Here is a 57671-nt window from a genome sequence, read left to right as displayed (position 1 = left end):
CTCCACTAATGTAACCCGCACATGAAGCATATGTGTTTGTTGCGTTAGCCATAATAGGAGGAACACCAACTGCCAATAGAGCCGGAAAAGTAATAAAGCTTCCGCCTCCCGCTATGGAGTTAATGATCCCACCAATTACGCCAGCAATGAATAAAAGTGAGAGTTCTAAAAGCATAAACAATCCTTGTTATGTTCTTTTTTATTGTTAGAGCTTCAGATGATCTAACCTACATGCTCTAATGTTCTGATATGAGGTTTACTTTACCCGCTCTAAAACAAAATTGTTCAGTTCTGTAACGTTTTTGATGACATGAACGGCTTTACTTTGAGAGTACCCTTCGAGGCGAGACATAAAGTCATCATTCCAGAATGCGGGGCATTGCTGAAGAACTTTGTAGCTTTGTAACGTTCCTTTCAGTACCGAACTACCATCAGGCCAACCTTCAGGTTTAATGAATAGTCCTTTAAGGAGACGTTTCGTCACAAACCAATAGCTTACTGAGTATGGTAGATCAATATAAATGAGAGTATCGGCTGCATCTAAACGAGCGTTGAAAGAGCTGATCGGTCCAAGGCCATCTATAATCCAACGATCTGAGCTTAGTATATTGCTATGGGCTTCATCAAAAACGCTACGCTCAACGGGATCACCGTTTGGTTTATATACTATTGAATCTAATTGATGAAGAGGAAGACCGGTAGCCGACGAGATTACTTTACTTACCGTCGATTTTCCACTACCGGGTTTACCAAAAACTGCTATTTTTTGCATAGTGACCGCCTCCAAGAGAGCTTTTCCCATACGGTAGAGACAGAAAACCCACCGCTATGGGTGGGTTCGATAAATACTGAGCGCATCAAAAAATCCCACCATTCCTATGGAATGATGATAATTCGTTGGTTAAGTTGCGCTAAGTGTGTGTTCATACAATCACCTTCATATAACGACAGTGATTTGTCAATACCATCTGCACAATAAGCGAACGATTTGGAGGGCGGAAGATAAAGCCATCACGATGGATGGCTTTATCTAGGTTGAAAGAGACAGCGATTACTGCTCAACGCTGACTGGCTGTGCTTTAAACTTTTGAATCAGCTTTACGATTAGTGGACTTGCCAATACCAATACAGCTAAAACAGTAAAGGTAAGGGTAATAGGACGCTCCCATAGGAAACTCAGTTCTCCATCTGAAATCATTAATGCGCGGCGTAAGTTCTCTTCCATTAATCCTCCAAGGATGAAGCCCAGCAATAAAGGTGCGAGCGGGAAGTTAGCGAGCCGAAGTGCAATGGCAGCCATAGCAACAATCAGCATCACGAACACATCCATAGTGTTAAAGGAGACCAAATAAACCCCGGTGATTGAGAAGAATAAAATCATCGGTAGAAGCACCGTTCTTGGAACCGCCAAAAGCTTTGAAATATACGGAATCAACGGTAAGTTCAGGATCACAAGTACGATGTTGCCGAAGTACATGGAAATGATCACTGACCAGAACACATCTGGGTGTTCAACAAACAGGCGAGGGCCAGGTTGAATACCATAAGCGATCAGAGCGCCGAGCATTATTGCTGTTGTACCAGAACCCGGAATACCAAGCGTTAGCAGTGGAACAAATGAACCACTAGACGCTGCGTTGTTTGCTGACTCTGGCGCAACCAAGCCACGGATACTGCCTTTACCGAACTCATCCTTTTTCTCTTTAGGTGCGAGGTTGCGCTCCATACCATAGCTTAAAAAAGCAGCAATAGTTGCCCCTGCGCCAGGAAGAACGCCAGTGAAGAAACCTAATATTGAAGAGCGAATTGAAACAGGCGCAACATCTTTGATTTCTTCCTTGGTCACTTTCATTGAGCCAATGTTGCTCAGCTTTTCTTGTTCTTCATCGCTGGTGTCTTTTGATGGTTTAAGAATGCCCATCAATGTTTCACCCAGTGCGAATGTCGCCATTGCAAGCAACAAGAAGCTAAAGCCATCCATTAAATCCGTTAAACCGAAGGTAAAGCGTTCAACGCCTACGCCTTTATCGATTCCAACTGTAGATAGCATCAAACCAAGAATGGTCATCATCCACGCTTTGATTACCTGACCTTTCCCCGCAAAAGCCGCGACTGCTGATAACCCAAGTAGCATCAACGCAAAATAGTCCGACGATTGGAAGCTAAGGGAGACGCTAGCCAATGCTGGTGCGGCAACAAGCAACATAATGGCAGATAACGTTCCGCCAGTGAAAGATGAATAAGCTGCCAAAGCTAATGCTTTACCTGCTTGGCCTTTTTGGGCCATTGGGTAGCCGTCGAATGCTGTCACCACGGTTGAAGAACAACCCGGCGCGTTGATCAAAATCGACGATGTAGAACCACCAAATACCGCACCGTAATAAACACCCGCCATTAAAATAAGGCCAGAGGAGGGCTCTAGGCCATAAGTAATTGGGATCATCAAAGCAATGGCTGAGATCGGCCCAAGTCCAGGTAACATGCCGATAAATGTACCGACGAAGCAGCCCACGATCACCATCATAATGTTCATTGGCATTACTGCGGTGGATAAACCTTGTAGAATTCCATCTAACATATTTCAGTCCTTTCTTTGACTACCAGATGGTGAAAATCAAACCCGGTTCGAGATAGATGTCCAAACCTTGAGTGAGTAATAAGTAGAACGCGATCACGAATGGAAACGACGCGCCAAACAGAACGGGTTTACGTCTTTCCCCGAGCAGATAAAAGCCAGCCAATAAAAAGAAGCCAGTAGCTATCACAAAACCTAGATAAGTCAGGCCCACGCCGTAGAGTGCCATTAAAATTAAAAAGGCAATCAGTAACTTCCAATTGAAGGTCAGCACTGCGCCACTTTGTTTATCTGGTTGTCCTGTCACCAGCAATAGCAAAGAAAGGCCGACACCAACGTAAGTCAGGATGGTTGGCAGAGTACGTGCGGTGAATGGTTCATACTCATCACCTGGAAACAATGGAATTTGTGAGGTTTGATAACCGTAGCAAAGACAGAAAAGTAGAAAGATCATTGCGCCGACGCGGTCACGACAGAGCAAATACTCTTTGGTGAAAAAGTTGGTTGAACGAGGCATATTCAACTCCTAACAAAAGTAAAAAAGACCGCATATGGACGTCAATGAATAAACTAAACCATTAACAATTAAGCATTTCGCTGCTAGTCGAGCCGCTTTGGGTATATAAACAAAGGAGTGTGCATGTCGATTGTCGACAATGTCCATATGCGGTGAAACTTAGAGTGCAAATACAATGGGGAAATACCAACCTACGTTATTCATTGAGGTTGGTATCTGAGGGACCCCAATTCGATTGTTACTTCAGGAAGCCTAACTCGCGCATTAAGTCACCCATCTGTTGCTCTTGATCTTCAAGAAACGCGAAGAATGCTTTATCCGCTTTATAGTTGTCGATCCAACCATTGCGGTCTCGAACGACTTGCCATTCGTCGGTGTTATACATTTTAGTAAATGCGGCATTCCATTCATCTAGCTTTTCTTGGCTTGTGCCTGGTGCTGCAAAGAATCCACGCCAGTTAGCAAAGACAGTTTCATTACCATATTCGGTGAGAGTTGGAATGTTAGGCGCAGCTTCTAAACGTTTTGGTGCTGTAATCGCTAACACTTTCACTTGCCCAGACTTAGACATTTCGAGTACTTCACCTAGCCCTGTAGAGAGCAGTTGTGTTTCGCCTGAAAGTAGGGCTGCCATGGCTTTTCCACCTGCATCATAGGCAATGTAACGAACTTTACGCGCATCAAAACCTTCACCTTTGAAAGCTGCTGCTATAACCAAATGATCCATAGAACCACGAGCAGAGCCACCAGCAACCTTCACCTTACGTGGGTTTTCTTTAAAAGCTTTAACGACATCTTCCCAAGAGCTATAAGGAGAATCGGCTGATGTAACAATGGCGCCATAATCGGCAACCGTTGCGGCAACAGGAGTCAAGTCGCGGAAAGATTGTGGGAAGATCCCACTGAGCGAGCGAACGACGATCGGTGTTGAGTTCACCATGAGTGTATCTTCTTGACGATCAGCCGTTTCAATCAAATGTGCGATTGCTTTGCCACCGCCACCACCAGATAGGTTTTGAAATGATACGGTTTCGACGATGTCTGATTTTATTAATACATCACCAGTACCTCGGGCGGTCATGTCCCAACCGCCACCGGCACCTCCAGGGATAAGAAAGTGCATTTTTTCAATATCTGCAGCAAGAGCGTTGAATGAAAATGAAGCTGCGATGATTGAAGCTGCGAGCGTTGGTTTGAGTACCTTTAACATGTTCACGTTCCTTATGTTAGCGACTCTATTTAGTTGAGCCTTATTGTTTTTGCTCAGTTGTCATGCCTTGTAAGCGTTAAAGCTGAACTTGGTGTAAAGGTTAATTAAGTGTTAAATATCTGTCTGTAAAAGAGATATAAAGAGAATATTGAGCATTTCGGTTATTTTGTTCATAAAGTTCACGGCGAGAAGTTGGTGTTAGGTCACGCGGCTTTACGCTTTGGTAGGCCATAATAAAATGACGGAAAATGAACGAGGAAAAGAGAATGAAAGGGACGTGTTTGTGCGGCGCAATTGAAGTCATCGCTGAGGTTAAAAATGAGGTTAGCCTGTGCCATTGCTCTATGTGTCGAAAATGGTCGAGTGGCGCACTTCATGCGGTGCATTGTGGGCCTAACGTGACGTTTAAAGGTGGCGAACCTAAACGTTATCAGTCGTCAGACTGGGGTGTGAGGGGGTTTTGCGGTGAGTGTGGGACAAACCTTTTCTACCATTTGTTGCCGACAGGTGAGTACATTCTTTCCGCTGGTTTGTTCGATAACCCAGATTTCAAACTCACTTTAGAGATTTTTACCGATGAAAAGCCAGCTTATTATGACCTCAATTCCGCTTCACAAAAGATGACTTCGCAACAAGTCTTTGATCAATTTGTACCTAAAGAATAGTTTTTTATCCGATTATTGTTCGACAGCTGAGCTTTTAGTTTTTAGATCATAAGCTTAAAAGTTTATAAGTTGTCGACAATATGAGTTCCCCATTCTTTATTCCTGCTAAAAACGGCACTTAATAGGCATTTTAGGCCCATTTAAATTACGACCTTAGTCTAAATTGTCGACAATTTACTTGATTGTCGACACTTTGATCGACTACTTTATATTCAGGTTAAGAAATTGTAGACATTTCGATGTCGGTAACAAGAGTATCTGAATATGAACTCTGAGTTGAAAGCTCGTTATAAAGTGCTGGGTTCTGAGAAAGAACACACCAAATCCGAAACGCTGACCGAAACACTGATTGAAGTCATTGTTAATGGCGATGTGAAGCCTGGCCATAAGATATCAGAGCCTGAGCTAGCAAAGAAATATCAGGTCAGTCGTGGGCCTTTGCGTGAAGCATTGATGCGCTTAGAGGGGCTAGGGCTCATCGAGCGAATTCCTCATGTTGGGGCTAGAGTGACCACTTTTTCTCCGGAAAAGCTGATAGAACTTTATGCCGTTCGAGAAGCATTGGAAGGCATGGCGGCAAGGTTAGCTGCGCGACACATTACGCAAGAAGAGCTCTTAAGCTTGGAAATGCTATTGTCGACACACTCCAAGCATATAGACCAAATGGAAGGCGCGCCTTACTTCCATCAACATGGTGACTTTGATTTTCACTATCGCATCATCCAAGCGAGCAGAAACAGTAAGTTAATATCTCTGCTGTGTGATGAACTCTATCACTTATTACGGATGTATCGTTACCAGTCGCCACGTGCACAATCTCGCCCGAATGAGGCGCTCACCGAACACAAATTCATTTTGGAAGCCATTCGCAATCGCGATGAAGAGCTTGCAGAAATGTTGATGAGAAGACACATATCAGGAAGTCGAAAGCTCATCCAATCTCAAATTATACATACAGAAAGTTTAGACAAAGACTAGAAGGAATTCGTCATGAGCTTAACACCGGGAGCGAAATTCAGACTCGCCATTGAACAAAATAATCCACTACAAATTGTCGGCACTATAAACCCGTATTGCGCCATGATGGCAAAAAACTTGGGTCACCAAGCGATTTACTTGTCTGGTGGCGGTATCGCAAATGCGTCATACGGATTGCCGGATCTCGGTATCACAACATTAAATGACGTTTTGGTTGATGTTGACCGTATTACTAACGCATGTGATTTGCCTCTTTTGGTTGATATCGACACGGGCTTTGGCGGTGCATTTAACATTGCTCGTACGATCAAAGCGATGGAAAAAGCGGGCGCGGCAGCGGTGCACATGGAAGACCAAGTCGCACAGAAACGTTGTGGTCATCGTCCGAACAAAGCAATAGTCAGCCAGCAAGAGATGGTTGATCGTGTAAAAGCCGCGGTTGATGCACGCAATGATGAAAGTTTCGTGATTATGGCTCGTACTGACGCGTTAGCTGTTGAAGGCATGGACAGCGCAATTGAGCGTGCGATTGCGTGTGTGGAAGCTGGCGCAGACATGATCTTCCCCGAAGCGATGAACAAGCTGGACCAGTACCTTCAGTTTTCAAATGCGCTTGAGCAAGCGACCGGAAAGCACGTTCCTATTCTGGCGAATATTACAGAATTTGGCGCGACACCGCTGTATGGCTGCGATGAGCTAGCGAAAGCAAAAGTGGACATGGTGCTTTATCCATTAAGTGCGTTCCGTGCTATGAACAAAGCTGCTGAAACGGTCTACAAACATTTGCTAGAAGTGGGTAATCAGGAAGCACTGGTTGATTCGATGCAAACACGTAAAGAGTTGTATCAGCACCTGAATTACCACGACTACGAAGACAAACTTGACCAGTTATTCTCTGAAGGGAAATAGCGGGGAAAAGCAAAAATAAACGGAAGCCCAAGAAAAAGATAATCGGAATTTATCTCATCTAATAACGTGAAATTCGTTTGGCTAAAAACACCCCAGAGAGGGAAAAGTCAGACAGAAAAGGAGTTCAAACAATGTCTCAAACTGCAGAAAAGAAAGCAGAATTAGGTGGCGCAGGCCTTCGTGGTCAAAGCGCAGGAAGCACAGCTTTATGTACTGTCGGAAAAACGGGAACTGGTCTAACTTATCGTGGATACGATATTACTGATCTTGCGAACAACGCACAGTTTGAAGAAGTGGCTCACCTTCTGTTACGCGGTCACTTGCCGAATCAACAAGAACTCGATGCATACAAGACACACCTACTCAGCCTTAGAGGTTTGCCAGCCGAGCTAAAACAAGCTTTAGAGTTAATTCCTGCAAGCGCACACCCAATGGACGTAATGCGCACGGGTTGTTCTGTATTGGGTAACCTAGAGCAGGAAATGAGCTTCGAGGAGCAACTGAAAGCAACCGAACGTATGCTCGCCTTGTTCCCTGCCATCATCTGTTACTGGTACCGCTTTAGTCATGATGGCGTGCGTATCAACACCGAGGATCAGACTGAAGATTGCATCGGTGGTTACTTTTTGCGATTACTTACAGACAAAGCGCCATCTGCGCTGCACAAACAAGTGATGCATTGCTCGCTCATTCTTTATGCTGAACATGAGTTTAATGCTTCTACATTCGCAGCACGCGTTTGTGCATCAACGTTGTCAGACATCCATTCTTGTATCACGGCAGCAATCGGTACGCTTCGTGGACCACTTCACGGCGGTGCGAACGAAGCGGCGATGGAAATGATTGAAGATTGGCAAACGCCCGACGAGGCGGAAGCGAACATCATGAAAATGCTAGCCAATAAAGACAAGATCATGGGCTTCGGTCATGCGATTTATCGTGAAAGTGACCCTCGCAACGCCTTAATAAAACGATGGTCCAAAGAGCTATCGAAACAAGTTGGTGATACTCATCTATATGCGGTTTCTGAGCGTGTTGAATCAGTGATGAAGCGAGAGAAAGGTCTGTTCTGTAATGCGGACTTCTTCCATGCATCGGCTTACCACTTCATGGACATTCCAACCAAACTATTTACCCCAATCTTTGTGATGAGTCGTTTAACGGGCTGGGCTGCACACGTTTATGAACAGCGTGCCAATAACCGTATTATTCGCCCAAGTGCCGATTATACGGGCCCAGATCATCAAGAATGGGTGCCTATCGAGAATCGCTAGCGCGAAGGTCAACGAGGGCATTATATGCTTTGGTTGACCACCTCCTTCCTTTGTCATTCTCTCTAACAGAGGAAGGAGATCCTCTCATCACTGTGTTTCTGGAGCAATGGAAAACCTTGATGAAGGCAAGATGTAAAGACTGAATGGAAGCAAACCATGAACACAAATATTAATACTCAATATCGTAAGCCGCTTCCGGGAACTCAACTGGATTATTTTGATGCACGCGAAGCCGTCAATGCCATTTCTCCTGGAGCCTATGAAACACTCCCTTATACCTCTCGCGTGCTAGCTGAGCAACTGGTCCGCCGCTGTGACCCGAACACATTGACAGATAGCCTGAAACAGTTAATTGAACGCAAACGCGATCTTGATTTTCCTTGGTATCCAGCACGCGTTGTTTGTCATGACATTCTTGGTCAGACCGCTCTAGTCGATTTAGCGGGTCTGCGCGATGCCATTTCAGATCAGGGCGGTGATCCTGCAAAAGTGAACCCAGTGGTTGAGACACAATTGATCGTTGACCACTCTTTAGCGGTTGAACATGCGGGCTTTGACCCTGATGCCTTCGACAAAAACCGCGCGATTGAAGAGCGCCGTAATGAAGACCGATTCCACTTTATTGAGTGGTGTAAAACAGCGTTTGAAAACGTCAGCGTGATTCCAGCTGGGAATGGCATCATGCACCAAATCAACTTGGAAAAAATGTCTCCTGTGGTACAAGCAAAGCAGGGCATTGCCTACCCAGACACCTGTGTGGGTACGGACAGTCACACGCCTCACGTAGACGCTCTTGGTGTTATTGCGATAGGTGTCGGTGGTCTGGAAGCAGAAACCGTCATGCTTGGCCGACCATCAATGATGCGTCTACCAGATATTGTCGGTGTCAAACTGACGGGTAAACGTCAACCGGGCATTACCGCAACGGATATTGTCCTCGCGATTACTGAGTTTCTGCGTAATGAGCGTGTGGTATCTTCATATCTTGAATTCTTCGGAGAAGGCGCACGTGATCTAACGATCGGAGACCGCGCAACGATTTCAAACATGACACCAGAATACGGCGCAACAGCTGGCATGTTTTATATTGATGAGCAGACCATCAATTACTTGAAACTAACTGGTCGAGATGAAGAACAAGTTGCTTTAGTAGAAAATTACGCAAAACAAACCGGTCTTTGGGCAGACGATCTTGATAGCGCAGTTTACGAGCGCGTACTTGAGTTCGATTTATCATCAGTTAGCCGTAACTTGGCTGGTCCGTCAAACCCTCATCGTCGTTTACCAACTTCTGAGTTGGCACAGCGCGGCATTTCTGGAGCGTGGGAAGAGAAAGAAGGCGAGTTGCCAGATGGTGCAGTGATCATCGCTGCTATTACCTCATGTACGAATACCAGTAACCCAAGAAACGTGGTTGCTGCTGGCCTTGTCGCGAAGAAAGCCAACGAACTTGGTCTTGTACGTAAACCTTGGGTGAAATCGTCTTTTGCTCCGGGTTCTAAAGTTGCACGCTTGTATCTGGAAGAAGCGGGCTTGTTACCAGAGCTAGAGAAGCTTGGCTTTGGCATTGTTGGTTACGCATGTACAACTTGTAACGGTATGAGTGGTGCGCTGGATCCAAAAATCCAACAAGAGATCATGGACCGTGATTTATATGCGACAGCGGTGCTTTCTGGTAACCGTAACTTTGATGGTCGAATCCATCCGTACGCCAAACAAGCTTTCTTGGCTTCACCACCATTGGTTGTCGCTTATGCGCTAGCCGGTACCATTCGTTTTGATATCGAGCGCGATGCGCTTGGCACGGACCAAAACGGCAAACCAATTTACTTAAATGATTTGTGGCCAAGCGATGAAGAGATCGATGCAGTTGTCGGTACTCATGTTAAACCTGAGCAGTTTAAGCAAGTTTACATTCAGATGTTTAAGCTGAATGATCAAGAGCAAAATCCCAACCCGCTGTACGACTGGCGTCCGATGAGTACCTATATCCGCCGACCACCGTACTGGGAAGGTGCGCTAGCGGGAGAAAGAACATTGTCTGGTATGCGTCCATTGGCGATTCTGGGCGACAACATCACCACTGATCACTTATCACCATCCAACGCGATTCTTGGAAGCAGCGCAGCAGGTGAATACTTAGCGAAAATGGGTGTGCCAGAAGAAGATTTCAACTCTTACGCGACTCACCGTGGTGACCACTTAACGGCGCAACGCGCGACCTTCGCTAATCCAAAGTTGTTCAATGAAATGGTGAAGGAAAACGGCGAAGTCGTGCAGGGATCTCTGGCGCGTGTAGAGCCAGAAGGGCAGGTTGTACGCATGTGGGAAGCGATTGAAACCTACATGAATCGTAAACAGCCACTGATCGTGGTGGCTGGCGCGGATTACGGTCAGGGTTCATCTCGTGACTGGGCAGCAAAAGGCGTTCGATTGGCTGGTGTAGAAGCAATCGTTGCAGAAGGCTTTGAGCGTATTCACCGAACTAACTTGGTTGGCATGGGCGTGTTACCACTGCAATTTAAGCCGGGTGTTAATCGCAATACATTAGAACTGGATGGTACTGAACTGTATGACGTGGTTGGTGAAATCAAGCCGGGTGCAGATTTAGCCTTGGTTATTACACGTAGCAACGGTGAGAAAGTCGATGTTCCGGTCACCTGTCGCTTAGATACCGCTGACGAAGTGCATGTGTATAACGCAGGTGGTGTTTTACAACGCTTTGCTCAAGATTTCCTGGCGCAATAGGGAGTAATTATGGAAAACAGTACTCCTAGCAAAATGAGCCAAATCAAAGTGCCTGCGACGTACATGCGTGGCGGCACAAGTAAAGGTGTTTTTTTCAGCCTTGAAGATTTGCCACCAGAGGCACAAGTCGCAGGTGCAGCGCGTGACAAACTGTTGTTGCGAGTTATCGGCAGCCCGGATCCTTACTCGAAGCAAATTGATGGCATGGGGGGCGCGACGTCAAGCACCAGTAAAACAGTGATTGTTTCGCGCAGCAGCAGAGCCGATCACGATGTTGACTACTTATTTGGCCAAGTGTCGATCGACAAACCATTCGTCGATTGGAGCGGTAACTGCGGCAACTTGTCTGCCGCTGTCGGTCCTTTCGCCATTCATGCTGGTCTGATCCCACAAGACCGCATTCCAGAAAATGGCATTGTGACGGTGCGTGTTTGGCAGGTGAACATCAGCAAAACCATCTTGATTCACGTGCCAATCGTCAATGGTTTCGTCCAAGAAACCGGAGAGTTTGAACTCGATGGTGTCACGTTTCCAGCGGCAGAGATTCAAGTGGATTTTGTTGATCCTTCCGATGGCGAAGGAAGTATGTTCCCAACGGGCAACTTAGTTGATGATTTGGTGGTGCCGGATGTGGGTACGTTCAACGCGACCTTTATTAACGCGGGCATACCAACCATTTTTATTGATGCTGAATCGATAGGATATCAGGGCACCGAGCTGCAAGACGATATCAACAACGATGACACAGCATTAGCGATGTTCGAATCCATCCGTGCATATGGCGCGTTAAAAATGGGCCTGATTTCTGATTTAGAAGAAGCTCAAACACGCCAACATACGCCGAAAATAGCGTTTGTTTCTAAACCGAAAAGTTACCTGTCTTCAAGTGGTAAAGCCGTTAACGAGTCGGATATTGATGTGCTCGTTCGCGCGCTGTCGATGGGCAAACTTCATCATGCAATGATGGGAACAGCAGCCGTTGCTATCGCTTCTGCTGCGTGTGTGCCCGGAACGTTAGTGAATTTAGCAGCTGGTGGCGGTGAAAAAGAGTCCGTGACTTTTGGTCACCCGTCAGGAACGTTAAAAGTTGGGGCACAAGCGAAGCAAACTGAGCAGGGCTGGGTGGTGCAAAAAGCCATTATGAGCCGAAGTGCGAGAATACTGATGGAGGGATTTGTGCGTGTACCCTTCTATGTCTTCGATTAAAAGAGACGATCTTTGGATTAAAAGAGCGATCTTTGAGTAGAACGAGAGCAATGTCAGGACATACTGGAGGAAGCAATATGTCTTCATACGAAAAAGAATACTTATGGGCGAAGAATGAACCGGAGAGTTTTTGGCGCGCTCAAGCGGAGAATATCGATTGGTTCGAATCTCCTAAAACTATCTTGAAATCTGATGAAAACGGCATAGAACGTTGGTTTCCAGATGGTGTAATGAATACGTGCTGGTTAGCATTAGATTACCATTGCGAGCAAGGACGCGGTGATAATACTGCACTCATTTATGACTCGCCAGTGACAGGTCGTAAAGCCACGTACACCTATAGCGACCTACGTGACCAAGTAGCAAAAATTGCTGGCATGCTGTCTGCTCAAGGTGTTGAAAAAGGCGACCGAGTCGTTATTTATATGCCGATGATCCCAGAAGCCGCAATGGCGATGCTTGCCTGCGCGCGTTTGGGGGCGATTCATTCCGTAGTATTCGGCGGTTTTGCTCCTAATGAGCTTGCTGTACGAATTGAAGATGCAGAGCCGAAAGTGATCATGACGGCGTCGTGCGGGATTGAGATCAATAAAGTCATTCCATACAAACCAATGGTAGACAAAGCCATTATGGACAGCCGTTGGAAGCCTGAGAAAGTGTTTGTTTTCCAACGTCCAGAGTGCGACGCTGAGCTAAACCAAGATAGAGACTTAGATTGGCAGCGAGAGTACAACCAAGCGCTGCCACATGGTTGTGTTCCGGTGTTAGCAACCGATCCGCTCTACATACTTTATACATCGGGTACGACAGGTAAGCCGAAAGGCGTTGTGCGTGATAACGGTGGCCATGCTGTCGCGATGAAGTACTCCATGAGCGCAATCTATAACATTCCTCAAGATGGCGTCTTTTGGGCGGCATCTGATGTGGGCTGGGTAGTAGGGCACTCTTACATTGTTTACGCTCCACTGATTCACGGTTGCACTACCATCCTATTCGAAGGCAAGCCTGTTCGAACACCGGATCCTGGGGCATTTTGGCGAGTGTGTGATGAATATAAAGTAGATGCGTTGTTCTCTGCACCAACGGCGTTTCGTGCGATTAAGAAAGAGGACCCGGAAGGCGAGCACTTAAAACGGTACGACTTGTCGAATCTGAAAACCATCTTTATGGCGGGAGAACGCCTTGACCCTCCGACACTGGAGTGGGTTCAGAGCAAAGCGGACAAGCCCGTTATTGACCACTGGTGGCAAACCGAGACGGGCTGGGCCATCGCGGGCAACCCGACAGGTGTCGAAATGATGCCAGTTAAAGCTGGTTCTTCGACGAAGCCCATTCCGGGTTATCAGGTCGAGATTCTGAATGAACTTGGAGAGGCTGTCGGGCCTAACCTACAAGGCTTTGTCGCATTAAAACGTCCGCTACCACCAAGCTGTCTGCCAACGGTTTGGCGTAATCATGACCGTTTTGAAACTGGTTATCTTAGCCAATTCCCAGGCTACTACGTGTCAGGTGATGGTGGCTATCTGGATGAAGACGGTTACCTGTTTATTATGGGACGTATTGATGACGTGATTAATGTCGCGGGACACCGATTGTCGACAGGTGAAATGGAAGAAATAGTAGGAGGCCACCCAGCGATTGCAGAATGTGCGGTGGTTGGTATCCACGATGATCTAAAAGGTCAGCTTCCACTTGGCTTTGTGGTACTAAAAGACGGTGTAAAAGTGGATGAGCTAGACCTTGAAGGTGAGCTTGTGGGCAAAGTGCGTAGTGAGATAGGTGCAGTTGCTTGCTTCAAGCATGCGTTGGTTGTAGACCGTTTACCGAAAACACGTTCAGGTAAAATTTTGCGTCGAACTATACGTCAAATAGCTGATGGTGAAAAATACACCGTTCCGTCAACGATTGATGACCCAAGTAGCTTGAACGAAATTGAGCGAGTGCTACGACGCTGAGAAAAACTCAATTCTAACTAACCCCTGATCCTCGAACTCTGTTGGTTGGTTCTGCCTCTGTACGTTTATTAAGTGCAGGGGCCTTTTTGTTGTTCAAACAGTACAAACGTATCGTGAAAGCATTTGTGACTTGCCAATACGACGTTTTCCTCACAAACTACAGCCATTCCATTTTTAGTGACCCTTTGTATGACCACGTTTGCGATTAAACCTGCGTGTTTTAGCGACCTAGAGTTGCTCAACGATCTTATGTTCGAGCTTCATGATGAGCATCATCTTCAATCTCCTGAGCTTTTCAAAACGGCAGAGGAGATAGAACAAGAAAAAAGCATTGCTCGATATATTGATGACCCTGAGTGCCTTGTTTACGTAGCAAAACAAGGAGATGAAATTATTGGCTTTATCTCTGGTCACTTCTGTGAACTTATTTCTACCGTCAGCCAGCCAGTTATGATGGGAAGTGTGGATGAGCTCTATGTGCTGCCTGAATATCGAAAACAAGGTACGGCGCAGGCATTGATTAATAAAATTGAGTCAACGTTCTCTGATTACGGTGCAAAACAGATGTTTGTTGAAGTATGGCATTTTAACCAGGGCGCAATATCTTTGTATGAAAAACAAGGATTTGCACATCATATCCACTATTTAAGAAAACCGCTGAACGAATAATCGTATTTAACTTTAATATTGTGATTTAGGTTCTATCGAATTGAAATCATTCAGTTCGTCAATAGACTTTTCTCTATAAGTTGCTCGCAATGTTAACAAATTGATATGCACCCACATTGGTATCGGCGTTTTTGTCTGCTTGTTTATTAGTAGCACGAGGATCGTGCTTACAAAAACAAGAGGACAATATTTTGAAACTAATAAAATCGTTACTTGCTTTAGCCGTTTTGCCAATGTTCGCAAGTGCTGATGATTTGTCACGGACGCAAAATCATACTATCCAACCCCAGATCGTAGGCGGAGTAACTGCCGACCCACGTGACTGGAAATTCTACACCCAAATTGTTAGTCGTTATGGTAACCGATCATATTGTGGGGCCAGTTATATCGGGAATGGTTACGTCCTGACTGCTGCGCATTGTGTTGAGGGTGATTCTCCGAATCAGATAGCGGTTAAAATCGGTGGCGTTGTTTATAACGGTAGTGACGGTGTTCGTGCAAACGTCAGTGAGATCCATATGCACCCGGCATATCGCCGCGCGACGCTTTCTCATGACCTCGCGGTATTGAAGCTCGACTCTGTGCCTCAAGGTGTTTCTTCAGTTGAGATTGCGAATGGCAGTCTAACGCAATACGCGAGCATCGGAGATTGGCTTAGTGTTGCTGGCTTAGGGCGAACTTCTGAAGGAGGAAGCTCTCCGTCTCGATTGCAAGAGGTTGACGTCCCACTTGTGTCGGATATGACTTGCCGTCAAGCCGGTGGCAACTACACAACGGTTGGAGAAGTGTCATTCTGTGCGGGTATTCCTCAAGGTGGGATAGATTCTTGTCAGGGAGATAGTGGTGGTCCAATCGTCATTAATCGCAGTGGTGTAATTACTCAACTTGGTGTGGTCAGTTGGGGAATAGGTTGTGCTCGTCCTGGTATGTATGGGGTTTATAGCGATATCGCTGCTATGCGCAATTTTGTCGATGGTGTTATCGGAACAGCAACACCACCAAAAGAAAATGTTTCTGTTGGATACACCACCGAACAGACACTGGCATCATTTAATGTTGGGGAGTTACAGCAACATAGCTTTGTTATCCAGAATTCAGGGAACACCACGTTCACTGTGGAAAATGTTCGCGCGTTTGCTTCGGGTGTTACTGATGCAGCTGTTATTGCCAATGATCAGTGCTCTCAGGCGACGTTAGCAATGAATGCAAGTTGTCGTGTTGATGTTGAATTTGGTGCTACTCAGAGCGGAGAAGCAAGAGTGGCTTTGAACTTCAACGTTGATAAGACCAGCACACAATACCAAGCGTTAGTATCTGCTCAAGCGAAAACGGTGACAACGCCTCCCACAGATAGCTGTACAACTGTATGGCAAGCCAGCTTAGTGTATCTCAAAGGAGATACGGTCACTTGGAATGGTAAAGTTTGGCAAGCGCAGTGGTGGACTCAAGGTGATAACCCAGCAGACTCAGGGCCTTGGGGGGTTTGGCAAAAAGTAGGCGATGAGAATTGCACGTCTAACTAACGATCGGGCCAGTGAATTTGATTCGTTGACCATGAGATAAGATTCATTCTTGGTTTCAACGATCAGTACATAGTTATCATAACTGGGGTTTATTGTTTGCGAATAATAAGCCCTTTTTTATTGTGTCAACTATGAGAACCCACAAAATGTGTATGACTTTGTCCTGACGTTATCTTTATATAACTGGCAGAATTGCGATCAACATTTTATGTTTTGTCTGATTTTTGTCAGGTTTGCATTAAATTATTCTCCAGTGAGCGTTGAGTTCAGGTTTTACGCGATCAACTCAGTTTGGCATAACTCGTTACTTAATTTTTGTCGAAAAAGATAAGATTAACTGCCATGATTCATTGGTTATCATTATGTTTATTTAAGGTCATATTTTGTGTTGAGACAGCTGTTATTACTCATCCTTTGTTTTATTTTGTTACCTGTTTCACCGATCTCTACGGCTAAAGCCACTGCGAGCGAAGTTAAAGGAGCGCTCTGTATTGTTCGCGCTGATGACAAGTTAGTGCTAGTTCATGAAGTATTAACGGATAAGATTTCTCTACCTGGCGGAACCATCATTGATGGTGAGTCTCCACAAGTTGCTGCTCAACGAGAAACGTGGGAAGAAACCGGTATAGTGGTTACGGTTGGAGAGGAGCTTGGCAGAACGGACACTGCAGTTTTTTACGACTGTATATCAGACTCTGACATTATCGCTTTTTCTATGAATAATTCTTTAGGTGGAAATGAACTGCCTATTTGGTTTGCCCCTCATTATGGAGTAGAAGTTGCGTCAGCGATGCTGCTTAGCCCATCTGAATTACCATCATCTTTGTATCGTTATCCTGAGCAATGGCCACAAGTCACTCAGTTTTTTGATCAAGCTACCAAGCAATCAGTATCTTATGTTACTCAGCTGATCGAATCCGCGCCTTCATTTCGTCAGGTTGAATTGGCGTGGCTGATAGATTTACAGAGTTGGGTAGGGGCGTTGTCAGAAACGAGTTACGAGGTAGCTAGTCAGATCTCGAAACTCGTTATAGATCTGACAGAACCAACGGTACTACTCTTTCTATTTCCTTTTGCCATGATGCGCTTTGGTAGCCGGTTTGTGTACCGACTCTTTTTCGCAATTAGTGCAACGTCGCTTATGGTGCTTGTCGCTCAACAAGGCTTTTCGCTACCGCGCCCACATGTCTATATACCAATGATGGAGTTAACGCACAGCTTTGGCTTTAGTTTTCCTAGCTTGCCTATCGCTGTGTGGTTTTGTGTGCTGACGTTCTTGTTTCATAGAACCCAGTATTTTGGTTTGAATGGAACAACGGCAGTCTTCGTGTTCATCACTCTTACTGTGGTGTTAGGTAAGTTTTTCCTCGGCAGTGCCTTTATTTTAGATATGTTATTTGGCGCGCTGTTAGGCAGCTTGGTGGCTTGGCATGTTCTTCGACTGGAGACAAATCAAGATGTGAACGTTGATCAAGTTCTAAGCTCAAAAGGCGTCTGGTTCGTTATGACTGCGGCAACAGCGGTCATCTCCGTCATCTGGCCATTACCTGTGTTTGGTCGCTGGCTAGCAATTTTAATCACTGCATCAGCGTTGGTCATGACATTTAAAGAGTCGAAAGCACATTTAGATACTCGGCAGATGATCTTTGTAACGCTGGCATTGTTGCTTGTTGATCAACTCTATTTGTACTCGGCTAATATCGTATCGTTTAGCGGTTTGTGGTCATTAGTCTTGTCGACGTTACATTATCCATTATTAATGTTGTTATTTATGCTGCTTGCAAGGAAGCTGACTTGTGAAAACCAACCGAGCAAAACGTTGCTAGATTGATGGCTGTATTTGTTATCTATTAGTATTTGAGTAAAAACAAAGCCTTGCATTACAGCAAGGCTTTTACACGTTTAGTCCACGAACAACGCCGCTTGCCTATCTTGGACGGCTAGGGGTGTTAAACGTAAGAAGCTTAACGCAACAGACATGGCGGAAAGGGCTATGCATTGAGCACGAACTTTTCTATAGCTTTAGCGACACCGTGCTCATCATTACTTGCCGTAATGTAGTCAGCGATTTGCTTGGTTTCTTCCATTGCATTTGCCATCGCGATACCAAGGCCAGCGTATTTCAGCATGTGGTGGTCATTTTCTGCGTCACCCATACAGATAACTTCTTCCGGTTTAATTCCCAGATACTCGGCAATTGCGGCAACACCAATACCTTTGTTGCTCGCAGGGTTAAGAAACTCAAGGAAAAACGGAGCGCTTTGAACAACCGTAAACGCTTCGCGCATTTCAGCTGGCAGTGCTGCTATAACTTCTGTTAGTTTGCTTGGCTCTGCAACCATCATAGCTTTGATGATTGGATGATCGTCTTCTAGTGATTCGAAGTTCATCTCGGTGACATTTAAGCCATTTATCTTTGCTTCAATATCGGTGTAAGGGTTGTGTTCGTTGGTGATTAAACCATGAACTTGACTAAAAGCATGGACGTACGCACCTAGCTCTTCGGCTTTTCGCGCCACCAATTTTGCAGCTTTACCATCTATGATTTGCTGGTGGACGATGTCGTTTGTGCCTACGTTCTTGACCATCGAACCGTTGTAGTAAAGAACAAAATCTCGATCGGAATGGATATTCAGTTCGTCGAGCTTGTCTTGCATTCCTTCTAATGGGCGACCAGAAGCGAGAACGACAGTAACGCCTGCTTCTCGAGCTTTTGCGATCGCTTGTTTGTTTTCTTCAGAAATGGCTTTATCACTATTGAGTAGCGTGCCATCCATATCTAGTGCGATCAGTTTATACATCATTTCTTACCTTAAAGTTTTTTAGGATCTGTCAGTGAAAAAGGCTTGGTTTAACGTTAACCAGAAACCTGCATTCATTACGCTATGAAACTACAAAATGGTCTATTTTAACAATTAATTTTTGGTTTAAATTGACCTAGACACGCGTGTCCATTATGGTCTTCGCCTTGAAATGTTATGAGTTGAGTGAGTTCTACGTTGTATAAGCTAAATGAGATGTTTGAAACCATCCAAGGGGAAGGGATTTTCACTGGAGTCCCTGCTGTTTTTGTTCGGCTTCAAGAGTGTCCGGTTGGTTGCTCATGGTGCGATACCAAACAGACGTGGTATGCAGATGAGAATGATCAACGTCAAATAGGCGATATTCTGGTGAAAACGGAAGACTCTCCGACTTGGTGTGTTGCATCTGCCGAGAACATCGTAGAGCAATACCAACAGCAAGGCTTTAATGCTAAGCATATCGTGATTACTGGTGGAGAGCCTTGTATTTATGATCTGCGCCCTTTAACAAAGGCGTTTGAAGATATGGGGTGCCAATGCCAAATTGAAACCAGTGGCACATCAGAAGTGATTACTTCAGAAAATACGTGGGTGACAGTGTCACCAAAAGTGGCAATGAAAGGTAAATTGCCAGTGCTTAATAGCGCGTTAGAGCGAGCAAATGAGATTAAGCATCCAGTCGGCACCCAGAAAGACATCGACCACCTTGATGACCTTTTAGCAAATGCGAACGTAGCGGCTGAGACTATCATTGCACTACAACCAATTAGCCAGAAGCCTCGTGCTACGCAATTGTGTATTGATACGTGCATTGCCCGCAATTGGCGTTTGTCTGTTCAAACTCATAAATATTTGAGTATTGCTTAGACGAGAGACTCGTCATCATTCGAGGTAGCTTTTCTATCTAATTCCGGTTTCGCGAGTAATGCCGTTGGTAGCTTTGCTATCGAAACATTGTCGATATATCTAAACAATTTATAGCGTTGTAAAAGCCAAGCAGTGTTGGCTGTTGTGGTGTGGTGCTATCTTTGGTTCGACAATCGTTTCGCATTTAATTGATGCCACCAATCTGGCGGCATCAAAATGAAGCTCTGTTGGCTGGAGTTTCACGCTGAGATAAAACGTTTAGAAGCTAACGCAAAAGGTTTTATCCACCGCTATTACCGCTAACAAAGACTATTTGCTCGCTAAGTATTCTTCTAAGCCGCTTTGTCGCAGTAGGCACGCTGGGCATTCACCACAGCCTTTACCAACGATTCCGTTGTAACATGTTAAAGTATTGTTTTGGACAAACTCCAACATATTATGCTTATCAGCTAGAGCCCAGGTCTCGGCTTTAGTAAGCCACATTAAAGGAGTCTTAATATTGAAGGCTTTATCCATACCTAAATTGCAAGAGAGATTTAGAGAGCGAATAAAGTTGTCTCGGCAGTCAGGGTAACCACTAAAGTCTGTTTCGCAAACTCCCGTAATGATGTCTTGAATGCCAAGCTGGTAAGCATGGATACATGCGTAAGTAAGAAAGAGAATGTTTCTCCCTGGAACGAATGTATTGGGTACGTTAGCGTCGCTTAAGTCATTAGATACCGGAATGTTGTCTCTTGTCAGCGAGCTTATCGCTAACTCATTAATTGATTTTACATCCAGGACTTTGTGGCTTTTGATGTTAAGTTGCTTACCTAATTCGATAGCGATATCTATTTCATCTGAATGACGCTGGCCATAATCAAACGTTATAGCATGAACTTCATCATATGTATTTAATGCATCGATTAAGCAGGTCGTAGAGTCCTGCCCACCGGAAAAAACCACAAGTGCTTTTGTTGTAGCCATGTTGAACCCTTAGTTATGCTCTTTGATTCTTTGGTATTGATACGTATTCTTAGGCGTTTAATCCCAATTACGTACTCGACTTCGTGGCGATTGCGTCTGCAATCAGCTGGGCTGTGCTCTCAAGCACTCTTTGCTTGTCATCATTTGACAGCTTGTGGAGATTCACAGCAAGTTCAGCGGTGATTTCATCTTCACAAAAAAAATAGTTTAGAGGCACGTTTAGCTCATCTGCGATAAGTTTGAGCGTTTTTACGTCGGGAGTATGGCGCTCCCTTTCGTATTGATTCATCCTTGCACTTGCAGAACTATCATCCATGCCGATACGGATGCCCAGTGCTTTTTGGGACAGATTCGCTTGTTTACGCGCATGCTTAAGGCGGGCTGGGAGTGGGTTATTAAACAACACTTAAAGTTCATACGAAGGACTAGGATGACTAAGATTATCTTAGTTTTTCTGATTTGTGTATACTAAGTAATGCTTAGTTATTGCCGAGGTCGCCAAGGCCGTGTCTGTATAACTAAACAAGATTTCGTATCTTTAGGTTGATTAAGTGACGTTGAATCTACTTCTTCAAAAACTGCCGTATGAAGGAGTGGGAGGAGCGAGTAAGGGCACGAGAAACCGCAGCGATTTGTGGAGCAGAATTTGCTCTTCACATAAACGTAGTCGTCTAAGTTGAAGAGCAATATTGTTCTTGATGATCAACTATATACTTAAGTAAATAACTGTGTCGCACAATAGATCAGAGCTGCTGCTAAGCTCATATTGATGACTTTACCATATCTCTGGAATTGCGATTGAAGTAGCTTTCCTGCAACGGCCCAAACTACGTTGCTAAGAAGTGCGATCAAAGCAAGAATGAGGCTAGTCGCTAAGATCCAGTAGATATTCTGAGTGTGGGGCAGTACGAACGTAGAAATAGAGGTAATTCCATAAAGAATGATTTTCACATTAACGAACTGCAAACCGAAACCTGTTAAGAAACTGATACCTTTAGAATTATCCGGTGAAGTTTTGATCTCACTCGTAGCAAGCCCCCAAGCCAACCAAACAATATAAGCTGCTCCAATCCATGTTAGCCAAGGTGTAATCACGGGCAAGAGGCTGATCATGTTATACGTGAAAGCGCCACAAAGTAGCATCAAAACAACATAGCCACAAAACATCCCCGAAATCACTTTTGTTGAGCGTTTTAGTCCATATTGCGTCGCGATGCTGAGCGATAAAATGTTGTTTGGCCCTGGTGTAATTGAAGTAATGATTACGTAAGTAAAAAATGCGGTGTAGATGGCGGTCATCTCTATCTCTCCTGTTTTTACTGCACTATACTTCGCTACAATTGATTAAAAAATTGAATAAATTAAAACTTAGACTTTTAATTTATTGAACTGTTGGTTGTGGAGTCTAGTCATGAATCTAAAACGCTTTCTTACTTTTAAAGCTATTGTTGAAGAAGGATCGTTTCTAAAAGCGTCACAGAAGCTTTATTGCACGCAATCAACCGTCACCTTTCAAATCAAGCAGTTGGAACAAGATCTGTCTTTGCAGCTGTTCGAAAAAATAGGGCGTAAGATGGTTTTGACTCAAGCAGGAGAAAAGATACTGCCTTACGTCTATGAACTGGCGCGAGTGATGGAAAATATTGAGGGAACAGCACAGCAAGAAAACTCGGAGCCGACCGGTGAATTGAAAGTGCTGATTGCTGAGACTCAACTTGCTTATAAGATGGCTAATGTTTTAAAAGAGTTCAGGATCAGAGCGCCCAATGTCCGACTCTCTCTGCAATCACAAAATTGCTATCAGATTCGAGATGAGTTGATAGCGGATAAAGCTGATTTAGGTGTGTTTTATCGAGTAGGTAATGACGATACGCTCAAGGTCCACGAGTTTGAGCAGGAGCCACTGGTATTGGTTGCTTCACCGCTTTTAAAAGGGCTAGATTTAAAGAAGAGAGAGCAACATATTGATTTAGGGTTTATAAGCAATGGCCCTAAGTGCCTTTTTCGACAGATGTTTGAGAGCATTATTCAAGAGCGTGATATTAGCATCGACAACATGATCGAACTTAGCAGTATTAATACGATCAAAAATTGCGTTGAGAGTAATATTGGTATCTCTTACTTACCTCGTTTTACGGTTGAAAAAGAGTTGCAAGAGGGCAGTTTACAAGAGCTTGAGTTCACCGAATTTTCACAGATGATCAAGCCACTCTGCGCTTATCATGCTGGGAAGTGTGTGACGCCGGCGATGGAAGTCTTTATTGATTGTATGCGTAACGAGTATGAACGGTTTTCTACTCAGAGTCGGTGATCTTTAATATGTTCTATCTGACATAGTTTCGTTTTTACTCCTTTTTATTTTTTAAGTGACCACTTCTAATTTATTGATTTTTTTTGCTTTTTTGTGAATTCGACTGTTGTGGGATGATAAATGGGATCTGATGTGAAGAGCTATTTATTGACGGAAAGAGATAAGATATCAAAACGACGGCGTGTGATAACTAGATTAGATAAGGTTACATAATTAACAGTGTAATAAATGCCATTCTTTATGGATTATTTTCAACGAGACTTAATTGTTACGGTTCGTTATTATTAACTCGTTAACGCATCCATTGCTAGGAAGTTAACTTACGCATATTGTTTTTTTCATCATTTGCAGCAAATTATATTTGCTGCTTTTTTTTAACCCAAAAAAGTTCAAAGCTTGAACTACAAGCTCTGAACTTTTGTTTATACTTAGTGGTTTTCTACTTTAATAAGTAAAACACCGTTTAAAAGTATCGCGTAACCTAGTAACTCTAAGCTTTCTTCGACCAAGTTTTTCACGTCTCTATTGTATGAGTTCCCCATGAACTCGACCCAAAAATCACCATACCCTGCAAATCGTGAGAATAAGAAAACAATAAAAAAGCCAATCGTTAATGTCGTGAAGCTAGAATGAGAAATGAAAAGTTTGACCTCATTTTTTATGTTAACTATGTTATTAAAACAAAAATAACAGACCGAGACTATTATAATCCAAGCAGGGTACTTCCATGAACCGTGAGGGAAATACTGCTCTATGTGGTAGTCCATTTCTCTAACGAATATAACCATAAAAAATGAAGACATTATTACTAATATGTGTTTGAGTTCAAGATATTCCTTAGATTTATACAAACACATTAACGATGAAAAAAGCACAAATGCTATTTGAGTCATTTCTATAAGAGAGTTCTCCGATGTGCTTTTGTCCATTTTTACGCTAAAATAAATCGTTGCTAACGTATAAATAACCAAAAAAATAAGATAAGATATTTTATATACTAACAAACTAGTGACCGAGGTGTGTTTTTCTTTAATATACATCGTAACTTGTATAGGTGATGGATTTGTTAGTATTATAAATCAAGAATTTTTTATATTTAGTGAATTAAGCGCCATTTAGAATGGAACTTAATTCACCTAACATTAAACTTCGATGGATCTTAAACATTTCTGTTTTAAATTATTGATTTTATTTGATTTTCTGTTAATTTTGATTAAATAGAATCAACTAGCTTTTATTGAAATGCTTTTCCCATATTGGTGGTATGCCAACTTCTTCTTGAACGATATCAATGAATGCCCTAACCAATGGTGATTGCTGACGGTGTGAGTACATGGCATAAATATCACCAAAATCTTGAGTTTCATATTCTGGTAAAAGTTGAACTAAATTAGAAGACTCTAGGTTGTTAGGAAGCATAAATTGACCTATAAGTGCAGCGCCCAGACCTGACTTTACGCTTTCAATTATTAGCTCAGCTTCATTTACCATGTATGACCCTGATATTGGGTATGTATCTAAACCATCTGATTTTGCTTTGTCGTAGAATTTAAGTTTATCGACAATAAAATTACCATTTGAATAAATAATAAAAGGTAGCTTAACTAACTCATCAGGCGTTTCTGGGTTACCATGTTTTTCAATTAAATTTCGAGAAGCAATGATTGCAGTCGTATTTTTTGCTAATTTTCTTGCTACCATTGATGAATCCCTCATAGGTCCGATTCGAAAAGCAATATCAAAATTACTTCTAATCACGTCTACATGAAGATCATCTAGCATTAGTTCAACACTTGCTTTTGGGTACTTATGTAAAAACTTCTCTATCGAAGGTTGTAGATAGAGTTTTCCAAATAATGTTGAGCTTGAAATTCGTACTTTCCCTGAAGGCTCAGTCTGAAAGTTCTCCGCTATTTGTTGAGTATCATCAAGGAGTTGAGATATTTGGTCTGCTTTTTCAACTATTTGCTTGCCGACTTGTGTTAATGAAAGAGAGCGAGTTGTTCTGTTTAATAGCCTAACGCCTAAGTGCTCTTCTAACTGCTTGATGTGTTTAGATAAAACAGAGCGGTCGATATTCATCCCATCTGCTGCTTTTGCAAAAGATCCAGCTTTAGAGACTTCTAAAAGCAGGTGTAGTTTATTTGCTAAATCCACAATGTTTATCCAAGTTAGATATTAGCGTATTAGTTTCATGTATAACTGCTGCTCTGTCTAGAAATTATTAATATACTTAATAACCAAAAGAAAAGGGAGCAATAGCTCCCTTTAGTATGAATTTAAATGAGTATTTATATTATGGTTATAGTGTTTGACGTTTTTTGTTTCGACTCACTAACATGTAAAAAACAGGTGTGAGTAGTAATCCAAATACCGTTACGCCTACCATACCCGAGAATACGGCAATACCCATTGCTTGTCGCATTTCCGCTCCGGCCCCTGTACCAATCATTAATGGAATAACACCAGCGGTAAATGCAATTGATGTCATTAGAATCGGTCGAAGACGTAAACGACATGCTTCCAAAATCGCTGATAAGGTATCTTGGCCATTGTCTTTAAGTTCTTTAGCGAACTCCACCATCAAGATGGCATTTTTACACGCTAGAGCCACAAGGACAATCAAAGCAATTTGTGTGAATATATTGTTGTCACCACCAATGAACCAAACACCTGCTAGTGCAGAAAAAATGGTCATAGGAACGATCAAAATGATAGCGAATGGCAGTTTTAAACTCTCGTACTGCGAAGCTAGCACCATGAAAACTAACAAAACAACAAGTGGGAATATATACACCATCGTGTTACCAGCCAAAATCTGCTGGTAGGTTACATCAGTCCATTCATAAACCATTCCCTCTGCTAGGTTTTGATCCAGTACTTCCTCAATAGCCGTTTGGGCTTGGTCAGAGCTGTAACCAAAAGCAGGACTGCCGTTTAGTTCTGCACTAGGGTAGCCGTTATAGTGCATCACGCGGTCAGGCCCAATCGTGGGTATGATCTCCAGTACAGCGCCGAGAGGAACCATTTGTCCGGCAGCATTTCTTACTTTGTAGTTAAGTATTTGGTCAGGTTCGAGACGATAGTTCATGTCTGCCTGGGCATTCACTTTGTATGTTCTACCAAACATATTGAAGTCATTGACGTATAATGATCCTAAATAAACTTGAAGCGCATCAAAAACCTGCTCTAGAGGAACACCTTGCAGCATCGCTTGTTCACGATCTATTTGGATGTCCATCTGCGGCACTTGTATGCGAAATGTAGAATATAATCCCATCAGCTCGGGTCTTGTTGATGCCTCACTTATTACCAAGTTCAATTGCTTGAAGAGCTCATCAAACCCCTTGTTCGCACGGTCTTCGATTTGAAGCTTAAAGCCGCCAGTAGATCCAAGTCCTTGGATTGGTGGTGGTGGAAAAATCGCAACGAAGGCTTCATCAATAATTGAAAAGCTCTTATTTAAAGATGCAACAATCGCATTTGCGCCGAGAGTTGGATCATTTCGTTTATCGAAGTCCTCAAGCGTAACAAAAACGATGCCACTATTCGGACTGTTAGTAAAACCATTGACCGATAAGCCTGGGAAAGAAATGGTTTGTGCTACGCCAGGTGTTGCCAGCGCGAGGTTTTCCATTTCTTTAATAACGGACTCTGTTCTATCTAAACTTGCTGCATCTGGAAGTTGGGCGATCGCAACTAAATACTGCTTATCTTGTTGAGGAATGAATCCTCCAGGAACCGCTTTGAATAGAGAAACCGTTCCCCCGAGTAACGCAATGTATACCACCACAACAACAAGGCTAAAGCGAATCAGCTTCTTGACCAGAGCTTGATATTGGTTCGAGCTGTACTCAAAAATTCTATTGAATGGCGCAAAAACATACTTACCAAAAACCGCATCCAATAGCTTGGTTAGCCGATCGGGTTTTGCGTTCTTATCTTGTAATAGCAGTGCTGATAAAGCAGGCGATAACGTCAACGAGTTAATTGCTGAAATAATCGTCGAGATCGTAATTGTTAGTGCGAACTGCTTATAAAACTGACCGGATAACCCTGTAATAAAGGTCGTCGGGATGAACACCGCACATAACACTAAAGCAATTGCAATAATTGGCCCGGTAACTTCGGTCATTGCTTGTTTCGTTGCTTCTAGTGGTGCAAGACCATTATGGATGTTCCGTTCCACGTTTTCGACGACGACAATGGCGTCATCGACGACGATGCCTATGGCGAGAACAAGCCCAAACAACGAAAGCGTGTTAATCGATACTCCAAGCATTTGCATTACGGCGAACGTACCGATTAATGAAACAGGCACCGCAATGATAGGGATGATAGACGCGCGCCATGTTTGCAAAAACAAAATGACTACGACAACAACAAGTACAATTGCCTCTAGCAGAGTATGAACCACCGCGTCTATCGATCCACGAACAAAGACGGTCGGGTCGTAGGCTATTTCATATGAAACTCCAGCTGGAAAGGCTGCTTGTAAACGGTCCATGGTTGAACGAACCTGATTAGATAGCTCAATAGCATTAGCACCAGGGCGCTGGAATACGGGCATCGCCACCGCTGGTTTACCATTTAACAAGGCGCGCAGTGCATAAGAGTTTTGACCTAGCTCTACGCGTGCAACGTCTTTAAGACGTGTCAAAGCCCCTGTTTCGTCAACTTTTACTACAATGTCGTTGAATTCATCAATATTCTCCAAGCGGCCTTTTACGTTCAACAAAACTTGGAATTGGTTTTCATTAGCGGCTGGTTGCGCACCTAATGAGCCTGCTGCCACCTGTTGGTTTTGAGATCGGACGGCGGAGACAACGTCCATTACGGTTAGATTTCTAGAAGCGAGCTCATCTGGATTTAACCACAAGCGCATTGAGTACTCGTCACCACCGAAAAGGCGCACATCACCAACGCCTCCGAGCCGAGCTATCTCATCTTTCAAGTTTAAATTAGCGTAGTTAGCTAAATAACTGACTTCACGGCTAGAATCTGGAGAATATATATGCACAACCATGGTGAGATCAGGAGAGGCTTTTTCGGCAACAACTCCTAACCGTTGGACGGCTTCTGGTAATCGGGGCAAAGCTGTAGTGACGCGGTTTTGAATTTGAACCTGAGCTTTGTCCAAGTCCGTACCCAAAGCAAAGGTTACGGTCAATGTCATTCTGCCGTCACTGGTTGCCTGCGAAAACATATATAACATGTTTTCTGTACCATTAATTTCTTGCTCCAGAGGCGTAGCAACTGTTTCTGCGATTACTTTTGGGTTCGCACCAGGATAGTTTGCTGTAACTACTACTGTAGGAGGGACAACCTCTGGATATTCACTCACAGGCAACTGTAAAAGTGAAATTGCGCCTACTATTAATATCAATAGCGATAACATAGAGGCAAATATGGGTCTTTGAATAAAAAAGTGTGCAAATTTCATTCGGTTGTCTTCTTAGTCTTGAGCTAAACGTTTGTTTGGCAACGATGTTGAGTTTGAAGCCATAATCAATGAAGTATTGCTAATATCTAGCGTGACATTTTTTGGTTTGACTTTGCTATTTGGGCCAACTTTTGCTGGGCCATTTACCGCAATAATTGAGTCGGCGTTCAAGCCATTCTCGATAGCACGAAATGTTCCGTAACGTTCGCCTAAGGTTACGATGCTGTATTGCAACGTATTCTCTTCATTGAGTGTTAATACAAAGCGGTTTTCTAGATCTGTGCCAATAGAACGCTCTGGAACGAGAACTCGTTCAACTGGTTTGGTTGTTGATATCTGAACTCGGCCAAACGATCCCACTTTTAAGTTTGATTTTGTTGCATCGAATACCGCTCGAACCTGCAAAGTACCGGTGTTTTCGTTGATGGAGTTGTCGACAAAGTCAACGCGTCCAAAAAACACCTGCCCATTTTGTCCAGATAGTTCAAGACGAGTAGGTAAGTTAGAGTCGGCATTGATTGTCGAGAAGTAACGGTTCCAAGTTCGCTCATCGACATCAAAGTATGCATATACCTGATCGTTAGAGACAATGTTTGATATAACGCTTTGATTTGCGTTTACATTGTTTCCTTTAGTAATGAATGCTCTTGAAATAGTGCCGCTAATAGGGGCATATATCTTCGTAAACTCAAGATCTAACTTTGCGGATTCTAACTGAGCACGCAAAGCCATTAGTTCTGCAGAGCGTTGTTTTACTGCGGTATCTCGGGCCTCTGCTTGTTCCGCTGAGATGGCTTTTCGCTTAACCAGTTGGGCGGCTCTCTTTTGTTCGTTTGCTGCTTGCTCTAGCGCAGCTCGAGCACTCTTAACTTGCGCTTCAAGTCGTGAGACCTGAGCTTTGAAGGTTCGATCATCAAGAGTGACGAGTAAGTCACCTTTGTTGACACTCTGTCCGTCTTTGAATTCTACCGTTTCAATAACTCCGGAAACGCGTGGCATTAAAGAAACTTTCTCTGGGGCTTGAAGCCTTGTTGTAAAGGTGAACCACGATTGAACCGGCTCATAGATGACTTTGGAAACGTCTATCGTAGGTAAGGGAGTATTAGGTTGTTTGGTTATCTCTTCGTCTGCACAAGCAGCTAAAACGGATAAAAGGCCAATGCCGAAAACTTTCTTTAACATTTGTCGCGCCCTAAATGATTCTGTTCATACTAAAAGGAACGGCATTGTATTCATTGTACCTATGGGTAAATAGGCCCTCAGCGAACATAGAGTAGTGATAAAAATGCACGATTAAATATTGGTCAAAATGCTCGCATTTTGGTTTGAAAAAGGTCAGTTTAGGGTTTTAAAGACGTGGAGTATTGTTAAATGTAATAAGCCATAATAGATGGGAATAACTAAACAGAAGCTAAAGATAGCGACGAAAATTAAAGCGTTTTTAATTCGTGCATTATTTGCAATTCACTGATGCAATTTGAACCATAAAAAATTGAAATTAATTTTGTAAAATCCATTTCCCATCACATAAAGAATAAAAACTAAATAAGGAATTGTGCAGTGGATCTCGCAAGCCAACTTGAATTACTACTGGATGTCTCTGAATACGGAACTTTTGCTAAAGCTGCTGACAGAAATCATATAGATCGTTCAGCTTTGTCAAAACAGATCAAAAAGCTAGAGGATGAATTGGGCTTACGGCTGTTAAACCGTTCCACGCGTTCGCTATCCCTGACCAATGCTGGTGTTGAGATGGTGGCGCAAGCTAAGAAAGTAAGAGAGGTTCTAACTGAAACTCGTAGTATTGCTGCTACATTTCAGGATGAACCGAAGGGTAACCTGAAAATATCAAGCTCCACTTTCTTTGGCAGAGCTTACTTAAATCAGGCAGTTAAAGAGTTTATAAAACAGTACCCAAACATTACTGTAGAGCTGCTGCTCGATGATAATCGAGTCGATGTTATCCACGAAGGTTTTGACGTTGTGTTTCGTATCGGACCAATCCGAGAGTCCAATATGATAGTACGTAAGTTGGCAAGCAATAATATGGCACTGGTTGCATCGAAGAGTTTTATTGACAAGTATGGAACCCCGAGCTCTCCAGAAGAGCTTATAAAAATGCCAGCAGTAATATACTCTAATGCTAACTTTAAGGCAGATAAGCTACGTATAGCGCCAAGCCAGTCATCAAGCGACGTTAGAACGTATAATATCAATGGGCAGTACTTCGTGAATGAAACTGAGTTAATGCTCGATGCCGTAAAATCTGATCTAGGGTATGCTTTAATAGGGCAGTTCTTTCTTCAGGAGAGTTTGAGTAAACAAGATCTTGTACAGTTGCTTCCTGATTATAATCTTCCCGCGATAGGGGAAATATATGCAATGTATACTCACCGAAATCAACAACCATTAGCCAAACTGTTCATTGATACTGTTCAAAAAATAATAGGGACGCCTCCTGTTTGGATGGATTATCTCAACTAATATGAGTACTAGGACATAATGTTTTAGATTGAGGGCTTGTTTATATTTATCCATAGAATATGGTTGAATTTGCACTTTAAAAATAATTGCCACTGTTCATAATTTCACTCGATTCAAACAACACAAGTAGTGGTAATTAAATGAAAATGACAAGAACGTCGATCGCAATCGCAGCACTTTTTTCTGCAAGTGCTGCAAATTCAGCCGTAGTTTATGAAGATCAAGAATCAGTATTAAATATTCATGGCCGAGCGCAAGGGATGTATTATTTCTCTGATGATAAAAATGCAGACGGAGATAATAGCTACATTCGTGTAGGACTTTCAGGTGAGTCTAAAATAAATGAAGATCTTTATGCCTTCGGCTTATATGAGTTGGAATTTAAGTCTAATCGCAGAGATGCTGATGGGATTGAAGATGATGAATTTGATATCCGAAAAGGCTATGTAGGAGTTGGTGCAGATTACGGAACAGTAAGTTATGGACGTCAATACGGTGCGGTCACTTTAGTATCTGACTACACGGATATTTTCCCGGAGTTTGGTAATGAAGCTGCTGGCGTAAGTGCGGATCTATATGGTACCGGTCGCTCCGATTCAGTATTTAAGCTAACGACAAGCTATGAAGGTTTGAATATTCATGTTAGCTATCAGGCTGAAAACGATGAAGTGTCAACAGATGCAGCCTCTTATGGTGCGGCGGCGGACTACAAGTTGCCATATGGCTTCAAAGTTGCGCTTGGTTACAACGAAGGTGAAGGGCAATCGGGTGCAGAAGATGCAGAGCTGCTAACGGGTGCTATTGCATTTGAATACGACAAGTTTTATGCCTCTGTTTTATACAGTGATGGTGAAAACTGGGCTAAAGATGGTTCTGAAAGTAATATTGATTACACCGGTATTGAAGCAGTTGCCACTTATGAAGTAACAGATAAGCTTTGGGCACTAGTTGGCTATAACAATCTAGAGCGTGATGATGAAGATGTCGTCGATTACTACTCACTAGGTGCAGAGTACGATTTGACTTCTAATTTTAAAGCACTAGCAGAATACAGAATTACAGATGTAGACAATGAAGACGATATTCTTGCAATAGCTGCGAGATATTCATTCTAAAAAATTAATAAAGCTAAAAAGCCTGAAACTATTTTCAGGCTTTTTTATTTATCGGTGTAAGTTCATAAGTGCTGACTTTCGTCCATATATAATGGATTATATTGATCGTTACTTGTTTAAGTGTTTTGAATATAATTGTTTTGTTAGCTAGTCCACTGCTAGTTTTCATTTTCATATTTTTTGAATGATGATTTTTTCTTTGGCAACAAGAAGTATCTTGTTGCCTTTTTTTACGTCTTATGGTTAATTAAAACAAAAAGAGTTTTTTTATATATTGCTATAAACGAGAAAAATATAACGAAAATTGTCAATCTTAGGTTGAGTTAATCGTCATAAAAAAGTGAACTCAATTTCAAGGGTCTTTTTCATTTAAGTGATGTGGAATCCATATGGCGAACCAAGTGAATGATAAAGCGCCAAACGACGAAATGTATCTCAATGAAGATTGGAAAAATTATTTTTATGTAAACGATAGAGGTAGGGATTGATACTGTTTATGTAAGGAGAGAGCGATTTATGAAAAGCAGTCGTTTCAATATGATTAGACACCTTTACTTTCTTAAAATAGGAAGGACTCTAAGAAAGTAAAGGTGCAGATGATTTTTTAGTTTTTACCGCCGTCACTTGTTCTGAAGTGATAATCGAAGTTTATGATTGCACGATATTTAACTTCATCACGGTTAAGTGCGTATTCTTCAACTCTCACCTTACTATCATCGATTGCAATATCACGAGGGAAACCGCTTCCAATGATGTTTAGACGATTTCTAAGTTCATGTTTTGATAGCGTTTGGTATTCATCGACAAGATCAAACGCAGAGCTATAAGCGGCATCTTTTGTCGTAAAGTCATTGAGAACAACTTTGTTTGTAGAGTGTTCGACATGAATACCAGCAGTAGCAGATAAACTGAATAATAATAGTGATGAGAGCGTCATTAGTTTTTTCATATAGTCACCTTTTTATTTGTATTACAAAGTCAAGATGTCCAACGAATCCTTGTTAATATCTCTCGACAAAGGTGATAGTGCCACTATAGAAATGTGCTGTACATCACATTTGTGGCCATTGACTATGGAAGAATTGTCAACAATAAAACTCAAGCACTTTTGACATTACGGTCAATGTGGAAAAGCGAATATCTGTATGGTTTCGTTAATAATTAAACCACTCTCGGAAACGCTGACTATTCAGTCAAAGCGTATGTTTCTTGTCGTTATAGTGACCTGCCTACAGCTCAATCACTTAATGCATGCAATTCAATTGCAATGGCTTGGTATAGATTTTCATTCAGATCTTCCGTCTTAGTGACGATTCTACAAATTCTAGTGATTAAAAAGTCATTATTTGTGGTTTTTTATTCTATTGTCGTGTATAAAAAAACTTTACAACAAATGATAAAGGAATATCCATGAAAAAGTTATTGTGTTTTGCTGCACTGGGGTTAGCTGTTTCGACGACGGTTAATGCAGACCCAATTTTAGACGACATCAAAAGTACAGGGGAGCTAAAAGTCTGTTTTGATTCTGGGTATATGCCTTTTGAAATGACAGCAAAAAATGGGCAGTACATCGGGTTTGATATCGATTTGGGTAAGCAAATGGCGCGTGCCATGGATGTTAAGTTTGTGCCGGTAAACACTTCATGGGATGGCATTATCCCAACACTGTTGACTGGTAAGTGTCACATGATTATGGGCGGGATGACTATCACACCTATGCGAAATACTCAGGTGAATTTCGCTGATCCCTATGTGGTTATTGGTCAATCCATTCTCGTAGATCTCAAACATGAAGGTAAAGTGTCTAGTTACCGAGATCTCAATAGTCCAGAATATGTTGTTGCAACTAAGCTTGGGACAACGGGTGAGCAAGCGGTAAAACGATACCTTCCGAAAGCTAAGATAAATCTATACGAAACTCAGTCTGAAGCGGTACTTGAGGTTGCCAACGGAAAGGTAGATGCGTTTGTTTATGACTTTCCTTACAACTCTATTTATGTGGCGGAAAACAAAGGGCAGTTAATGCACTTGGCTAAACCGTTTACTTACGAGCCTTTGGGTTGGGCTGTGCCGCAAGGAAATCCAGATACGCTTAACTTCTTAAACAACTATTTACGTCAAATTAAGGGCGATGGAACTTACGATCGTATTTACGATAAGTGGTTTAACGACGATAAATGGTTAAAGCAAGTTAAGTAATCATATTGTTATTGTAGAGGAGCGGCTAGCTTCTGGCTTGGTTCATCGCCAACCAAACGGTTCGCGCTGTGAAGCTAACGCTTTTCTTTATTCAAATACCCAACCAACTTTAATCAAAGTCATTCTCGGAATCACATGCAAAATAACTTTAAATCCCTATTGTGGAACGCTGTTTTTGTTCTTGTTTTGCTATCAATTTGCGGTCTTGTCTATCTGTCAGGTAAGCGAATCGATTACAGCTGGAATTGGGAGCGTGTCCTTCCTTATATTGCCACTAACGCTGCTTCATCCATTACCGCGCCTGTCGATGGGAACATCATTCTCGACGAGAATAACCAACTGGCTCTGGAGAGTATTCATGGTGATATTGTTCTTGAACTAAGCCAATATAAGTCTGTGGACGTCTATGAAGGTGATCTTATTTTTGAAGGAGATACCTTAGCAACTATAAAAGAGTGGCGCTCTGGCCCAATTTTAGATGGTGTTGTGACGACCATTAAAATCTCGCTCTGGTCACTTATCATTGCTCTAGCGTTGGGCTTAGTTGTCGGACTAATGCGTATATCCAGCAATCCGGCATTAAAAAAGCTGGCGCTTGTGTATGTCGAGGTCATTCGTGGAACGCCTCTTTTAGTACAGATTTTTATCGTTTACTTCTTTATTGGTACTGTGCTTGACCTTGAGCGTTTTACTGCGGGAGTGATAGCGCTCTCCGTGTTTACCGCCGCTTATGTCGCAGAAATTGTGCGGTCAGGAATCCAGTCAATCCCAAGAGGACAAATGGAAGCGGCGCGTTCACTAGGAATGAATTATCCCAAAGCGATGATTTATGTCATTTTACCTCAAGCGTTTAAGCAGACATTACCTCCCTTAGCCGGGCAGTTTATCAACCTGATAAAAGATTCCTCACTTGTCTCCGTGATTTCGATTACTGATCTGACAAAAGCGGGCAGGGAAGTCGTAAGTGGTAGTTTTGCCCCATTTGAAGTTTGGTTTACCGTTGCGGCCCTTTATTTGCTTCTAACTAGTACCTTATCTTGGGCAATACAAACGTTAGAAAAGAAATTGGCAGCAAGTGATTAATGGTGGAGTCATTAATGGAATACATTATTTCAGCAAAAACAATTAATAAAATTTACCCTAATGGCTGCCATGCGCTCAAGGACGTATCGGTAAATGTAGAAAAAGGGGAAGTGATTGTAATCGTAGGACCGTCAGGTTCTGGTAAGTCAACATTCTTACGGACGATCAATCAATTAGAGACAATAAATAGTGGGTCTATAATCGTAGATGGTATCGATATGTACCACAAATCCACGGATATCAATAAACTACGCGCTGATGTGGGCATGGTATTTCAAGGCTTCAACCTTTTTCCACATAAAACGGCGATAGAGAACGTCATGTTAGCACCTTTAAAGGTTTCTAAACGTGACCCTGAATCGGTGAAGAAAGAAGCAAAAGATTTGCTTTATAAAGTCGGTCTGTCGGAGAGAATGGATAATTATCCTAATCATTTATCGGGTGGACAGCAGCAGCGCGTTGCAATCGCTCGTGCGTTAGCAATGAAGCCCAACATTATGTTGTTTGATGAACCCACATCAGCACTAGACCCTGAAATGGTTGGAGAAGTTCTTGATGTGATGAAAGATTTGGCCAAGGACGGAATGACCATGGTCGTGGTTACTCATGAAATGGGTTTCGCAAAAGAGGTCGCTGATAGGGTGTTGTTTATGGAAGATGGTGAGCTTTTGGTTTCTGACTCTCCTGAGCGATTTTTTGATAACCCCTCCAATCCTAGATTACAGAAGTTTTTATCTAAGGTCTTATAATAAAAAGAAAATTTGATTGAGGGTTAGTCCCTCAATCACTTCATGCACTATTGTGGCTCGTAACGCCCGCCTCGCCGAGAGACATAGATAATGGGCTTTTTACTCGAAGTTAATGGCGATAACATTATCTTGGTCCGAATGAAAGGTCTGGTAAATACTAGAGTGTTTAATCAGCCATTAAGTTTTTGTTCACTTTAAACATAACAATTTCATTTTGAATTGATAAAAATTGTGTTTGAATAGAGCTTATGGATGTTTGGCGGTATGGATGTCTAAATGAAGAAAGTAACAATTTTAGATGGTGGCATGGGGCGAGAGTTAAAACGTATTGGCGCCCCTTTTTCTCAGCCGCTTTGGAGTGCACAAGCGCTAATTGAATCACCACAATATGTAAAAATGGCCCATGAGAATTTCATAGACGCTGGCGCAGAGATTGTCACTGTCAACAGTTATGCATGTGTTCCATTTCACTTAGGAGAGGAACTCTATGCAAAGCGAGGGATTGAGTTAGCAAAATCTGCAGCCAAAATTGCCAGAGATGTAGTCACCAGCTCTAACGATAGAGTGCTCGTTGCGGGGTCTCTTCCTCCTGTCATGGGGTCTTACAGGCCTGAATTATTCGAGCCGAAAAGGGCACTGGAAGTGGCTTCTGAGTTATTTGAAGCTCAAGATCAATATGTTGATATTTGGTTAGCTGAGACCGTGTCTAGCCTTGCTGAAGTTGAAGTTCTATCAATAATTTTAGCCAAAACATATAAGCCCAATTATCTTGCTTTCACCTTAATGGATGAGCCTAACTCTTTGCCTCGCCTTCGCTCAGGGGAATCTCTTAAAGTCGCGGTTAATACGCTGTTGAAAACAAATGTTTCAGGTATCTTTTTCAATTGCTCTATTCCTGAAGTTGTCGAGCAAGCGATCATTGATACACAAGCAGTATTGAGTGAGTCAGGTAGAGAATTGACGATAGGTGTTTTCGCAAATAGCTTTGCTCCGATAAAGCAAGCGCACCAAGCCAACGAGACCATTCAGGAAGTTCGTCATTTCTCTCCGACTGAATATCTTGAGTATGCTAAAAAGTGGCATGCGCAGGGAGCAAGCATTATTGGTGGTTGCTGTGGGATTGAACCACGTCATATTAAATTGCTAGCGACTTGGAGAGACACTCTCGAAAACGCCTAATTTTGGTGAAGCGCAGGGAAGTATGACAAGAGATTTTGTTTTTTATTCATCGTTATAGATAAAATAAAGGCCTTTCATATCTGGCAAAGTAACAAGATGCTTTAACTTGCTCATTCATTACCTTGCCAGTTTGCCTCGAGATTTTTATTAATTATTTTTGGTTCAGATTAACGACAATCTTTCCAACTGTTCTCTGATTTCGCATGTCCAAGAGTGCGTTACCTACATCTTCTAAGCCGATGATCTTCAGTTTCGGTACTTCCAATTCTCCATTTTCTAATAGCTCAGACACTTCCTTTCCGGCATTAACGATACTTGCAAACCCTCTCTCGCCAAAGACATGACCAGAGCCCAAACTTATTTGGTGGAAGCCCAAGCCTTTTAAGAAGGCATCTGGATATTGAGAAGGGTCGACAGTCTTGACGAGCTCCACCATTTCGCCCTCAAAGGTTAACACCGAGGCTGCAATTCGGTCGTTATCACCGCCTACACAATCGAGTGCAACCTCAACGCCATGATTTCCGGTAATGTCCATTACTCGCTGAACTACATCTTCATGATGATAATCAATCATATGGGTTGCTCCTAACGAGGACAAATATGCGTGATTAGCTTCTGAACTAGTAGCAATGATCTGTTCAACACCAAATGTCTTTGCTAACTGAATAGCAAAGCTTCCAACGCCGCCAGCACCTCCGGCGATAAAAATGCTGCTTCGATTTGAAATATCGAGCTTGTCTACCAAAGCGCGATATGCGGTCCAGGCTGCGCAAGGTGTAGATGCTGCCACTTCAACCGGAACCTGAGGGTGCTTTATGAGCGTTCTTGAATCATGGATAGCAAATTCAGCGAATCCACCGTGATGGCGCCTCATGTTTCCGTGATACAACACTTTATCGCCAACCTTCCAATCAACGACCGCATCGCCTACAGAGACTATTTCTCCTGATACGTCTAACCCGCCAACAAAATTGTTATCCATGTTAGTGACCATGTCTGACCAATAATGAATTTTTGCATCGACAGGGTTCAAACCAACAGCGTTAACTTTAACCAATACATCAAATTGGGTTTCTAGTTTTGGTGTAGGTAATTCGGATAAAGAGAAAGTATCGTTATCTCGTTGGTAAGTTATCGCTCTCATAGGTTTTCCTTATTATTAAGAATGGTCGAAAGTCATACTAACTCAGAGGGTGCTGCTGAAATAATTATGGTTTTTTCTTATTTTGATAATTTTAGGTTATGTTTGATAAAAAGGATTCGAGATGCTCTGAAATTATCATCGACAACCAGTCTGCATAGCTAACGACATGTAACTTTATGATAAGTATTGACTAGTTTTATTATTCCATTTTTATGGAAATATTTTGTTGATCTTTTGTTTTATGATTCTATACTTCCAGAAGTGTCGAAATAAAGGTTTGTCTATCAGGTAAGCTTGTTAGCGAAAAATGACGAGGAGAGTAAATGTGAATACAGAAATTATAACTATGGCTAAAGAAGCGCTGGATATGTTTGCGTTTCTAGCAACCGAACTTATCATCTTATTTCTGGCAATTAGCTACATTGTCGGTGTGTTGCAAGATTTTCTAACGCCAGAAAAAATTCAATCTATTCTCAGCTCGAAAAAGGGTAAAGGTTACTTCATTGCTGCGTTGCTAGGTTCGATTACGCCTTTCTGTTCGTGTTCGACCATTCCTTTCTTAAAAGGCTTGTTGCGTGCAAGAGCAGGTTTTGGACCTATGATGGTGTTCCTATTTGCAAGCCCGTTGCTTAACCCAGTGATTATTGGCTTATTTGTGGTGACTTTTGGTTGGAAAGTTGCGGTATTTTACTTTGCTATCGCGATGTCAGTATCAGTGGTAGCAGGCTATGTACTTGAAAAACTAGGGTTTGAACGTTACGTCAAACCAGAAGCATATCAAGCGGTAGGTTCTTCTTCGTGCGGTACTTCTTGTGGCGATTCAAGCAAGAAAAAAGAAGAAGCGAGACCAGCATCAATCTGTGGTACCAGCGCCTGCAATGAACCTACGCCAGTTGCGGCGAAAACATCTTGTTGTGGTGATGCACCAAAACCTGAACCTAAAGTGGAAGTGTCTTGCTGCTCATCAGACGGTAGTGCAACAGCGACAGTCTTGGAAGAGAAAGAACCTAGCCGCTGGGCACGTATTTGGCAATCAACTTGGAAAGACTTTAAGCAAGTGTTCCCTTATCTCATGATGGGCATTGCGATTGGTTCATTTATCTATGGCTTCATCCCGACGGAGTTCATTGCGGAGTTCGCTGGTGAAGCGAAGTGGTACGCGATTCCGGTCGCAGCAATCATTGGTATTCCATTGTACATCCGTGCAGAGGCGGTCATTCCACTTAGCGCGGCACTAGTACAAAAAGGTATGGCTCTTGGATCTGTTATGGCGCTTATTATTGGTAGTGCTGGCGCAAGTCTTACAGAAGTGATTTTGTTGAAATCAATTTTTAAGAACCAAATGATCGCTGCCTTCCTAATCGTTATCTTAACGATGGCCATGGGAGCGGGTTACTTATATAGCTGGGCTTTTTTATAAAAATAACCCTCGGGCGATTGCTCGAGGGCTCTGTTTTTGTCGCCATATAGGGAAAGGGAAGTTTCCTATACCGCGCAGACTATAAAAAAATAACGAGGTTACTCGTAAATACTATAGGAGAAATACTTGCTGGCGATGGTTTTATGCTTACCGCTCTGGATCAATTTTTGTATTCCGCTATCGAGTAATGCTTTTAATTCTTTGTCTTGTTTTCTCACTGCTACGCCAATGCCACGGCCGAACCACTTTTCCTCTGTAAACGCTGGTCCAGTAAAGTGATAGCCTTTACCTTGTGCAGTTTCAAGAAAACCAGCACTTAAACCGATTGAGCCGCCAAATACAGCATCTAACCGTCCATTGAGTAGATCGGTAAATGCCTCATCGAACGTACCATAACGACGAATATCAATATCTGGATACAAGGCAGAAAGGTACTTATCACCAATTGTGGCTCTTTGAACTCCAATAGATAAACGATTTAGGCTGCCGTCATCCATGTTGATTTCTCTATCATTTTTCATTACAAAACGAGTCGGTACTTTTGCATAAGGGACGGTGAAATCGACTTTCTTTTCTCGTTCTTCTGTGATTGTCATTGCAGCAATAATCGCATCGTTCTTGCGACTAAGGAGAGAAGGGATGATGCCATCCCAATCCATTTTTGAGATAACGCACTTTACTTCTAACTCTTTGCATAACGCGTTAGCGAGGTCGACTTCAAACCCTTCTAGCTTTCCCTCTTTTGTCGTCCAGCTAAATGGGGGGTAAGCCCCTTCAACAGTGAAGCGAATTTGTTTCCACTCTTTCGCATGGCTGAAAACTGAAAATAAGCTAATAAACAATACGACTATCCATTTCATAAACGTTTCCTTGTAACTATTTGGAAACCAATGTTTAACACAAAGTAAGCAAATATCAATGGAAGTGCATATATGTGTGACCTTTCGCCCGCATTGTGTGAGCGAAAGGTTTTGCGTGTATTACAGCTTATCTTCAATAGTTACGAGGGGAACTCTCGTTGAGACAGCGTGAAGTGCAATGTTGTGAATCATTTCATCGACCGTGGTACAGCTATCCATTAAGATCGAAACATCATACTTGTCCGCAGATTTTGAAATAGCAGTATGTGTCACGCAGTTTTGTGTCATCATTCCGCATACAAGTAACTCCGTTACATTTTTGCTTGCCAATACTTCTTCTAAACGTGTTCCTTCAAAGCTATCTGCGAAGTGCTTTACCACGATTTCGGAATTCGGCGCTAAAGCAAGAACTTCTGGGTGAATATTGGCACCGTCGCTGCCTTCATTGAAGAATGGGGCAATACCCATGGCAGGGTCGGCAATATGCTGAATATGAATCACAGGAATGTCTTGCTCATTGGCTTTAGTTATTGCTCTCTTAACATTGTCTAAAGTCGATTCTGTATTCCATAAAGGAAACTTTCCTTCCGGGAAATAGTCGTTTTGCAAATCAATTACAAGTAGGGCTTTTTGAGTCATTTTCTTTTCCTTTTATTGAGGATCATTGCGGTACGAATAATATAAAGACTTTTAGCCACCTTCTTTAGAGTCTAAAATGACACAAAAGAGTCAAAAAGCGACACTTGAAGATAAATGAAAATAGCACTCGTTAATTACCCAGATAGCTCGCAAGCCTCCGTATATGGTTTAAGCGAACTCTTCGAGATGGCAAACCGTGCGGCGGCTAAATTGGGCGTTGATGTACACTTTGAAGTAGAGATATTGGATCACTGGTCAAACACGCACTTCGATGTGAAAACAGCGGTAATGATTCCGCCTAGCGGCACTGGTCAATATTACTTAGAACCAGAGCCAGAGCTACTCGACTGGTTAAAAGTCCAATATAGTAAAGGTGCGATTTTAGCCTCCGCCTGCGCTGGTACTTTTATTCTTGCTCAAACCCAGTTGTTGACCAATAAGTCTTGTACGACACACTGGGGCTTGGCTCCTTCATTAGCGAGTCAGTTTCCCGATATCCACGTAAGACAAGAAGCCATCCTTATTAACGAAGGAACGATCATTACGGCTGGGGGTATGATGTCATGGTTGGATTTAGGTTTGGAGTTGGTTTCCTTATTTGCGTCACCGGCAGTAATGCGCCTGTTAGGAAAAATGTTGGTTATTGATACTGGTCCGAGAGAGCAACGCTTTTATCAACAGTTTACTCCAAACTTCCAACATGGTGATGAGGTAATTGTTCAAATACAGCACTATATAAACGATCATTATCAAGGAAAACTGAGCAATAAAGAGCTTGCAGAGTTGAGTTGTTTAACAGAAAGGACATTGCAGCGACGCTTTAAAAAGGCGACAGGTTTCAATGTTAACCAATACATACAAAGCTTAAGAGTACAAAAAGCTTGTGATTTACTTGAGTCGACAACCCTAACATTTGACGCAATATCATTTAGAGTGGGTTACCAAGATGTGAGCGCGTTCAGGAAAATATTTAATAGGATCGTAGGTTTAACACCGAAGTCGTTCAGATCTCGGTTCTGTTCATGAACGCCAGAAGTAAGATAATGTTGGTATTAAACATTTATAACTCAGAAGCAAACACACATATTTTTACAAGCTGGCTTAGCGTGATGAAAAGGGATAACAAGCTAAGCCAACCGTAGCGATCTTCTAAGTATTGAGAACTTTTTAGGATGCTTAAAGTGTTCTCAAATTACAACGACTTGTATAGGCCGCTGTTAATCGAAAAGCTATGTGATTTCCAAAACCAGTTTCCCAGTATGTTGCTTGCGTGAAAATACTTCTTGCGCTTGACCTATCTGGTTTAAGGGAAATGACTCCGCGACTAAGGGGCGAATTGCGTTCTGTTCGATATAGCGAACCAAGTTACCGAATACTTCTGGTGCCAAAACGGTACAACCAAATAACGCTAGGTCTTTAAGGTAAAGAGTTCTTACATCCAGCTCGACAATTGGGCCGCCTATGGCGCCGGAAACAGCGTATCTTGATCCTGGCTTTAGTACCTGAAGAAATTGTGGCCACTGCTCTCCTGCGACCAAATCAATCACTACGTCAACGCTGTTTTCTCCGAGAGTCGCCGTTAAATTTGCATCGCGAGGGATAACTTGGTTTGCTCCTAATGCCGTGATCTGTTCTTTCTTTTCTGGGCTGGCGATAGCAATGACGTATGCTCCACGCGCCTTCGCCAGTTGGATTGCGGCAGAGCCAACACCACCGGATGCCCCTGAAATCAGTACGGTATCGCTCGCTGTGACATTAGAGCGGACAAGCATGTTCTCGGCAGTTGAATAAGAACAAGGGAAGGAGGCCAAATCGATATCCGATAAACTACTCTTCACTGCATATGCATGTTTACTGTCAACAACAGTGAACTGAGCAAAGCCACCATCACATTCTGAACCGAAGTACCAAGGCGAGCTAAGTGCTTGACTGTTGAAGCGCGTAATACATGGTTCGATGAGCACACGCTGACCGATTCGTGATGGGCAGATATTCTCACCAACAGCGACGATGGTACCGCATACATCGGCACCTTGGATTCGAGGGAGAGATAGCGCGTCTCCTGACCAACTTGCATCCATGCTATTGGCGTCGTTTTTAGAATACCATGCTGTTCGGGTATTGATGTCGGTGTTATTGACTCCGGCGGCGGCAACTTGGATCAATACATCATCAGGCGAGGGGACTGGCACAGGTAGATCATCGCGGTAACGAAGCATATCTGGCCCACCATGACCGATAAGTTGGACGCCTTTCATGACTTTCGGGATTGTGGTCATTGATTGTTCTCCTTCATTAGTTCTAGCAGAGTGTGTTCAGCGGATGCAAAGGCAGCGTGACCGAGAACCGGCCATGCGTTGGATAGACCTTCATGTAACAAGAAGAGTGTGGTTGCGAGGTCTTCTCGCTGACTTAGTTGGACCATAAGCTGACGAACCGCCAATTTGTGTTGTTTTACTGCTTGATTAATAGATAGATTTTCTGGATAGGCTGCTAATGCATTGATGGACATGCAGCCATTCGGTGCAAACTCCTTCATCCAATCCTCGAGGCGAGTGAATAGGTGTAATACAGCCGGTGTTCCATTGGCAGGGGCGTCTTCGAGCAAAAAACTCAAATACCTTTGATGGCGATGCTCGAGAGCTGCAACAATCATCGCTTCCTTGGAGGGGTAGTATTTGTACAGGGTTCTCAGGCTGACTTCGCAGGCGTTTTTGAGTTGGGGTACGCTAGGCTCGGCGAAGCCATACTGACTGAATGCTTTTTCTAGGCTTGCTGCGATTTTTTCTTTCACTATTTGATACACCAGGTAGAACGTTTGTTTTACCTAAGGGTAGAATAAACTTTCTACCTCAGTCAATGGTGTATTTAAACTCTGTATGAAAGCCCGACGTAATGCCGGGCTAATTTAAGTGATTTTTATAGATTCGGAACGTGAATCAGTGTGCCGTTGCGTGCTGCTCTCCACGCTTGTCTAGCATTCCGCTGAAACGGGTTAGTAGTAGAGCACCTAATACTACGATCGCGCCAATCCAAGGTGTGTGCATCAGCCCAGCATTGGCCACGATAAGGCCACCGCCCCAAGAACCCAGTGCAATACCTACGTTAAATGCAGCAATGTTGAGACCAGAAGCGACGTCGACTGCATCAGGTGAATATTTCTCTGCTAGTTTGACAACATAAACTTGAAGTCCTGGAACGTTACCAAAGGCAAAGGCACCCCAGACAAGAATGGTCACTACTGCAGAAGTTGGATTAAATGCTGTGACACTAAACACGAGCAATACCACAATTAGGCCCGAGAAAATCGCTGTCAGAGCTTTGATTGGCCCCATAGAGTCGGCCATCTTTCCGCCCCAGATGTTGCCGAATGCGACTGATACACCATAAACCAACATAATTAGGCTGATAGCGCTAGAGCCAAACCCCGAAACTTCTTCCAAAATAGGAGCCAAGTAAGTGAAGGCTGTGAACGTACCACCGTAACCGAGTGCGGTGATTGCGTACACCAAAAGTAGACGAGGTTGAGTTAAGACTTTTACTTGCGATGACAGCTTGGTTGCTGGTGGTTGTTTCAGATTACTCGGCACTAGCAGAGCGCTTCCTATCAGTGCGATGATTCCAAGGATCGCGACGATTAGGAAGGTTGCCTGCCAACCAAATGTCTGGCCAATCCAGGTGCCAAGTGGCACGCCCGTCACTAGAGCTACGGTGAGACCGGTAAACATAATAGCAATTGCGCTAGCGGCTTTTTCTTTTGACACTAGGCCAGTGGCGATAGTCGAGCCGATCGAAAAGAACACACCGTGTGCAAGCCCGGTCAGTATCCTTGCTGTAACTAGTGTGTTGTATCCAGGTGCTTGCCAGGCTAACAGATTGCCAAGAACAAACAGTGCCATAACAGAAAGCAGAACGTACTTTCTTTTCCAGTTACCAGTCAGCGCTGTTAAAACGGGAGCACCAACCGCGACACCAAGTGCGTACAGGCTAACTAAAAGACCCGCTGAAGGTAATGATACGTTGAGGTCGGAGGCCATAGTCGGTATCAGACCGACAATTACAAACTCCGTGGTTCCAATAGCAAAGGCGCTCAGCGTCAATGCAAGTAAAGCTAAAGGCATAACAACTCTCTCTTATAATCATTGAATATGAATGGATAAACGAATAGCCCGTCTCCATGTCGTGTATTATTAAAGAGTTATTCGTTGCGAAAAATGGTGTTTATTACAAAATACTTTTGTTATAAGTGAAGGAAATGCGCAGTTAGGAAAGGGGATGAAATGTTAACCCGATCAGATGAATTAGAGATTCTTATGGCAGTTGTGGATAGTGGTGGATTTTCTTCCGCTGCTGATGCACTAGGTATTCAAGTCGCTAGGGTATCTCGTGCGGTTAGTAAAGTTGAATCACAGTTGGGGGTAACCTTGCTGAATCGCACGACACGCAGAGTGGAAGTTACTGAGGAAGGGCATCAGTTTGTTGAAGCGGTTCGCTTAGGTTTACTACAAATACAGCAAGCTGAAGAAGAGATCATCACACGAGGTGAATTACCCAAGGGGCGCTTAAGAGTTGATGCCGCTAGCCCATTTGTTTTACATCAACTCGTGCCGTTAATTCAGCCATTTAAAGAGGCTTATCCTGATATTCAACTCGATCTTACCTCTAATGAGGGTTTTGTGGATCTATTGGAAAAAAGAACCGATGTGGCGATACGTATTGGACGATTATCGGATTCAACACTGCATGCTAAACCTTTAGGAACAAGCCCACTATTTATCGTTGCCACGCCTGGTTATTTATCTAAACGAGGTTTTCCTGAAGCGGTGAGCGATTTGCGCAGTCATAACTTGATCGGTTTTTCTGGCGCTAAAGTGTTAAATCAGTGGCCATTACGAGGGTTTGAGATGATAGAGCCTGATATCCTATCCAGCAGTGGTGAAACGGTTAGACAGTTAGTGCTGGCAGGGAACGGCATTGCATGTTTATCTGGCTTTATGGTGAAAGATGATCTTGATTCTGGACGGTTAGTGGCATTGTTTGAATCGGAAAAAATCACAAATACTGGACGAGAACAGGTCAATGCTGTGTTCTACAAATCTTCTTCAGTCTCTAAGCGTATTTCCGCGTTCATCGACTTTATTCAACCAAGACTTACTTTAAAATAACACTATTATTGTTGTTTTAACAAAAGAGTTTTGTCGTTATTGCAGCTTTTGTTTTTCCAACTGCCAAGCCTAGCGTGCCACCCCTTAGTAAGGTGGCACATATTTTTATTTGCTCTTAGTTAAAGCGTGGCAACACGTACTGAGCGATCTGTTCCATTGATTTATCAATTGGTTGGCTATTACGACGGAAATGCAACCCGATGTGATTGACTCCTGCTTCTTGCATTTTTTCTAGCTCATCGCTCAAGCCATTGACTCCGGCCTGGATACCAAAATGATGCCGAACGACTGGTGCATTTGGGTTATCGATTAAATCAAGATGAATAAAGCTGGCGTAGGGTTTGTTTCCCGCTACGGAGCGCCAAAGTGCAACGCGGTGTTCATGATCATCAGGTGTGCCTGGGTAGGCGAGCCAGCCGTCTAGGTTTTCTCCTATCCATTGTGGACTTTGCTGCGCTAACCCTGCGACATAGATAGGAATATCAGCAAACTCGGGTAATAACTGTAGATCGTTACCCAGCTTATCATTTTGCGTATCTTTCAAAATCTCTACACTTTCTCGAAAAGCCGAGCCACGGCTGTCAAAGTTGGCGTTAAAAACGGGATATTCACTAGGACGGTCTCCACTAGCCACACCGAGTATCAGGCGGTCACCACTTAACTCGTTGATGGTCGCAGCGGCTTTTTTCACTAGCCAAGGTTGTCTTAACGGTAATACTATCGCTGCTGTCCCTAGTAGAATGTTGTCGGTGCACGCAGAGAGATAGCCAAGATAACTGAACGGTTCATAAATTTGTGCCGCGTCTCCAAAGTTAGGGTCGTACAACGGGACATCTCTTACCCACGCTACGTTAAAGCCTAACTTATCGGCTAACATAATACGCTGTTTATGTGCACTCATGTCTGGTACGCCGAACGGTTTTCGTTGGAGCAGCCGTTTTTTCTGGCCTTCTTGGGTCCAGTCATTATCTAGGGGGAGCTCAACCCCGATGGTGAATCTGTTACTTAAATCTTTATGCATTATGAAGCCTGACTATTACTGTGAGTACTAGGAGGCCAGGTGCCCCCCTGATATTCAGGACACTATGAGATTTTTGTTGTGAGAAAAAGCGGCAAAAAGACAAAAGTGTTTTGCCACAAACAGCGGTGGTCTTTAAAGGAACTGGTGGTTCTCTACCTTGATTTCTTGCTTGATGAAGTCAATAAAAGAGCTGATCCGGCGTGAGGTACTGGCATTTTTGTAATACACCGCATGAACTGGCTGTTCGACATTATGCGTGTGTTCACTAAGCACGCCCACTAAGCGACCAGCTTGTCGGTCAGAGTAGGTCATAAAGTCAGACAGGCAAGCTATCCCCGCACCATGTAAGGCTAAACATCTTAGCGTCTCGCCATTATCAGATCTTAGGCTACTCATAATACGCAGAAGTTTGTTCTTATCATCCATGATCGGCCATTCCTTAAGATACTCCGGCTTGTTGAATCCAAGTAGCTTGTGATTGAGTAACTGATCTATTGAGGTTGGAGTACCATGTTGTCTTAAATACTCTGGACTCGCGACGATTCGAATCCGACTTTTACCAAGAAATATCGCGCGCATGGTTGAGTTTTGTAGCTCACCGATACGAAAAGCAATATCGGTTTTTGTTCCCAAAAGGCTAATATTTTCCTCATTGGAATTGAGATCGATTTCGACTTCTGGATACAAGCTCTGATATTTAGCAATGTGCGGCGTTAGTACGTGCAGTAAGAAGGGGGTAGCTGCGTTTATTCGTAGGAGGCCAGAAGGCTTATATTTCTGGCTTTTCAGTTGTGCTTCGGCATTCTCTACTGCTTCTACAATATGTCTGACTTTATCGAGGTATATCGTTCCTTCATTAGTAACATCTAACTTACGGGTTGTGCGATTTAACAAGGTCGTTTCGAGTTTGGCTTCTAGCCGAGATACCGATCGACTCACCGCAGAGACGGTCATCGATAACAGTTCAGCCGCAGAGCTGATTGAACCCGTATCGACCACGGCCATAAAGGTGCGCATTTCATCTAAAGTAGCTTTCATTGTTGAATATATTTCAAATTAGATTTGAGTATTGTTAACTTTACGGAAAGTTTCTTGCGGCGTAAAGTTTTGCTTCGAATCAACTATAAAATCGATAATTCAGGAGATTTAGATGAAAGTACCATCATTTGGCGTCGGCACGTTTCGTTTAGAGGGTGAAGTAGTTAAGGATTCAGTCCGTAATGCGTTAGAAGTGGGTTACCGCGTAATTGATACTGCACAGATTTACGGTAATGAGGCAGAAATCGGTGAAGTATTGACACAGTCCGGTATTGCACGTGATGAGCTATTCATTACGACCAAGATCTGGGTTGATAACATGAACACGGAACAACTCATTCCAAGTCTAAAAGAGAGCTTAGAAAAGCTAAATACAGATTATGTGGATTTGACCTTGATCCACTGGCCTGGCAATAACAATAACTTGAGCGAATACATGGCTTCATTACTTGAAGCTAAATCGCAAGGGTTAACCCGTAATATTGGCGTCTCCAACTTTAATATTGACTTGTTGCAACAAGCGATAGAAGTGGTCGGTAAAGAGAATATTGTTACTAACCAAATCGAGCTTAGCCCTTATTTGCAAAATCGTAAGTTGGTCAGCTTCATGCAGGAAAACGATATTCAGGTAACGTCTTACATGACCTTGGCATATGGGAAAGTACTTGGGGACCCAACTATTGCAGGTATTGCTGAGGACTATCAGGCCACGCCAGCTCAAGTCGCGCTTGCTTGGGCTTTGTCAAAAGGTTACGCGGTGATCCCGTCTTCAACTAAACGAGAGAATTTAGCAAGTAACCTGAAAGCACTTGAACTTAATCTCAGTGAAGAGGCGATTGCAAAGATAGATGCGTTGGAAAGAAATGGCCGCGAAGTAAACCCTGAAGGGCTAGCGCCTGAGTGGGATGATTGAGTGAGTTTCTCAGGAAATCATTGCCTAAATGACGCCTCTGCAATCGCTGACTTCCTCTGCGCTTGACGGTAGTACAACACCATAGACGATAACGGCTCGCTTGTCTGACGATAGTGCGAGCTTTTATCTTTTTGGCCTATTAGTTTACTGTATTCTCCCGGCCTTCAATTTGGCCGGGAGACGTCATTTAGAGAACAGTTACCATTCGATTGTAGAGCCATCAAATACGCGGAAGCTTCCGGATTGCTCAAGTGTTAGCTGTTCTGCGACCGAAACAATGCCTGCAACACTTTCCTCGGCAGAAAAGGTTGCGTCCTCACCGCCCATATCGGTTTTTACCCAGCCGGGATGAACTGCGACAGTTTTTACTCCTTGCGATTCGAGATTGCGTGCTGCTGATACTAGAACCTGATTAAGCGCTGCTTTAGATGCTCGATAACTGTACATGTTACCTGAACTGTTATCGCTTAAACTCGCAACTCGGGTTGAGATTCCCACGATGGTTTTGTGCTGACTTTTCGCAACGTTGTCTTGTAGGGCTTGAATTAGCAGGGCAGGTGCGACGGTATTTATGTTTAGTACTTCTAGCCATTTTTTCTGGGTCATTTCGCCAAGCTTTGCACACTCTTCGCCTAATACACCTGCATTCAGAATTAAATGATCGAGCGGACGCTCCGCTAATTGAGTGGCTAACTGATCGATATCTTGTTGGTTAGTGACGTCTAGAGCCATCAGTTGAAGTTGATTAGATTGGGTTACTAGTTCATTGAGCTGCTTAGCATTTTCTGGTGAACGACAAGTTGCGATAACTTGCCAACCTTTTCCAAGGTAGTGGCGGACAAATTGCAAGCCTAAGCCACGGTTAGCGCCAGTGATTAATACAGTAGACATCGCTTCTCCTACGTTGTTGAGTTGAACAACGACCATATTAGAGGCGACGTATAAGCATGTAATCAAAACAGTATAAAAATGGCCTAGAATTCGACATTGTCAAATCTTAAAGTTTGAGAAAGATGCTGGCAAAGTGTTTTAGCCTAGTGACCGTCAGTTCGGAGGCAGCACCGCTGACACCTGCAACAGCAACGACCTTACCATCCAAGTAAAGGGGGATCGCTAAGCAATTGAGGTTTGGCTCTGCCTCTTCTAAATCGAGTGCGTAACCTGATAATACAACCTGATTAAGTTCAGTTTCTAACGTGGGGGATATTTGGCTTTCAAGGCGCAATGTTCGGCGAAGCTCATCATCAAAACTAAGAAAAACCTTGCCGATCGCAGATGTTGTGAGTCCTTCTCGTTTCCCTCTCGGGCTACGGATGGTAAGAGGGTTATCCTGCTCTATAGCATCGATATACAAGTACTCTTTAGCGCCACTTTGTACAGCGAGGTAAGAAGTGTTGTTAGTCATTTGGGCCATTTTTTTCAGCAATGGAACAAAATGTTGTCGGATAGCTTCGTTTTTTTGTTCAATCGGCTTAGACAGTTCATAGCATCTAAACCCTAGGCTGTAGCTATGGTTGTGTTTGGATACATATCCAAGAGAGTGTAGAGTCGCAAGTAACCCGTGAACAGTCGTCTTATTTAACTGGATCACATTACTGATCGTCTGTAATGATAGGGGAGACTCACTCATCGAGAGCAACTCGAGGATTAGAAAACCTCGCTCTAGAGACTGAATGTTTTTTCTTGCCTTGGGCACAAAGACTCCTTGATGATGGTGTTGCATCTGAATGGCTTACTGATGCTTCCACCTATAACAAACCACTACGCTGGTGGTTTGGTTTTATTAGAGAATATACTCAGCACTTAAACTGATCGGCTCGTTGTATGCGTCCACAAGGGAGTTTTTTCCTTGCTTCTTAGCATTGTATAACGCTTGGTCTAATATCGAATAGAGCTCATCAAAGTTGGTGAGTGGCATTGAGGTTGATAGATAGGCCAGACTCGCAGATATATTCAATTGATGGTTATTAAGCGAATGTACACTCTTTTCTGAAATTGTTTTATGCAGACTTTGTACTCTAAAGGGAACGTCAATCTCATCGACGTTTTTCAATAGCAAGATAAACTCTTCTCCACCTAAACGACCCAAGTAATCTCCCTTATTAAGTTTAGCTTTAAGCGCTTTGCATACCTGTTGTAGTACTAAGTCGCCAGTCGGATGACCATACTGATCATTAATCGCCTTAAAGTCATCTAGATCGATTAATGCTAGAACGTAGCGGAAGTCTCCTTCAGCTTTGGAGGTTTGGCTTTTAATCGTCTCTATAATTGCCGCTCTGTTTAATGCACACGTTAAGCTGTCTATTTTGGCTTTTAAGCGTGTTTGTCGCTGAACCATCAATGCCAGAGCGAGGAGAACCAATAAACAGAAAACAACAAAATTATAAGTGCGTTGTTGGTCTGTGAGTTTTTCAAACTGGTACTGACTTAGAAGAGTTTCGTTGTTCAACTGCGCGACTTGTAGATCATATTCATACTCTTTTTTAGTGAGATCTAGTGCCTCTAACGCCTTGATATTACTCGCGTCTCGGTTCGTTAGTTCAATCGTCGAGTAGGCCTTGTGATGCTCCAGCGCCTTTTTGTAATCATTTTGAGCTTGGTATGCTTTTGAGAGGAGTAATTGGGCTTGCGCTTGCAATAAGGGCCTAGCGTTTTTTACCGCTAATCTTAACGCTATTGTAGTGTGTTCAATCGATTTTTCGGGTGTATGGTTCTTTAAATATGCCAATCCAGCAGCCAAATGACCCTCTGTTTCAAGGTGCGTATTCTCATAAGTTTGGGCAATGTTTAATGCTCTTCCAATGTAATCTACCGCGGTATCCAATTGCCCAGAATCGGCCAAAGCAGCAGATAACCCTAAATAGGTCAAACCTTGCCCGTATGGGTAATGAAGTTGTTCGAGAATCGTTAATGCATTTTTGTAGTGGCTGATGGACTTATCGAGTTCTTTGGATTTTCTGTACATCGCTCCTAGACTATGTTCGACTTGCGCAACTTCAAGAGGTGTCCCTTCATCTTGGCGAACCAGTAGGGCTTGAATGAGATATTGCTCTGATTGTTCAAATTGCCCCAGCTCTGCAAGTAAATTGCCGACGTCATTGTAAATCCCTGAAGGATCGCTTTGCGTCGACATGTTGGCCATCAACTGTCGATACAAACTTAAGGCTTTTTCATAGTCACCGCGGTAATTGTAGTTATTTGCTATTACGCGCAAAGCAAGATCAACAGGGAAGTTTTCTTGATGCTTATGATTTAAGTGGCTTTCTAAGGATGAGCAATAAAAGTTTGCTTTGTGATAACGACCTTGTTGATTCAGCGTATAACAAAGTTGATAGTTCATCAGAGCCTTGCCTTCGGAATCGGATATTTTCTTCATTGTCTGTCGCAAAGAAGAAAAGCTGTCTACTGAGGCCTCGTAACTACCATGCTTACGTTCATTTAAGGCAAGAATATATTCTGATTCTAATTGAGAAAAAGGGTTGTCTAAGACTTGACTGCTGCCGTAGTAAGGCTGATTTATGTTTGACATATATTCATAAATCAATCCACTTACGTAGAGCTTTTCGCTGTCCGATTTCGCTGTATGATAGCGATCTTGAAGCATGCTCAATGCCGACTCAGGGTTGCTTCGTAGTGTGGTTTGGTAGACAGAGTGCCACTGTGTGATATTTTGGTTTGGTTCAATATCTTGAGTGTCGCTTGCATATACTGGAGTGAGCAAAAGTGACGCAAGCAAGGGATAGAGCACGCGCATGTTTAAACGAGCCTTTAATTTAAGGTGCCTTTAAAGTTGAGTTATCATAGCGCTTTTAACGCATCAGCGTTGTGATTAAGTTGGGTGTACTAAGAAAAAGAGTAGTAAAACTATGCACTTGGTCGAGATATTGAAAGAAGAGGCATAAAAAGAAAGACCTCAACATAAAGTTGAGGTCAGAAATCTTTAATCAATGTAAAGCTTTGCTAGATCTTGAGGCTCCATTTCTTTGCCTTCTAACTGATCGTTCCAGTTAGTTCCAACAAGAACACCATCTTCAGCAAGAGTCAAAAGCCAATCTTCAACAAAGATATCTAATGGGATTTCTAGTACAGTAAAATCTGCCCATTCTTCAACATTATGTGCTTCTGCATCTTCTTTAGAAGACCAGAAAGGCATGACTTCGCTGTTTTCGAATTCAGTTGAATCGCAAGATAGCCAACCTTCTTCATTGCGTAAACCCCAAACCAATTGGTTTTCTTTCGTTTCTGCAACAAAAAGGTCAAGGTTCGCTTGGATATCTGATGTAAGTTTGCTCATTTCAAAACTCTCGTTGTTATGACGTGGCTAGAGTAACACTAAAGTGCCGATTCCTAAAGCATAATACGGTTGTCGAAATGAGTAAAAATAAAGGAGCCGAAGCTCCTTTTCTGAGGTTAAGCATTCACTCGTTTTTGTTTGCTTTGTGCTTGCAGAGCAAACAAAAACAGGTACTTTACCTTTCTGGAAGAGTTGTGAATATTGTCCACTCTCTTTTTATCTCGCCTTTGTAACCAAGGACTGATGCGGTTACTCGACGATTTAAAGCATGGCTGACTTCATCGGTCCCTTGTTGTGCTAAGTGAGTGTCACCAAAACCAACAATGCGGACTCTACTCGGTTCGATGTCGTAGCTTAGTAGGGCTTCACGGACATTGCGTGCTCGTCTTTCAGAAAGATCTTGGTTATGCTTTGAACCACCAACTTTACTAGCATAGCCGTGCAGCTCTATCGAAGTAGTAGGGTACTCTTTTAAAAAGTCGGAAAGCTCTCGGACTTGTCTTCTGAAGACTGGATTGATCTCATCAGAGTCGTTAGCAAAAAGTATCCGCACTTGCATGTTATCTGATGCTTTAATGTATTCTCCACAACCGTCGTTGTCGACCTCTGAGCCTTCAGGTGTACCTGGGCACATATCTCGAGCATTGATGACACCATCGTTATCGTCATCTTGCAAATCTGCTATTTGTTCTGCATTTGGTACAGGACGATACTCATATTCGTCTTCAGCAACAACGTGTTGAGTGATGGCGAGCATACCCAATGCAAATAGAATCTTCACTGGTTTCATGATCAGTACTCCACCTTTTCATTCCATTCTTTAGGTACATCGACACGCAAGGCATTTAACAATTGGCCAGTCGCGTTCATAACGCGGTACTTGGCGTACTGCTCTGAGTATCGAGCATCCAAGTAGTTCTTTCTTGCTTCGAAAAGTTCGTTTTCAGTATTTAACAAGTCCAGCAGAGTGCGTTTTCCAATGCGATACTGCTTTTCGTAGGCGATGACAGTTTCAGAGGCCGAATCTACGTGATCCGCTAGGAACTCTTTTTGTTGAAGTGTTAAATCTAACGCACTCCAAGATAGACGAAGACCTTCTTCTACTTGGCGGTATGCACGTTCTCTTAGGTCTTTTGCTTTATTTAGTTGGTAGGCAAAACTTTCAGCGTTGGCTACGTCACTACCACCGTTAAAGAGGTTGTAACGCATACGTAACATTGCTGTTGTCTCTTCGCTGCTTCCTTCGATACCGCTTGCATCATCACGCCATGTTTGAGCCGCTTCTACCGATATCGTTGGGTAGTAAGTTCCCTTAGATTGCTTGTATTGGAACTTTGCAGAGTCCACATCAGCTACCGAAATTTTGATTACTGGATGTGACTCGAATGCCAAGTCAATCGCTTCATCGATGGTGTAGGGAATAAAGTTTTGGTCCGCTCTTGGGAAAATCAATCCTTGTGGTGACTGTCCGACAAGGCGTGTAAAGGTGGTGTGGCTGTCATATAAGTTGTTCTGAGCTGCCACCAAGTTACCGTGAGCCTTTGCTAAACGAGCCTCTACCTGGGTTAGGTCTGCTGTAGAACCGATACCTGAGTTAACTCGCTTTTTAATGTCTTCATAGATCTTCTTATGCACTTTCAAGTTATTCTCGGAAAGTGTCAGAATTTCATAAGCTTTTACTGAGTCTAAATAAACTTTCGCGACCTCTAGAGCGGTGTCTTGGGCATCAGCTAGAAGTTGATAACGGACCGATTCAGCATCAGCTGCTGTTCGATCCATATCATTAAGTGTCGCTGAGCCATCCCATATTAGCTGGGTTAGTGTCACGGTGGCTTCTTTTCTTGTCAGATCGGTTGAATCTCGCCCTGACTCTGCAGGTTTGATTCCTTCGTAACCGATACCGGCATCTAAGTCTACGGATGGGAGGTAAGCACCACCAGATGCTTCATTCACATACTGCTTGCTAACGAATTCATTGAACGCACTTTTGATGTCAGGATTGGTTTTTAATGTGTTTTCAACCGCTTGCTCTAGCGTTTGCCCAAACGCATGACTAGCGGTGAACATACCAATACAAAAGGCGTTGGCACGAGTCCACTTCACTGTGATTCTCCTAGATAATGGTAAAAATTCTCGAGGTGATAGGGCTTATAAGTGGAATACTTATAAGGGCGTCAATAATTTAGCGCACAATAACATTAATATGCGATGAAGTAACCTGTTGATTCGCTGTTCATTTGTTTCAATTTTGATAAATCAACCTACTAAATCTGCCTAAAACTTGAATTAAGATCTCAAATTAAAGATGGAGGTAATAGCTAGGAACGTGTGTCCAGATTTTAATAAAATAAAACACTTATGCATCTGGATTCTTATTGATGTATGACACATAATTACTTTATTGAGCATCAAATTGCTGTTATTGCACTATATTCGGGCAATATATAGCAAATTAGTATTGTTAGTCAAAAACTTGACAGTTATTTAGGGTTAAGGTTTATATGGATCGTACAGCATTAGTGCCACTCGGTAATCAAGTCGTCGTAATAGGTTTGGATGGGCAGCTGAGAGTCCTTGCAGAAGGACAGCAGCCTCTACCAGGTGAAGTGATAGTGGCAATGACAGATGCTGCGCCTCAAGACCTGAAAATTCAGCTTGCTCAAGAGCAAGGTTTAAAAGATATTTCAGACGATGTAGCACAGATTATTAGTGCTATTGAGCAAGGTCAAGACCCTTCTGCTATTGATGAAGAACTCGCACCTGCAGCGGGTGAAAATAGTGGCTCCAGTTTGCAAAATAGTGCCACGATTGTACGGGATGGTACTGAAGTACTAGCCTCAACAAACTTTGAAACTATTGGCCTAGAATCCCTCGGCTTATCTGAAACACAAGCGTTGACCTTAAATGACTTCTTCACAACAGGTATCGAGACAAGTGGGGATGGCTCAAGTAAGCCACTTACTAATTCTCCAGTGACATTAAGCGCTGTTGAGGAAGATAGCGATCCAATCACGATAACTACTGAAGAATTACTATCGAACGTCAATATTGATGATGCCGATACTCTTGTCATTACAAACGTCACTATTGAGAGTGGGAATGGCACCTTAATTGATAACAGCGATGGATCTTGGACTTACATTCCAGAGGCTGACGATGACACTGAAGTGTCATTCTCCTATGACATTATTGATAACGATGGCGGTGTTATTAATGGCACTGCTAACTTAGATATTACGCCTGTTAATGACGCGCCAATAGCAACTAATGATGCGATTCAAACTGACGAGGATTCCCAGGTTGTAATTGATGTGCTCGCTAACGACAGTGATATTGAAGGTGATGATTTAATCATTACCTCTGCTTCTGTACCAGAAGAGCAAGGTATCGTTGAGGTTATCGATGGTAAGCTTGTTTTCACTCCGGCTGAAAATTTCAACGGTAATGCAACGATTAGCTACACCATCTCAGATGGTGAGTTAGAGGATGAAGCTCAAGTTTCGGTAACAGTAAACTCAGTTAACGATGCGCCTATTGCCTCTAATGATACAACAATTACAGAGGAAGATAGCTCAGTAACGATTGATGTCCTGCCAAACGACACCGATATTGATGGCGATACGCTGTCGATTGAATCGGCGTCCGTACCTGAAGCGCAAGGCACAGTCGAGATTGTTGATGGCAAACTGGTCTTCACACCGGCTGAGAACTTCCATGGTGACGCTGAAATCACTTACACCGTTAGCGATGG

50 protein-coding genes (1 of these 50 running past the window's edge) are annotated in these 57671 nt (G+C 43.0%); 23 read left to right on the top strand and 27 right to left on the bottom strand.

Translation table 11 applies throughout. From position 1 onward, the window contains the following. From R7P72_RS17315 to R7P72_RS17295, 5 genes are all read right to left on the bottom strand, one after another. On the bottom strand, positions 1 to 175 hold the 5' portion of the coding sequence (locus tag R7P72_RS17315) for a sulfite exporter TauE/SafE family protein (protein ID WP_047102688.1). It extends 596 nt beyond the left edge of the window; the window shows 175 of its 771 coding nt (coding positions 1-175); it begins with the start codon at positions 173 to 175; its stop codon lies off the left edge, out of view. An 81-nt stretch (positions 176 to 256) separates the two neighbouring features. Further along, entirely contained in the window at positions 257 to 772 is a 516-nt protein-coding gene (locus R7P72_RS17310; RefSeq protein WP_047102687.1) for an adenylate kinase, read from the bottom strand. A 279-nt stretch (positions 773 to 1051) separates the two neighbouring features. Then, positions 1052 to 2578, bottom strand: coding sequence for a tripartite tricarboxylate transporter permease (locus R7P72_RS17305; RefSeq protein WP_005388177.1), 1527 nt, complete (start codon positions 2576 to 2578; stop codon positions 1052 to 1054). 19 nt (positions 2579 to 2597) lie between these two features. Next, positions 2598 to 3092 (bottom strand): tripartite tricarboxylate transporter TctB family protein, encoded by a 495-nt coding sequence (locus tag R7P72_RS17300; RefSeq protein ID WP_005388179.1) that lies wholly within the window; start codon positions 3090 to 3092, stop codon positions 2598 to 2600. Positions 3093 to 3330: 238 nt separating this feature from the next. Next, positions 3331 to 4302, bottom strand: a complete 972-nt coding sequence (locus R7P72_RS17295) for a tripartite tricarboxylate transporter substrate binding protein (RefSeq protein WP_005388181.1) — start codon at positions 4300 to 4302, stop codon at positions 3331 to 3333. Positions 4303 to 4568: 266 nt separating this feature from the next. On the opposite strand from R7P72_RS17295, the gene R7P72_RS17290 reads away from it, so the two are divergent. The 10 genes from R7P72_RS17290 (at position 4569) to R7P72_RS17245 (ending at position 18060) form a co-directional block, all read left to right on the top strand. Then, entirely contained in the window at positions 4569 to 4967 is a 399-nt protein-coding gene (locus R7P72_RS17290) for a GFA family protein (RefSeq protein ID WP_017633774.1), read from the top strand. Between the two features lie 264 nt (positions 4968 to 5231). Then, positions 5232 to 5945, top strand: a complete 714-nt coding sequence (locus tag R7P72_RS17285) for a GntR family transcriptional regulator (protein ID WP_285437660.1) — start codon at positions 5232 to 5234, stop codon at positions 5943 to 5945. Positions 5946 to 5957: 12 nt separating this feature from the next. Then, the gene (prpB, locus tag R7P72_RS17280) at positions 5958 to 6854 is read left to right on the top strand and encodes a methylisocitrate lyase (RefSeq protein WP_005388185.1); all 897 of its coding nucleotides are present in this window, start codon (positions 5958 to 5960) and stop codon (positions 6852 to 6854) included. A gap of 131 nt (positions 6855 to 6985) precedes the next feature. Continuing rightward, positions 6986 to 8128, top strand: coding sequence for a 2-methylcitrate synthase (prpC, locus tag R7P72_RS17275; RefSeq protein ID WP_005377283.1), 1143 nt, complete (start codon positions 6986 to 6988; stop codon positions 8126 to 8128). Between the two features lie 156 nt (positions 8129 to 8284). Next, positions 8285 to 10876 carry a Fe/S-dependent 2-methylisocitrate dehydratase AcnD gene (gene acnD, locus R7P72_RS17270; protein WP_047102686.1) on the top strand — a complete coding sequence of 864 codons (2592 nt, stop codon included), beginning with the start codon at positions 8285 to 8287 and terminating at the stop codon, positions 10874 to 10876. A 9-nt stretch (positions 10877 to 10885) separates the two neighbouring features. After that, entirely contained in the window at positions 10886 to 12082 is a 1197-nt protein-coding gene (prpF, locus tag R7P72_RS17265; protein ID WP_047102685.1) for a 2-methylaconitate cis-trans isomerase PrpF, read from the top strand. 77 nt (positions 12083 to 12159) lie between these two features. Continuing rightward, positions 12160 to 14037 (top strand): propionyl-CoA synthetase, encoded by a 1878-nt coding sequence (locus tag R7P72_RS17260; protein ID WP_053307036.1) that lies wholly within the window; start codon positions 12160 to 12162, stop codon positions 14035 to 14037. A 189-nt stretch (positions 14038 to 14226) separates the two neighbouring features. Continuing rightward, positions 14227 to 14706, top strand: coding sequence for a GNAT family N-acetyltransferase (locus tag R7P72_RS17255; RefSeq protein WP_005377290.1), 480 nt, complete (start codon positions 14227 to 14229; stop codon positions 14704 to 14706). A gap of 191 nt (positions 14707 to 14897) precedes the next feature. Then, positions 14898 to 16229 (top strand): trypsin-like serine protease, encoded by a 1332-nt coding sequence (locus R7P72_RS17250; RefSeq protein WP_053304404.1) that lies wholly within the window; start codon positions 14898 to 14900, stop codon positions 16227 to 16229. Positions 16230 to 16614: 385 nt separating this feature from the next. Next, positions 16615 to 18060, top strand: coding sequence for a bifunctional NUDIX hydrolase/phosphatase PAP2 family protein (locus R7P72_RS17245; RefSeq protein ID WP_053304405.1), 1446 nt, complete (start codon positions 16615 to 16617; stop codon positions 18058 to 18060). Positions 18061 to 18220: 160 nt separating this feature from the next. Here the strand turns inward: R7P72_RS17245 and R7P72_RS17240 are convergent, their stop codons facing one another. Continuing rightward, positions 18221 to 19030: a Cof-type HAD-IIB family hydrolase gene (locus tag R7P72_RS17240; RefSeq protein WP_086046778.1), complete on the bottom strand. Its 810-nt coding sequence runs from the start codon at positions 19028 to 19030 to the stop codon at positions 18221 to 18223. A gap of 216 nt (positions 19031 to 19246) precedes the next feature. Here R7P72_RS17240 and queE point away from each other — a divergent pair, with 216 nt between their 5' ends. Further along, complete coding sequence (gene queE, locus R7P72_RS17235) at positions 19247 to 19897, top strand: 7-carboxy-7-deazaguanine synthase QueE (protein WP_031777254.1); 651 nt, start codon at positions 19247 to 19249, stop codon at positions 19895 to 19897. 309 nt (positions 19898 to 20206) lie between these two features. Here the strand turns inward: queE and queC are convergent, their stop codons facing one another. The 3 genes from queC to eamB all read right to left on the bottom strand — a co-directional run bounded on the left by queC (position 20207) and on the right by eamB (position 22162). Beyond that, on the bottom strand, positions 20207 to 20863 hold the full coding sequence (queC, locus tag R7P72_RS17230; protein ID WP_005377298.1) for a 7-cyano-7-deazaguanine synthase QueC: 657 nt from the start codon (positions 20861 to 20863) through the stop codon (positions 20207 to 20209). A 67-nt stretch (positions 20864 to 20930) separates the two neighbouring features. Continuing rightward, complete coding sequence (locus R7P72_RS17225; RefSeq protein ID WP_005388200.1) at positions 20931 to 21269, bottom strand: helix-turn-helix domain-containing protein; 339 nt, start codon at positions 21267 to 21269, stop codon at positions 20931 to 20933. A 308-nt stretch (positions 21270 to 21577) separates the two neighbouring features. After that, positions 21578 to 22162: a cysteine/O-acetylserine transporter gene (gene eamB / locus R7P72_RS17220; RefSeq protein WP_047102681.1), complete on the bottom strand. Its 585-nt coding sequence runs from the start codon at positions 22160 to 22162 to the stop codon at positions 21578 to 21580. Between the two features lie 112 nt (positions 22163 to 22274). Here eamB and R7P72_RS17215 point away from each other — a divergent pair, with 112 nt between their 5' ends. Then, the gene (locus R7P72_RS17215; RefSeq protein ID WP_005388203.1) at positions 22275 to 23174 is read left to right on the top strand and encodes a LysR family transcriptional regulator; all 900 of its coding nucleotides are present in this window, start codon (positions 22275 to 22277) and stop codon (positions 23172 to 23174) included. A gap of 1227 nt (positions 23175 to 24401) precedes the next feature. Here the strand turns inward: R7P72_RS17215 and R7P72_RS17210 are convergent. The 3 genes from R7P72_RS17210 to R7P72_RS17200 form a co-directional block, all read right to left on the bottom strand. After that, positions 24402 to 25331 carry a LysR family transcriptional regulator gene (locus R7P72_RS17210; protein WP_005377305.1) on the bottom strand — a complete coding sequence of 310 codons (930 nt, stop codon included), beginning with the start codon at positions 25329 to 25331 and terminating at the stop codon, positions 24402 to 24404. Between the two features lie 145 nt (positions 25332 to 25476). Beyond that, positions 25477 to 28617, bottom strand: a complete 3141-nt coding sequence (locus tag R7P72_RS17205; RefSeq protein WP_005377311.1) for an efflux RND transporter permease subunit — start codon at positions 28615 to 28617, stop codon at positions 25477 to 25479. Between the two features lie 12 nt (positions 28618 to 28629). Further along, positions 28630 to 29799, bottom strand: a complete 1170-nt coding sequence (locus tag R7P72_RS17200) for an efflux RND transporter periplasmic adaptor subunit (RefSeq protein ID WP_005377315.1) — start codon at positions 29797 to 29799, stop codon at positions 28630 to 28632. 378 nt (positions 29800 to 30177) lie between these two features. Here R7P72_RS17200 and R7P72_RS17195 point away from each other — a divergent pair, with 378 nt between their 5' ends. Together R7P72_RS17195 and R7P72_RS17190 are read left to right on the top strand one after the other, a co-directional pair. Further along, positions 30178 to 31101 carry a LysR family transcriptional regulator gene (locus R7P72_RS17195; protein ID WP_005377321.1) on the top strand — a complete coding sequence of 308 codons (924 nt, stop codon included), beginning with the start codon at positions 30178 to 30180 and terminating at the stop codon, positions 31099 to 31101. Between the two features lie 140 nt (positions 31102 to 31241). After that, the gene (locus R7P72_RS17190) at positions 31242 to 32216 is read left to right on the top strand and encodes a porin (protein WP_005377322.1); all 975 of its coding nucleotides are present in this window, start codon (positions 31242 to 31244) and stop codon (positions 32214 to 32216) included. Between the two features lie 604 nt (positions 32217 to 32820). On the opposite strand, the gene R7P72_RS17185 is transcribed toward R7P72_RS17190, so the two are convergent. Continuing rightward, on the bottom strand, positions 32821 to 33165 hold the full coding sequence (locus R7P72_RS17185; RefSeq protein WP_005377323.1) for a DUF3316 domain-containing protein: 345 nt from the start codon (positions 33163 to 33165) through the stop codon (positions 32821 to 32823). Positions 33166 to 33626: 461 nt separating this feature from the next. Here R7P72_RS17185 and R7P72_RS17180 point away from each other — a divergent pair, with 461 nt between their 5' ends. The 4 genes from R7P72_RS17180 to R7P72_RS17165 all read left to right on the top strand — a co-directional run bounded on the left by R7P72_RS17180 (position 33627) and on the right by R7P72_RS17165 (position 37426). Then, positions 33627 to 34415 carry a transporter substrate-binding domain-containing protein gene (locus R7P72_RS17180; RefSeq protein WP_005377324.1) on the top strand — a complete coding sequence of 263 codons (789 nt, stop codon included), beginning with the start codon at positions 33627 to 33629 and terminating at the stop codon, positions 34413 to 34415. 135 nt (positions 34416 to 34550) lie between these two features. Beyond that, on the top strand, positions 34551 to 35498 hold the full coding sequence (locus R7P72_RS17175) for an amino acid ABC transporter permease (RefSeq protein WP_005377325.1): 948 nt from the start codon (positions 34551 to 34553) through the stop codon (positions 35496 to 35498). Between the two features lie 14 nt (positions 35499 to 35512). Continuing rightward, positions 35513 to 36247 carry an amino acid ABC transporter ATP-binding protein gene (locus R7P72_RS17170; RefSeq protein ID WP_005377326.1) on the top strand — a complete coding sequence of 245 codons (735 nt, stop codon included), beginning with the start codon at positions 35513 to 35515 and terminating at the stop codon, positions 36245 to 36247. Between the two features lie 276 nt (positions 36248 to 36523). Beyond that, a complete protein-coding gene (locus R7P72_RS17165) occupies positions 36524 to 37426 on the top strand; it encodes a homocysteine S-methyltransferase family protein (RefSeq protein ID WP_213907336.1) in 903 nt (300 codons plus the stop codon). Between the two features lie 151 nt (positions 37427 to 37577). On the opposite strand, the gene R7P72_RS17160 is transcribed toward R7P72_RS17165, so the two are convergent. Continuing rightward, positions 37578 to 38570, bottom strand: a complete 993-nt coding sequence (locus R7P72_RS17160) for a zinc-binding dehydrogenase (protein ID WP_017635220.1) — start codon at positions 38568 to 38570, stop codon at positions 37578 to 37580. A 346-nt stretch (positions 38571 to 38916) separates the two neighbouring features. Here R7P72_RS17160 and R7P72_RS17155 point away from each other — a divergent pair, with 346 nt between their 5' ends. After that, positions 38917 to 39990, top strand: coding sequence for a permease (locus tag R7P72_RS17155; RefSeq protein ID WP_240354742.1), 1074 nt, complete (start codon positions 38917 to 38919; stop codon positions 39988 to 39990). Positions 39991 to 40088: 98 nt separating this feature from the next. Here the strand turns inward: R7P72_RS17155 and R7P72_RS17150 are convergent, their stop codons facing one another. Together R7P72_RS17150 and R7P72_RS17145 are read right to left on the bottom strand one after the other, a co-directional pair. Continuing rightward, a complete protein-coding gene (locus tag R7P72_RS17150; RefSeq protein ID WP_086046774.1) occupies positions 40089 to 40850 on the bottom strand; it encodes a transporter substrate-binding domain-containing protein in 762 nt (253 codons plus the stop codon). A 120-nt stretch (positions 40851 to 40970) separates the two neighbouring features. Continuing rightward, positions 40971 to 41489: a cysteine hydrolase family protein gene (locus tag R7P72_RS17145; protein WP_033906138.1), complete on the bottom strand. Its 519-nt coding sequence runs from the start codon at positions 41487 to 41489 to the stop codon at positions 40971 to 40973. 114 nt (positions 41490 to 41603) lie between these two features. Between R7P72_RS17145 and R7P72_RS17140 the strand changes: the two genes are divergently transcribed. After that, positions 41604 to 42515, top strand: a complete 912-nt coding sequence (locus R7P72_RS17140) for a GlxA family transcriptional regulator (protein WP_005377334.1) — start codon at positions 41604 to 41606, stop codon at positions 42513 to 42515. A 203-nt stretch (positions 42516 to 42718) separates the two neighbouring features. Here R7P72_RS17140 and R7P72_RS17135 read toward each other — a convergent pair whose 3' ends face one another. The 3 genes from R7P72_RS17135 to R7P72_RS17125 all read right to left on the bottom strand — a co-directional run bounded on the left by R7P72_RS17135 (position 42719) and on the right by R7P72_RS17125 (position 45610). After that, positions 42719 to 43768 (bottom strand): alcohol dehydrogenase family protein, encoded by a 1050-nt coding sequence (locus tag R7P72_RS17135; RefSeq protein WP_005377335.1) that lies wholly within the window; start codon positions 43766 to 43768, stop codon positions 42719 to 42721. Continuing rightward, positions 43765 to 44286: a TetR/AcrR family transcriptional regulator gene (locus tag R7P72_RS17130; RefSeq protein WP_031777252.1), complete on the bottom strand. Its 522-nt coding sequence runs from the start codon at positions 44284 to 44286 to the stop codon at positions 43765 to 43767. The genes R7P72_RS17135 and R7P72_RS17130 overlap by 4 nt, the downstream gene beginning before the upstream one ends. 142 nt (positions 44287 to 44428) lie before the next feature. Next, positions 44429 to 45610, bottom strand: a complete 1182-nt coding sequence (locus R7P72_RS17125) for an MFS transporter (RefSeq protein ID WP_005377337.1) — start codon at positions 45608 to 45610, stop codon at positions 44429 to 44431. 159 nt (positions 45611 to 45769) lie between these two features. Between R7P72_RS17125 and R7P72_RS17120 the strand changes: the two genes are divergently transcribed. Beyond that, entirely contained in the window at positions 45770 to 46654 is an 885-nt protein-coding gene (locus R7P72_RS17120) for a LysR family transcriptional regulator (RefSeq protein ID WP_005377338.1), read from the top strand. A 115-nt stretch (positions 46655 to 46769) separates the two neighbouring features. Here the strand turns inward: R7P72_RS17120 and R7P72_RS17115 are convergent, their stop codons facing one another. Both R7P72_RS17115 and R7P72_RS17110 read right to left on the bottom strand, forming a co-directional pair. Continuing rightward, complete coding sequence (locus R7P72_RS17115) at positions 46770 to 47675, bottom strand: TIGR03571 family LLM class oxidoreductase (protein WP_064368442.1); 906 nt, start codon at positions 47673 to 47675, stop codon at positions 46770 to 46772. Positions 47676 to 47807: 132 nt separating this feature from the next. Next, positions 47808 to 48713 carry a LysR family transcriptional regulator gene (locus R7P72_RS17110; RefSeq protein WP_005377343.1) on the bottom strand — a complete coding sequence of 302 codons (906 nt, stop codon included), beginning with the start codon at positions 48711 to 48713 and terminating at the stop codon, positions 47808 to 47810. Between the two features lie 112 nt (positions 48714 to 48825). On the opposite strand from R7P72_RS17110, the gene dkgB reads away from it, so the two are divergent. Beyond that, positions 48826 to 49626: a 2,5-didehydrogluconate reductase DkgB gene (gene dkgB, locus R7P72_RS17105; RefSeq protein ID WP_047102673.1), complete on the top strand. Its 801-nt coding sequence runs from the start codon at positions 48826 to 48828 to the stop codon at positions 49624 to 49626. Positions 49627 to 49824: 198 nt separating this feature from the next. Here dkgB and R7P72_RS17100 read toward each other — a convergent pair whose 3' ends face one another. The 6 genes from R7P72_RS17100 to R7P72_RS17075 form a co-directional block, all read right to left on the bottom strand. Continuing rightward, on the bottom strand, positions 49825 to 50517 hold the full coding sequence (locus R7P72_RS17100) for an SDR family oxidoreductase (protein ID WP_031778959.1): 693 nt from the start codon (positions 50515 to 50517) through the stop codon (positions 49825 to 49827). A 106-nt stretch (positions 50518 to 50623) separates the two neighbouring features. Beyond that, positions 50624 to 51322, bottom strand: a complete 699-nt coding sequence (locus R7P72_RS17095) for an IclR family transcriptional regulator (RefSeq protein ID WP_005377349.1) — start codon at positions 51320 to 51322, stop codon at positions 50624 to 50626. An 87-nt stretch (positions 51323 to 51409) separates the two neighbouring features. After that, complete coding sequence (locus tag R7P72_RS17090) at positions 51410 to 53380, bottom strand: GGDEF domain-containing protein (protein WP_005377350.1); 1971 nt, start codon at positions 53378 to 53380, stop codon at positions 51410 to 51412. Positions 53381 to 53566: 186 nt separating this feature from the next. Further along, on the bottom strand, positions 53567 to 53920 hold the full coding sequence (locus R7P72_RS17085; protein ID WP_005377352.1) for a DUF2750 domain-containing protein: 354 nt from the start codon (positions 53918 to 53920) through the stop codon (positions 53567 to 53569). A 175-nt stretch (positions 53921 to 54095) separates the two neighbouring features. Then, positions 54096 to 54710 carry an OmpA family protein gene (locus tag R7P72_RS17080; protein WP_318110735.1) on the bottom strand — a complete coding sequence of 205 codons (615 nt, stop codon included), beginning with the start codon at positions 54708 to 54710 and terminating at the stop codon, positions 54096 to 54098. 2 nt (positions 54711 to 54712) lie between these two features. Then, on the bottom strand, positions 54713 to 56023 hold the full coding sequence (locus R7P72_RS17075; protein ID WP_213907338.1) for a TolC family outer membrane protein: 1311 nt from the start codon (positions 56021 to 56023) through the stop codon (positions 54713 to 54715). A gap of 398 nt (positions 56024 to 56421) precedes the next feature. On the opposite strand from R7P72_RS17075, the gene R7P72_RS17070 reads away from it, so the two are divergent. Next, on the top strand, positions 56422 to 57671 hold a 1250-nt coding region (locus R7P72_RS17070), incomplete at its 3' end, for a cadherin-like domain-containing protein (RefSeq protein ID WP_318110734.1).

It is taken from the genome of Vibrio sp. Vb0888 (assembly GCF_033338835.1).
GTDB classification, from domain to species: Bacteria; Pseudomonadota; Gammaproteobacteria; order Enterobacterales; family Vibrionaceae; genus Vibrio; species Vibrio alginolyticus.
The sequence above is the reverse complement of the archived record's forward strand: the minus strand, read 5'-3'. Positions and strand labels throughout refer to the sequence as shown.

Excerpts from the sequence above, each read along its gene's own strand:
- R7P72_RS17150 (WP_086046774.1), bottom strand. The coding sequence starts at position 40,850 with ATGAAATGGATAGTCGTATTGTTTATTAGCTTATTTTCAGTTTTCAGC.
- R7P72_RS17290 (WP_017633774.1), top strand. The coding sequence starts at position 4,569 with ATGAAAGGGACGTGTTTGTGCGGCGCAATTGAAGTCATCGCTGAGGTT.
- R7P72_RS17120 (WP_005377338.1), top strand. The coding sequence starts at position 45,770 with ATGTTAACCCGATCAGATGAATTAGAGATTCTTATGGCAGTTGTGGAT.
- R7P72_RS17145 (WP_033906138.1), bottom strand. The coding sequence starts at position 41,489 with ATGACTCAAAAAGCCCTACTTGTAATTGATTTGCAAAACGACTATTTC.
- R7P72_RS17080 (WP_318110735.1), bottom strand. The coding sequence starts at position 54,710 with ATGAAACCAGTGAAGATTCTATTTGCATTGGGTATGCTCGCCATCACT.
- R7P72_RS17110 (WP_005377343.1), bottom strand. The coding sequence starts at position 48,713 with ATGAAAGCTACTTTAGATGAAATGCGCACCTTTATGGCCGTGGTCGAT.
- R7P72_RS17140 (WP_005377334.1), top strand. The coding sequence starts at position 41,604 with ATGAAAATAGCACTCGTTAATTACCCAGATAGCTCGCAAGCCTCCGTA.
- R7P72_RS17160 (WP_017635220.1), bottom strand. The coding sequence starts at position 38,570 with ATGAGAGCGATAACTTACCAACGAGATAACGATACTTTCTCTTTATCC.
- R7P72_RS17155 (WP_240354742.1), top strand. The coding sequence starts at position 38,917 with ATGGCTAAAGAAGCGCTGGATATGTTTGCGTTTCTAGCAACCGAACTT.
- R7P72_RS17215 (WP_005388203.1), top strand. The coding sequence starts at position 22,275 with ATGAATCTAAAACGCTTTCTTACTTTTAAAGCTATTGTTGAAGAAGGA.
- R7P72_RS17180 (WP_005377324.1), top strand. The coding sequence starts at position 33,627 with ATGAAAAAGTTATTGTGTTTTGCTGCACTGGGGTTAGCTGTTTCGACG.
- R7P72_RS17190 (WP_005377322.1), top strand. The coding sequence starts at position 31,242 with ATGAAAATGACAAGAACGTCGATCGCAATCGCAGCACTTTTTTCTGCA.
- R7P72_RS17085 (WP_005377352.1), bottom strand. The coding sequence starts at position 53,920 with ATGAGCAAACTTACATCAGATATCCAAGCGAACCTTGACCTTTTTGTT.
- R7P72_RS17295 (WP_005388181.1), bottom strand. The coding sequence starts at position 4,302 with ATGTTAAAGGTACTCAAACCAACGCTCGCAGCTTCAATCATCGCAGCT.
- queE (WP_031777254.1), top strand. The coding sequence starts at position 19,247 with ATGTTTGAAACCATCCAAGGGGAAGGGATTTTCACTGGAGTCCCTGCT.
- R7P72_RS17300 (WP_005388179.1), bottom strand. The coding sequence starts at position 3,092 with ATGCCTCGTTCAACCAACTTTTTCACCAAAGAGTATTTGCTCTGTCGT.
- eamB (WP_047102681.1), bottom strand. The coding sequence starts at position 22,162 with ATGACCGCCATCTACACCGCATTTTTTACTTACGTAATCATTACTTCA.
- queC (WP_005377298.1), bottom strand. The coding sequence starts at position 20,863 with ATGGCTACAACAAAAGCACTTGTGGTTTTTTCCGGTGGGCAGGACTCT.
- R7P72_RS17100 (WP_031778959.1), bottom strand. The coding sequence starts at position 50,517 with ATGTCTACTGTATTAATCACTGGCGCTAACCGTGGCTTAGGCTTGCAA.
- R7P72_RS17305 (WP_005388177.1), bottom strand. The coding sequence starts at position 2,578 with ATGTTAGATGGAATTCTACAAGGTTTATCCACCGCAGTAATGCCAATG.
- dkgB (WP_047102673.1), top strand. The coding sequence starts at position 48,826 with ATGAAAGTACCATCATTTGGCGTCGGCACGTTTCGTTTAGAGGGTGAA.
- R7P72_RS17285 (WP_285437660.1), top strand. The coding sequence starts at position 5,232 with ATGAACTCTGAGTTGAAAGCTCGTTATAAAGTGCTGGGTTCTGAGAAA.
- acnD (WP_047102686.1), top strand. The coding sequence starts at position 8,285 with ATGAACACAAATATTAATACTCAATATCGTAAGCCGCTTCCGGGAACT.
- R7P72_RS17170 (WP_005377326.1), top strand. The coding sequence starts at position 35,513 with ATGGAATACATTATTTCAGCAAAAACAATTAATAAAATTTACCCTAAT.
- R7P72_RS17260 (WP_053307036.1), top strand. The coding sequence starts at position 12,160 with ATGTCTTCATACGAAAAAGAATACTTATGGGCGAAGAATGAACCGGAG.
- prpB (WP_005388185.1), top strand. The coding sequence starts at position 5,958 with ATGAGCTTAACACCGGGAGCGAAATTCAGACTCGCCATTGAACAAAAT.
- R7P72_RS17175 (WP_005377325.1), top strand. The coding sequence starts at position 34,551 with ATGCAAAATAACTTTAAATCCCTATTGTGGAACGCTGTTTTTGTTCTT.
- R7P72_RS17310 (WP_047102687.1), bottom strand. The coding sequence starts at position 772 with ATGCAAAAAATAGCAGTTTTTGGTAAACCCGGTAGTGGAAAATCGACG.
- prpC (WP_005377283.1), top strand. The coding sequence starts at position 6,986 with ATGTCTCAAACTGCAGAAAAGAAAGCAGAATTAGGTGGCGCAGGCCTT.
- R7P72_RS17255 (WP_005377290.1), top strand. The coding sequence starts at position 14,227 with ATGACCACGTTTGCGATTAAACCTGCGTGTTTTAGCGACCTAGAGTTG.
- R7P72_RS17200 (WP_005377315.1), bottom strand. The coding sequence starts at position 29,799 with ATGTTAAAGAAAGTTTTCGGCATTGGCCTTTTATCCGTTTTAGCTGCT.
- R7P72_RS17125 (WP_005377337.1), bottom strand. The coding sequence starts at position 45,610 with ATGCCTTTAGCTTTACTTGCATTGACGCTGAGCGCCTTTGCTATTGGA.
- prpF (WP_047102685.1), top strand. The coding sequence starts at position 10,886 with ATGGAAAACAGTACTCCTAGCAAAATGAGCCAAATCAAAGTGCCTGCG.
- R7P72_RS17135 (WP_005377335.1), bottom strand. The coding sequence starts at position 43,768 with ATGACCACAATCCCGAAAGTCATGAAAGGCGTCCAACTTATCGGTCAT.
- R7P72_RS17240 (WP_086046778.1), bottom strand. The coding sequence starts at position 19,030 with ATGTATAAACTGATCGCACTAGATATGGATGGCACGCTACTCAATAGT.
- R7P72_RS17185 (WP_005377323.1), bottom strand. The coding sequence starts at position 33,165 with ATGAAAAAACTAATGACGCTCTCATCACTATTATTATTCAGTTTATCT.
- R7P72_RS17090 (WP_005377350.1), bottom strand. The coding sequence starts at position 53,380 with ATGCGCGTGCTCTATCCCTTGCTTGCGTCACTTTTGCTCACTCCAGTA.
- R7P72_RS17115 (WP_064368442.1), bottom strand. The coding sequence starts at position 47,675 with ATGCATAAAGATTTAAGTAACAGATTCACCATCGGGGTTGAGCTCCCC.
- R7P72_RS17205 (WP_005377311.1), bottom strand. The coding sequence starts at position 28,617 with ATGAAATTTGCACACTTTTTTATTCAAAGACCCATATTTGCCTCTATG.
- R7P72_RS17165 (WP_213907336.1), top strand. The coding sequence starts at position 36,524 with ATGAAGAAAGTAACAATTTTAGATGGTGGCATGGGGCGAGAGTTAAAA.